This window comes from Streptomyces sp. NPDC002499, from assembly GCF_053595415.1.
The window spans coordinates 341,303-398,973 of the sequence record NZ_JBSFXO010000002.1 but is presented as its reverse complement, the minus strand read 5'-3'; the positions used below and the strand labels follow the sequence as shown (position 1 = coordinate 398,973).

At 70.1% G+C, this 57,671-nt stretch carries 48 protein-coding genes (1 of these 48 cut by a window edge); 26 read left to right on the top strand and 22 right to left on the bottom strand.

Annotated features, from left to right (window positions below; translation table 11 throughout):
- The 5 genes from ACWD5F_RS06425 to ACWD5F_RS06405 form a co-directional block, all read right to left on the bottom strand.
- Positions 1-1,201, bottom strand: partial view of an ABC transporter ATP-binding protein gene (locus tag ACWD5F_RS06425; protein ID WP_451251660.1) — the 5' portion only. 569 nt of this gene lie to the left of the window's left edge; the window shows 1,201 of its 1,770 coding nt (coding positions 1-1,201); the start codon lies at positions 1,199-1,201; the stop codon falls past the left edge of the window.
- Positions 1,194-2,237 (bottom strand): ABC transporter substrate-binding protein, encoded by a 1,044-nt coding sequence (locus ACWD5F_RS06420; protein ID WP_451251658.1) that lies wholly within the window; start codon positions 2,235-2,237, stop codon positions 1,194-1,196. Before ACWD5F_RS06420 ends, ACWD5F_RS06425 begins: the two co-directional genes overlap by 8 nt.
- Before the next feature lie 110 nt (positions 2,238-2,347).
- Positions 2,348-3,877 carry an SDR family oxidoreductase gene (locus tag ACWD5F_RS06415; RefSeq protein WP_451251656.1) on the bottom strand — a complete coding sequence of 510 codons (1,530 nt, stop codon included), beginning with the start codon at positions 3,875-3,877 and terminating at the stop codon, positions 2,348-2,350.
- 129 nt (positions 3,878-4,006) lie between these two features.
- The gene (locus ACWD5F_RS06410; protein WP_451251654.1) at positions 4,007-5,092 is read right to left on the bottom strand and encodes a Gfo/Idh/MocA family protein; all 1,086 of its coding nucleotides are present in this window, start codon (positions 5,090-5,092) and stop codon (positions 4,007-4,009) included.
- Complete coding sequence (locus ACWD5F_RS06405) at positions 5,077-5,748, bottom strand: ThuA domain-containing protein (RefSeq protein WP_451251652.1); 672 nt, start codon at positions 5,746-5,748, stop codon at positions 5,077-5,079. Before ACWD5F_RS06405 ends, ACWD5F_RS06410 begins: the two co-directional genes overlap by 16 nt.
- Positions 5,749-6,060: 312 nt before the next feature.
- Between ACWD5F_RS06405 and ACWD5F_RS06400 the strand changes: the two genes are divergently transcribed.
- The 4 genes from ACWD5F_RS06400 to ACWD5F_RS06385 all read left to right on the top strand — a co-directional run bounded on the left by ACWD5F_RS06400 (position 6,061) and on the right by ACWD5F_RS06385 (position 10,403).
- Positions 6,061-6,804 (top strand): hypothetical protein, encoded by a 744-nt coding sequence (locus ACWD5F_RS06400; protein ID WP_451251650.1) that lies wholly within the window; start codon positions 6,061-6,063, stop codon positions 6,802-6,804.
- Between the two features lie 101 nt (positions 6,805-6,905).
- On the top strand, positions 6,906-7,802 hold the full coding sequence (locus ACWD5F_RS06395) for an alpha/beta fold hydrolase (protein WP_451251648.1): 897 nt from the start codon (positions 6,906-6,908) through the stop codon (positions 7,800-7,802).
- A 266-nt stretch (positions 7,803-8,068) separates the two neighbouring features.
- Entirely contained in the window at positions 8,069-8,833 is a 765-nt protein-coding gene (locus ACWD5F_RS06390) for a helix-turn-helix domain-containing protein (protein WP_451251646.1), read from the top strand.
- Between the two features lie 49 nt (positions 8,834-8,882).
- Positions 8,883-10,403, top strand: a complete 1,521-nt coding sequence (locus ACWD5F_RS06385; RefSeq protein WP_451251644.1) for a CHAP domain-containing protein — start codon at positions 8,883-8,885, stop codon at positions 10,401-10,403.
- A 124-nt stretch (positions 10,404-10,527) separates the two neighbouring features.
- On the opposite strand, the gene ACWD5F_RS06380 is transcribed toward ACWD5F_RS06385, so the two are convergent.
- A complete protein-coding gene (locus tag ACWD5F_RS06380; protein ID WP_451251642.1) occupies positions 10,528-11,229 on the bottom strand; it encodes a TetR/AcrR family transcriptional regulator in 702 nt (233 codons plus the stop codon).
- A 101-nt stretch (positions 11,230-11,330) separates the two neighbouring features.
- Between ACWD5F_RS06380 and ACWD5F_RS06375 the strand changes: the two genes are divergently transcribed.
- From ACWD5F_RS06375 to ACWD5F_RS06365, 3 genes are all read left to right on the top strand, one after another.
- Positions 11,331-11,888: a hypothetical protein gene (locus ACWD5F_RS06375; RefSeq protein WP_451251640.1), complete on the top strand. Its 558-nt coding sequence runs from the start codon at positions 11,331-11,333 to the stop codon at positions 11,886-11,888.
- 97 nt (positions 11,889-11,985) lie between these two features.
- Complete coding sequence (locus ACWD5F_RS06370; RefSeq protein WP_451251639.1) at positions 11,986-13,593, top strand: GH39 family glycosyl hydrolase; 1,608 nt, start codon at positions 11,986-11,988, stop codon at positions 13,591-13,593.
- A 158-nt stretch (positions 13,594-13,751) separates the two neighbouring features.
- Positions 13,752-14,903, top strand: a complete 1,152-nt coding sequence (locus tag ACWD5F_RS06365; RefSeq protein WP_401715534.1) for an ROK family transcriptional regulator — start codon at positions 13,752-13,754, stop codon at positions 14,901-14,903.
- Between the two features lie 48 nt (positions 14,904-14,951).
- Here ACWD5F_RS06365 and ACWD5F_RS06360 read toward each other — a convergent pair whose 3' ends face one another.
- Positions 14,952-16,211, bottom strand: coding sequence for an enolase C-terminal domain-like protein (locus ACWD5F_RS06360; protein WP_451251637.1), 1,260 nt, complete (start codon positions 16,209-16,211; stop codon positions 14,952-14,954).
- A gap of 297 nt (positions 16,212-16,508) precedes the next feature.
- Here ACWD5F_RS06360 and ACWD5F_RS06355 point away from each other — a divergent pair, with 297 nt between their 5' ends.
- The 7 genes from ACWD5F_RS06355 to ACWD5F_RS06325 all read left to right on the top strand — a co-directional run bounded on the left by ACWD5F_RS06355 (position 16,509) and on the right by ACWD5F_RS06325 (position 25,012).
- Complete coding sequence (locus ACWD5F_RS06355) at positions 16,509-17,885, top strand: ABC transporter substrate-binding protein (RefSeq protein WP_451251635.1); 1,377 nt, start codon at positions 16,509-16,511, stop codon at positions 17,883-17,885.
- A gap of 2 nt (positions 17,886-17,887) precedes the next feature.
- A complete protein-coding gene (locus tag ACWD5F_RS06350) occupies positions 17,888-18,886 on the top strand; it encodes a carbohydrate ABC transporter permease (protein ID WP_451251633.1) in 999 nt (332 codons plus the stop codon).
- Positions 18,883-19,773: a carbohydrate ABC transporter permease gene (locus tag ACWD5F_RS06345; RefSeq protein ID WP_451251632.1), complete on the top strand. Its 891-nt coding sequence runs from the start codon at positions 18,883-18,885 to the stop codon at positions 19,771-19,773. Before ACWD5F_RS06350 ends, ACWD5F_RS06345 begins: the two co-directional genes overlap by 4 nt.
- The gene (locus ACWD5F_RS06340) at positions 19,770-20,714 is read left to right on the top strand and encodes an NAD-dependent epimerase/dehydratase family protein (protein WP_451251630.1); all 945 of its coding nucleotides are present in this window, start codon (positions 19,770-19,772) and stop codon (positions 20,712-20,714) included. Before ACWD5F_RS06345 ends, ACWD5F_RS06340 begins: the two co-directional genes overlap by 4 nt.
- Before the next feature lie 58 nt (positions 20,715-20,772).
- Positions 20,773-22,029: a glycoside hydrolase family 71/99-like protein gene (locus ACWD5F_RS06335; protein WP_451251628.1), complete on the top strand. Its 1,257-nt coding sequence runs from the start codon at positions 20,773-20,775 to the stop codon at positions 22,027-22,029.
- Between the two features lie 95 nt (positions 22,030-22,124).
- The gene (locus tag ACWD5F_RS06330) at positions 22,125-23,237 is read left to right on the top strand and encodes an ABC transporter substrate-binding protein (protein WP_451251626.1); all 1,113 of its coding nucleotides are present in this window, start codon (positions 22,125-22,127) and stop codon (positions 23,235-23,237) included.
- Positions 23,238-23,443: 206 nt separating this feature from the next.
- On the top strand, positions 23,444-25,012 hold the full coding sequence (locus tag ACWD5F_RS06325; RefSeq protein WP_451251624.1) for a cellulose binding domain-containing protein: 1,569 nt from the start codon (positions 23,444-23,446) through the stop codon (positions 25,010-25,012).
- A 161-nt stretch (positions 25,013-25,173) separates the two neighbouring features.
- On the opposite strand, the gene ACWD5F_RS06320 is transcribed toward ACWD5F_RS06325, so the two are convergent.
- The 4 genes from ACWD5F_RS06320 to ACWD5F_RS06305 form a co-directional block, all read right to left on the bottom strand.
- Positions 25,174-25,866: a response regulator gene (locus tag ACWD5F_RS06320; RefSeq protein WP_451251622.1), complete on the bottom strand. Its 693-nt coding sequence runs from the start codon at positions 25,864-25,866 to the stop codon at positions 25,174-25,176.
- Entirely contained in the window at positions 25,863-27,029 is a 1,167-nt protein-coding gene (locus ACWD5F_RS06315; protein ID WP_451251620.1) for a sensor histidine kinase, read from the bottom strand. Before ACWD5F_RS06315 ends, ACWD5F_RS06320 begins: the two co-directional genes overlap by 4 nt.
- Positions 27,026-27,862, bottom strand: a complete 837-nt coding sequence (locus tag ACWD5F_RS06310; RefSeq protein ID WP_451251618.1) for a CPBP family intramembrane glutamic endopeptidase — start codon at positions 27,860-27,862, stop codon at positions 27,026-27,028. The genes ACWD5F_RS06315 and ACWD5F_RS06310 overlap by 4 nt, the downstream gene beginning before the upstream one ends.
- A 196-nt stretch (positions 27,863-28,058) precedes the next feature.
- Positions 28,059-28,712 carry an ester cyclase gene (locus tag ACWD5F_RS06305; RefSeq protein ID WP_451251616.1) on the bottom strand — a complete coding sequence of 218 codons (654 nt, stop codon included), beginning with the start codon at positions 28,710-28,712 and terminating at the stop codon, positions 28,059-28,061.
- A gap of 142 nt (positions 28,713-28,854) precedes the next feature.
- Between ACWD5F_RS06305 and ACWD5F_RS06300 the strand changes: the two genes are divergently transcribed.
- The 4 genes from ACWD5F_RS06300 (at position 28,855) to ACWD5F_RS06285 (ending at position 33,934) form a co-directional block, all read left to right on the top strand.
- The gene (locus ACWD5F_RS06300) at positions 28,855-29,265 is read left to right on the top strand and encodes a winged helix-turn-helix transcriptional regulator (RefSeq protein WP_451251614.1); all 411 of its coding nucleotides are present in this window, start codon (positions 28,855-28,857) and stop codon (positions 29,263-29,265) included.
- A gap of 273 nt (positions 29,266-29,538) precedes the next feature.
- Entirely contained in the window at positions 29,539-31,032 is a 1,494-nt protein-coding gene (locus tag ACWD5F_RS06295) for an alpha/beta hydrolase (RefSeq protein ID WP_451251612.1), read from the top strand.
- A 594-nt stretch (positions 31,033-31,626) separates the two neighbouring features.
- Complete coding sequence (locus tag ACWD5F_RS06290; protein WP_451251610.1) at positions 31,627-33,228, top strand: phosphodiester glycosidase family protein; 1,602 nt, start codon at positions 31,627-31,629, stop codon at positions 33,226-33,228.
- Between the two features lie 163 nt (positions 33,229-33,391).
- Positions 33,392-33,934, top strand: coding sequence for a pyridoxamine 5'-phosphate oxidase family protein (locus ACWD5F_RS06285; RefSeq protein WP_451251608.1), 543 nt, complete (start codon positions 33,392-33,394; stop codon positions 33,932-33,934).
- A 68-nt stretch (positions 33,935-34,002) separates the two neighbouring features.
- Here the strand turns inward: ACWD5F_RS06285 and ACWD5F_RS06280 are convergent, their stop codons facing one another.
- Positions 34,003-34,890: a class I SAM-dependent methyltransferase gene (locus ACWD5F_RS06280; RefSeq protein ID WP_451251606.1), complete on the bottom strand. Its 888-nt coding sequence runs from the start codon at positions 34,888-34,890 to the stop codon at positions 34,003-34,005.
- A gap of 99 nt (positions 34,891-34,989) precedes the next feature.
- Between ACWD5F_RS06280 and ACWD5F_RS06275 the strand changes: the two genes are divergently transcribed.
- Positions 34,990-37,038: a pentapeptide repeat-containing protein gene (locus tag ACWD5F_RS06275; RefSeq protein WP_451251604.1), complete on the top strand. Its 2,049-nt coding sequence runs from the start codon at positions 34,990-34,992 to the stop codon at positions 37,036-37,038.
- Here the strand turns inward: ACWD5F_RS06275 and ACWD5F_RS06270 are convergent.
- The 5 genes from ACWD5F_RS06270 to ACWD5F_RS06250 all read right to left on the bottom strand — a co-directional run bounded on the left by ACWD5F_RS06270 (position 37,028) and on the right by ACWD5F_RS06250 (position 44,641).
- Complete coding sequence (locus ACWD5F_RS06270; protein WP_451251602.1) at positions 37,028-38,836, bottom strand: right-handed parallel beta-helix repeat-containing protein; 1,809 nt, start codon at positions 38,834-38,836, stop codon at positions 37,028-37,030. The two genes, ACWD5F_RS06275 and ACWD5F_RS06270, sit on opposite strands and share 11 nt — an antisense overlap.
- The gene (locus tag ACWD5F_RS06265; RefSeq protein ID WP_451251600.1) at positions 38,833-41,274 is read right to left on the bottom strand and encodes a glycosyl hydrolase family 95 catalytic domain-containing protein; all 2,442 of its coding nucleotides are present in this window, start codon (positions 41,272-41,274) and stop codon (positions 38,833-38,835) included. The genes ACWD5F_RS06270 and ACWD5F_RS06265 overlap by 4 nt, the downstream gene beginning before the upstream one ends.
- 43 nt (positions 41,275-41,317) lie before the next feature.
- Complete coding sequence (locus tag ACWD5F_RS06260) at positions 41,318-42,670, bottom strand: ABC transporter substrate-binding protein (RefSeq protein WP_451251598.1); 1,353 nt, start codon at positions 42,668-42,670, stop codon at positions 41,318-41,320.
- Between the two features lie 68 nt (positions 42,671-42,738).
- Positions 42,739-43,671 carry a carbohydrate ABC transporter permease gene (locus ACWD5F_RS06255; protein ID WP_451251596.1) on the bottom strand — a complete coding sequence of 311 codons (933 nt, stop codon included), beginning with the start codon at positions 43,669-43,671 and terminating at the stop codon, positions 42,739-42,741.
- 10 nt (positions 43,672-43,681) lie between these two features.
- Complete coding sequence (locus ACWD5F_RS06250; protein ID WP_451251594.1) at positions 43,682-44,641, bottom strand: carbohydrate ABC transporter permease; 960 nt, start codon at positions 44,639-44,641, stop codon at positions 43,682-43,684.
- Positions 44,642-44,801: 160 nt separating this feature from the next.
- Between ACWD5F_RS06250 and ACWD5F_RS06245 the strand changes: the two genes are divergently transcribed.
- Positions 44,802-46,073 (top strand): ROK family transcriptional regulator, encoded by a 1,272-nt coding sequence (locus ACWD5F_RS06245; RefSeq protein ID WP_451251592.1) that lies wholly within the window; start codon positions 44,802-44,804, stop codon positions 46,071-46,073.
- A gap of 48 nt (positions 46,074-46,121) precedes the next feature.
- Here ACWD5F_RS06245 and ACWD5F_RS06240 read toward each other — a convergent pair whose 3' ends face one another.
- Complete coding sequence (locus ACWD5F_RS06240) at positions 46,122-46,742, bottom strand: TetR/AcrR family transcriptional regulator (RefSeq protein WP_451251590.1); 621 nt, start codon at positions 46,740-46,742, stop codon at positions 46,122-46,124.
- Positions 46,743-46,879: 137 nt separating this feature from the next.
- On the opposite strand from ACWD5F_RS06240, the gene ACWD5F_RS06235 reads away from it, so the two are divergent.
- Complete coding sequence (locus ACWD5F_RS06235) at positions 46,880-47,887, top strand: aldo/keto reductase (protein ID WP_451251588.1); 1,008 nt, start codon at positions 46,880-46,882, stop codon at positions 47,885-47,887.
- Here the strand turns inward: ACWD5F_RS06235 and ACWD5F_RS06230 are convergent.
- Together ACWD5F_RS06230 and ACWD5F_RS06225 are read right to left on the bottom strand one after the other, a co-directional pair.
- Positions 47,868-49,640, bottom strand: a complete 1,773-nt coding sequence (locus ACWD5F_RS06230) for a sensor histidine kinase (RefSeq protein WP_451251586.1) — start codon at positions 49,638-49,640, stop codon at positions 47,868-47,870. The genes ACWD5F_RS06235 and ACWD5F_RS06230 overlap by 20 nt on opposite strands.
- A 70-nt stretch (positions 49,641-49,710) precedes the next feature.
- Positions 49,711-50,406, bottom strand: a complete 696-nt coding sequence (locus tag ACWD5F_RS06225; protein ID WP_451251584.1) for a response regulator transcription factor — start codon at positions 50,404-50,406, stop codon at positions 49,711-49,713.
- 123 nt (positions 50,407-50,529) lie between these two features.
- Between ACWD5F_RS06225 and ACWD5F_RS06220 the strand changes: the two genes are divergently transcribed.
- The 5 genes from ACWD5F_RS06220 (at position 50,530) to ACWD5F_RS06200 (ending at position 55,551) form a co-directional block, all read left to right on the top strand.
- Entirely contained in the window at positions 50,530-51,150 is a 621-nt protein-coding gene (locus ACWD5F_RS06220; RefSeq protein ID WP_451251583.1) for a hypothetical protein, read from the top strand.
- The gene (locus ACWD5F_RS06215) at positions 51,137-52,258 is read left to right on the top strand and encodes a peptidoglycan-binding protein (RefSeq protein WP_451251581.1); all 1,122 of its coding nucleotides are present in this window, start codon (positions 51,137-51,139) and stop codon (positions 52,256-52,258) included. The genes ACWD5F_RS06220 and ACWD5F_RS06215 overlap by 14 nt, the downstream gene beginning before the upstream one ends.
- A complete protein-coding gene (locus ACWD5F_RS06210) occupies positions 52,255-53,010 on the top strand; it encodes an ABC transporter ATP-binding protein (protein WP_451251579.1) in 756 nt (251 codons plus the stop codon). Before ACWD5F_RS06215 ends, ACWD5F_RS06210 begins: the two co-directional genes overlap by 4 nt.
- Positions 53,007-54,212, top strand: coding sequence for an ABC transporter permease (locus tag ACWD5F_RS06205; RefSeq protein WP_451251578.1), 1,206 nt, complete (start codon positions 53,007-53,009; stop codon positions 54,210-54,212). The genes ACWD5F_RS06210 and ACWD5F_RS06205 overlap by 4 nt, the downstream gene beginning before the upstream one ends.
- Before the next feature lie 61 nt (positions 54,213-54,273).
- Entirely contained in the window at positions 54,274-55,551 is a 1,278-nt protein-coding gene (locus ACWD5F_RS06200) for an alpha/beta hydrolase (protein ID WP_451251576.1), read from the top strand.
- Between the two features lie 15 nt (positions 55,552-55,566).
- Here the strand turns inward: ACWD5F_RS06200 and ACWD5F_RS06195 are convergent, their stop codons facing one another.
- A complete protein-coding gene (locus ACWD5F_RS06195; RefSeq protein ID WP_451252277.1) occupies positions 55,567-56,628 on the bottom strand; it encodes a glycoside hydrolase family 19 protein in 1,062 nt (353 codons plus the stop codon).
- Between the two features lie 154 nt (positions 56,629-56,782).
- The gene (locus ACWD5F_RS06190) at positions 56,783-57,607 is read right to left on the bottom strand and encodes a lectin (protein WP_451251574.1); all 825 of its coding nucleotides are present in this window, start codon (positions 57,605-57,607) and stop codon (positions 56,783-56,785) included.
- Positions 57,608-57,671: the final 64 nt, after the last annotated feature.

Genomic DNA, 57,671 nt, shown 5'->3' with positions numbered 1-57,671 from the left:
CGTCGTAGAAGCGGGCGAGCAGCATGCCGAGCGTGGACTTGCCCGCGCCGGAGGGGCCGACCAGGGCGGTGACCGTGCCGGGGGCGAAGCGGGCGTCCAAGCCGTGCAGCACCTCACGGTCGCGGTCGGCGGAGGGGTAGCCGAAGCGGACGCCGTCCAGCTCCAGGACCGGGGGAGTACCCGGCGCCCGCGGTGGCAGGACGGTCGGACGGGCCGCGGCCTCCTGGACAGGTTCTCGCAGCAGGCCGGCGATGCGGTGTGCGGCGCCGAGGGCGGTGCGGCGCAGACCGCGCGCCGCGTAGATGGGGGTGATCTGCTCGAACAGGCCCAGCCCGAGCAGCGTGAACGCCAGGATGTCGACCGGATCCGTCCAGCCGAGCGCGACCAGCCCCACCCCGCAGCCGGTGATCAGCAGCAGGATCGTCGCCGGCGCCACCGTGGCCCGCGTCAGACTGCGCTGGCGGATGAAGAGGCGCTGCGCCTCGTCGTTGACGTCCGCGTAGGCGGCGGCCGCCTCGCTGAAGCGCTGCGGAGTCCGACCCCCGCCGAAAGCTTTGGCGACGCTGATCCCGCGTACCAACTCGATGGAGGCGGCGGTGAGTTCGAGCTGTGCGGCGGCGATGCGCTGCACCGGCTCGGCGGACCGGGCGGCCATCCGCATCCGCACGCTCTGGGCACCCGCGATGACGGCGAAGGTGAGCAGGGCGAGACGCCAGTCGGCCCACAGCAGGTAGACGCCGATGACCGCGGGCCCGGCCACGGCGGCGGCGAGGTCACCGCGGGCGTGCGCGACGGCGTGGTGCAGCGCGCCGACGTCGTCCTGCACGGTCGTCTTCACCTTCGCGGAGACACCCCCAGCGAACCAGCCCAGCGGCAGCACCGCGAGATGGTCCGCCAGCCTGCGCCGCAGTCCCAAGGCTAGGTCGGCGTCCGCGAGATGGCCGAGGGTGCCCGCGAACAGATAGAGCAGCAGCCGTACGGCGAGCAGGGCAACGGCGGTCCAGGCGATGGCCCACAGATGGTCGTCGCGGCCGTCGAGGAGGCGTCGGCCGATCTCCACGACGGCGACCATGGGCGCGATGGACAGGGCTGCCGCGAGTGCCTGAAGTGCGGCGGCGGTCGTGACTCGGCCGACGACCGGGGCCTGCAACTCGGCGAGATCGCGGGCGTCTTCGTCCTTTCCGGTACGCGGTTCAGGCACTGCGCTTCGCCGCCTCGGCCAGCTTGGGCACGACCGCGTCGAGGCCGTAGGGGAGGCTCAGCACCGACGGGAACCCGAGGGCGATCGCGGTGGCCATGTCGAGGCCGATGTAGGACTTGCGGCGAACGGCCTCGAGTTCCTTGAAGAGTGGCTGCGCCTCGAACTCCTCGCGCCCCTGCGGGGTGTCGAAGGCGAGGAGGACCACGTCGGCGTCGAGGAGATCGAGCCGTTCCTTCGCGATGGCGGCGCGGCCGGCGGTGACGCTGTCGGGCAACGAGGTGACCTTCGGGGAGAGCGTCATGCCCAACTGGCCGAAGAACTGGGCGCTGGCGTCGTCGGCGCTCTTGATGGTGAACACGTCGCCGCCGACCACGGGTCCGAACGTGAAGGTCTTGCCGCGGAGTTCGGGGTGCTGGTCGCGTACGTCCGCGATCTTCTTGCGTACGTCCGCGACCAGCGAGTCGGCCTTCTCCCGCCGGCCGAGCACGTCACCCGCACGCCGGGCCATCTCGTCCCAACTGTCCTGCCCGACTCCCTCGCGATAGCTGAGGGTGGGCGCCAGACGGGCGAACTTCGCGTAGTGATCGTGGAGTTGATAGTCGTCGCCGGCCAGGATGAGGTCAGGTCTGGCGGCGGCGATCTTCTCGTACGGCATACCTGCCGCCGTACCCACGAGCACCGGCGGCGATGCGGGCTTCTGCCACGGGGCCAGGCCGCTGGGGAAGACGGCGTTCTTGGTGGCGAGGACGAGCGGGGCACCGAGGGCGAGAGCGAGGTCGGTGTCGCGGAGATAACCGCAGGCGGCGACCCGCTCGGGCGGCGAAGTGACCTTGGTGGCGCCCTCCTTGCCGCTCACGGTGACGGGGAAGCCGGCGGCCGCGGCCTGCGCCGTCCTGACGGAGTCACCGCTCTTGTCGTCACCGCCACTCGCGCCGTCCTCGCCCGACGAGCAGCCACTGAGCGCCAGAGCGGCACCCGCAGCTCCGAACAGAAAGCCACGCCGTCCCGGCGAAGGGCTGTCGGCGACGGAACGCATGCGTGGAGTCACGGGGTTGGGCCTCTCCGGACATGGATGCCTGTACGTTCCAGCAGTGTAAGTAAGGTTAGGCTAACCATGTAACCCGGCGTACCGGTCTCGTGATCGCGCTAGTCGGCCTGCGTCGCACCGCCGGAAGCGTCGACACGTTCCGCGGTGCGCGCGATCGAGCGGGCCATGCCGTTGAACACGGTGGCGTGGAAGGGCGCGACGCTCCACCAGTAGAGGTGTCCCGCCAGTCCGCGCGGGTGGAAGAGCGCGCGTTGCCGGTAGCGCACGTCGCCGTGTTCGCCTCGTTCCGCGCGCATCTCCAGCCAGGCGAGTCCGGGGAGGCGCATCTCCGCGCGCAGTCTGAGCAGTTGGCCTCGCTCGATCTCCTCGACGCGCCAGAAGTCCAGCGCGTCACCGACCCGCAGCCGGTTCGCGTCACGGCGGCCGCGACGCAGGCCCACCCCGCCCACGAGCCGGTCGAGCCAGCCGCGTACGGCCCATGCGAGCGGGAAGGAGTACCAGCCGTTGTCGCCGCCGATTCCCTCGATCACCCGCCACAGGGCGTCGAGATCGGCATGGACGTCCTGGGTCCGTTCGTCGGTGTAGAGGCTGCCGCCCGCCCAGTCGGGGTCGGTGGGGAGCGGGTCGCTGGGGGCTCCGGGCAGTGACGCCGAGGACCAGCGCGTGGTGACCTGGGCCTGACGCACGCGCTGGAGAGCGAGTTCGAGGGCTCGGTCGAAGGGCAGCGGGGACCCGGGCGGGTCGGGTACGTGGTCGGCGATGTCGTGCTCGGCGCACACCACCTCGTGCCGCAGGGACTCGGCCAGCGGGCGCGCGAGTGCGGCGGGCACGGGGGTGACCAACCCGATCCAGTGACTGGACAGCCGTGGCGTGAGCATGGGCACGGGCACGATCAGGCGGCGGGGCAGGCCGGCGACCAGCGCGTACCGTTCCATCATCTGCCGGTAGGTGAGGACGTCGGGGCCGCCGATGTCGAAGGTACGGTTCACGTCCTCGGGCATGCGGGCACTGCCCACGAGATAGCGCAGCACGTCGCGGACCGCGATGGGCTGGACGTGGGTGCCGACCCAGCTGGGGGTCACCATGACGGGCAGGCGTTCGGTGAGATAGCGCAGCATCTCGAAAGAGGCAGAGCCGGACCCGATCACGACGGCGGCGCGCAGCACGGTCGTCGGGACACCCGAGGCGAGCAGGATGCGACCGACCTCGGCGCGGGAGCGAAGGTGCGGGGAGAGCTCGTCCTCCGGGACATCGGCCGGGTTCAGGCCCCCGAGGTAGACGATTCTCCGGACCCCGGCGGTGCGGCACTCCGCAGCGAAGGTCTCGGCGGCGAGACGGTCCTTCTTCTCGAAGTCCCGCCCGGAGTTCATGGAGTGCACCAGGTAGTAGGCCACCTGGACGTCGTGCAACGCGGAACGCAGACTCCCGGCGTCCGTGACGTCCGCGCGTACCACCTCCACCCGGTCCGCCCACGGGTAGTCGCGCAGATTGGCCGGGGTGCGGGCCAGACACCGGACGGTGTATCCGGCGTCCAGCAGCTCCGGCACCAGCCTTCCGCCGATGTAACCGCCGGGACCGGTGACCAGACACCGCTCACCGGCCTCGGGGATACCTCCGTCACTGACCATGGAAAGTCACTCCGATGCCTGACGGACGCTGCGTGGACGTGTTCCGAGAAAAACGCGATCACTCACCATTCTGACCCTCGTGACGCAGGTCGGCAGGTCGGGTGCCACGAGGGCCGGGAGCTACGAGGGTCAGGCGACGGGAGCCGGCCGTTCGCAGGTGGTGGTGACCGTGAGGGTACGGCCCTGGTGCGCCGCGTCCAGCAGCGTGAGCATCACGTCCAGGACGTGCTCGGCGAGTTCGGCGGAGGCCAGGTGGGGGCGGCCGGCGGCCAGGGCGACGGCGAGGTCGGCCAGGCCGACACCGCGTCCGGCGTGCGGGTGACCGGCGGAGACCGGAAGCGGCCGCCAACTGTCGGCGCCTGCCTTCCACAACCGCACCGGGCCGTCGAAGTTGTTGGGGTCCGGCAGGGACAACGACCCCTCGGTGCCGTGCACTTCGATCCGCGGCAGATCGGCGCCGTGGATGTCGAAACTCATCAACAGGGTCGACAGCGCGCCGTTGGCGTGGTGGAGGATCCCGGTGACATGGGTGGCCACCTCGACGGCGAAGCGCTGTCCGGCACGGGGTCCACTGGCGATCTCGCGCTCGGTGCGCGGTGCCGAGGCCGCGCCGGTCACCGCGGTCACCGGACCGAGCAGGTGGATCAGCGCCGAGAGGTAGTAGGGGCCCATGTCGAGCAGCGGACCGCCGCCGGGGCGGTAGTAGAACTCCGGATCGTGGTGCCACGCCTCGTGGCCGGGGGAGGTCATGAACGCGGTCGCGGCGACGGGCGTACCGATCAGTCCGTCGTCCACGGCCTTGCGTCCGGTCTGGACACCGGTACCCAGCACGGTGTCGGGTGCGCAGCCGACCCGAACTCCCGCGCCGCGTGCGGCGGCCAGCACGGCGGCGGCCTCCTCGCGGGTGGTGGCCAGCGGCTTCTCTCCGTAGACGTGCTTGCCGGCCGCGATCGCGGCCAGCGCCACATCGGCGTGTACGGCAGGGATGGTCAGGTTGAGCACGGCGTCGACGTCGTCGCGCGCCAGCAGGTCGGCCAGGCCGCCGACGGCCAGCGCGCCGGACGCGGCGGCCGCCTCCTCGGCCCGGGCGGTGTCCAGGTCCGTGACCGCGGTCAGCCGCAGGGCCTCGGTCGTGGCCAGTGTCGACAGGTACTGGCCGCTGATCCGGCCCGCGCCGGCCATGCCGATCCGCAGCGGTGTCATCGGCTCGCCCACAGCAGCCCCCGTTCGGTGAGCGTACGGACCTCGGGTACGTCGAAGTCGTCGGGCTTGTGGCCGATCGCGGACACGAAGACCTTTCCACTGCCGTAGGTCCTGGTCCACACGGTCGGCATGACGACGGGATGGTCCCGTTGCTCGTCGGCCGGGAAGGTCGTCGTGGCGAGGACATCGATGTCGGGGTCGGTCGCGACCCAGTACTGCTCGGTGTGGACGGCGAAGTCGGCCAGGCCCTCGATGACCGGGTGGCTCGCGCGTTCGGGCACGAGCCGGACCGTGTAGTCCACGAAGTCGGCCGGATGGAACAGGAATTGGCCCCCGGTGAGGAGGTGGTAGTCGAGGTCGCCGCGGAAGGAGTCGATGACGCCGCCGTGCCAGCCGGCGAACCCGGTGCCCGCCCGCACCGCGGCCGCGAGCGTGCGGGAGAGTTCGGGGGCGATCGTGTCCATGGTCCAGCACTGGACGACGAGGTCGGTGGCGGCGAGCCGGTCCGCGTCACCGTAGACCTCGAGGGACTCGGCGGTCTCGACCGTGAATCCGTGTTCCTTGAGGAAGGGTATGAACCGTTCGGTGATCTCCACCGGTGAATGGCCTTCCCAGCCGCCGCGCACGACGAGGGCCCGCCGCCCGGGAGTTGAAGAGGGGTTGGTCATGGACCTTGATCACTCCTGTCCGTTTCGCGGGTGCAGCCTGGCGTCCGCCAAAAGCGGCACTTGTACCCCATACACTGCCGCTGCGTGTCCGTTGCACACAATCATGTCGGGGGAGAGCAAGAGATGAGTGCCTGGAATCCGCAGGGTCCACAGCCGCCGCACCACCCACAGGGTCCTCCTGGTCCTCCGGTGCCGCCGCAGCCGTACCCGTACAACGTCCCCCCTCACCAGGGCGGCTATCCGCCCCAACCGCACCCGTACCCCTACCCCTACCCGCCGGGGTTTCCGCAACCGGTGCCACAACGCGTGGGAGTGTTCCGCAGAATGTGGCGGGCCGGCGGTCCGATCGCCATCGCACGCCGGGTGTTCAGGCCCTCGCGCCCGGACCGGGTGGAGGACGCGGTGGTCGCCAAGATCCAGAAGATCCGGACGTACGTGGGTCTCGGCGCCGTGCTCTGGGTGGCGTACTCCTACAAGCTGGTCGACTCGGCGAGCGACGCCGCGAGCGATCGGCTCAACGACTCCTGGATCAGCATCCTGGTCCTTGCCGTGACCTTCCCGGTCTTCATCGGCTGGTTCGTCTTGCTGGCCCGCCCGCCGGCCCGGCGGCAGTTGCTGCGGCGCGCGGCGAAGCCGTCCGGCGCGGTGCTGGCGATCATCGGCGGTGTGGCCGTCTTCCCCGCCGCCGTTCTCTCCGGTCTCGTCGACGGAAAGCTGGCCGTCAACCCCGTGATGTCCGTGGTCAGTTGGCTGCTCACGGTGGCGACTCTCGTGTGGGTCCTGCCGTTCGTCATCTACGGCATGGGGCTGTCCCTGCTCCACGTCTTCCGCACCGTGGACATCCACGAGACCGTGCCGCCGCTGCTGACGATGACCCTGGTGTGGGAGATGGCACTGGTCAACCTGTTCACCGGCTCCTACGAGGGCGTGCCGGCAGGCGTGCGGATCGTCCTTCTCCTCGGAGGCCCGCTGTCGGTCACCGCGGTCGGCTACTGGGAACTGCGCCGACTGCGCGCCAATTACGGTCTGACGGTGCGCGGTGCGCTGATGCGTTGACGGTTCTCCTCGGCCATTTCCACCGTAACTCGGGGAGTGGGCGGAAAACGTCAGACCGTGGTTCGTTCTTTCGCGCTCCTGCCGTGGCTACCGTCCTGGCCATGGCAGAAGCGACAGCACACGACGTCGGCCCGTCCGGGATCGAGATCGCCTACGAGCGGTTCGGTGACCCCGAGGCTCCGGCGGTCCTCCTGATCACGGGGGCCGGCGCGCAGCTGATCAACTGGCCGGAGGGGTTCTGCCAGGCCTTGGTGGGCCGGGGAGTTCACGTGATCCGGTTCGACAACCGCGATGCCGGCCGGTCGACGCACCTGCACGACGCACCCGTACCGGACTTCGCGGCGGCGCTCTCCGGAGACCTCTCGTCGGCGTCGTACACCCTCGCGGACCTGGCGGCGGACTCCGTCGGCCTGCTCGACGCTCTCGGGCTCACGGGCGTCCACCTCGTAGGCTCCTCGATGGGCGGAATGATCGCCCAGATGATCGCGAGCGAGCACGCGGAGCGGGTCCGCTCGCTGACGTCGATGATGTCGACGACCGGTGAACCCGGCGTGGGGGAGGCCGACTTCTCACTCTTCGCCGCACTGGGTCCACCGCCGCAGGACCGGGAGGACTTCGTCGAGTGGCAGGTACGTGCCCTGCGACTCGCCGCGTCCCCGGGGTTCGCCTTCGACGCGATCGCGGCGGCCGAGCGGGCCGGACAGGTCTTCGACCGGGGATACGACGTCCTCGGCATGCAGCGCCAGGGCCTCGCGGTCGTGGCGACGGGGGACCGCACCGAGCGACTGCGCGGTGTACGAGTGCCCACGCTGGTCGTGCACGGCGCCGCCGACCCCGTGTGCGACGTCAGCGGCGGTCGCGCCACGGCCGCCGCCGTACCGAATGCCGACCTGTGGCTCGTGGAGGGAATGGGCCACAACCTTCCGCACGAACTGTGGCCCCAACTCGCCGCCCGCATCGCCGAGCACGTCCATCACGCCGAGACAGTGACGGCGTGACCTGACCTCGCGGCGCGGTCGCCGACGTGGCGACCTCCCTCGACTCGGCTGTCGGCACGTTCGCGTCAAAGAATCGACCGGGTATCCGCAAAAGACTGTCCTCCCGCGCCCGCCCTCATCCCCTCGGCCCTAGTGTCGCTGGCCGGGCGAAGTCGGGGGACCAATCGGTGGACGTATACGCACAGCCTCACCCTGCGCTGAGAGAGCTGCTTCAAGGCGCCTATCACGCGGGAACGGAGACTCTCCATCCAGGTGAGGTCATCGCGGTGCCGGCGAGCCTGTCGGTGTCGTTGAACCTGAACGTCGGCGAGCCCCTGGCAGGTCTGCCCGCCGCCTACGCGGCCGGCCCCGGCTTTCTCTACCGGTATGGCGGGGCCGAGTCGTCCTCGGTGCAGGTGGCGTGGATCGGGCTGCGGTTGACGTTGCTCGGCGCCTACCGGCTGCTCGGCGCGCCCCCGGCCGAGCTGGCCGGGCAGGTCGTCGACCTGGCCGAGGTGTTCGGGCCTTCAGGGCGCGTACTGGCCGAGCGGTGCCGGGCCGCGCGCAGCCACCGGGAGCGGTTCGCCCTGCTCGACGCGTTCCTGCTGCGCCGCTCCGCCGAAGGGCCGCGGCCCCGAGCGGAGGTCGTACGGTCGTGGCAGTTGCTCTCCCGCTCCGCCGGGCGGGCCCGGATAGCGGAACTCGCGGCGGACGTGGGGTGGAGCAGCGACCATCTCGGGCGTGAGTTCCGGCGACAGGTGGGGCTGCCGCCCAAGACGGCGGCACGGTTGATGCGACTGATGAACCTGCTCGCGTGTGTCGGTGCGGAACGCACGCGCTGGCCCGAGTTGGCCGCCGACCACGGATACAGCGACCAGTCGCATTTCAACCGCGACATACGGGAGTTCACCGGCATGTCCCCTTCGGAGTACGTCTCCCGGCTCCGGCCGTGCGGCTGCCTGGGCGCGGACCCAAAGCCCGCCCGCTCGTCCGGGCGGTCCGCGAGCGGGGCATCGGATTCGTTCAAGACGGCGGCATCGGCGCGTTCGTAACCTGCGGCGGAGATTCCACTCGCCACGAAGGACGCCCACAGAGGACGCCATGCCTTTCGCACACATCAGTCTGCCCCTGCGCCGGTGGGGCATCGCCGTGACCGCGCTGTTCACCCTGGCCTTCTACTTCTCCGCCCCGGCCCCGCCGGCCCACGCGGACATCGTGCTGGGAGACGTCCAGAGCATCGCCGACATCGCGCGCGGCCAGACCCATCGCTTCGAGAGCCTCGGAGAACCGGGGCGGGTCTGCGATCCCGGATATCTGACGAGTTGCAGCGGTAACGGCGGCAAGGGTGAATACTGGTGCGCCGACTTCGCCCGGTGGGTGTGGGACCGGGCCGGCTTCCACACCGAGTACCTCAACGCCGCCGCCGCCAGCTTCAAGACGCAGCGCGCCAGATACGGCGGTGAGCATTCTGCGCCGCGGGTCGGCGACGCGGCCCTGTTCCACGACGTCTACGGAAACCAGAAGGGCGTGGTCCACCACGTGGCCATCGTGGTCGCGGTCGACGGCGGTTCGGTGACCATCGTCAGTGGTGACGTCGGAGGCGAGGAGAACACCAGGGGCCCCGAGGGCGACGAACAGGCCCACTTCGCGCACACCTCGAAGGTCCGTGAGGACACGCTCGGCTCCGCACCGGGGACGATGTTCGGAGACTCCGAGGCGATCGACGGCTACGTCAGCCCCGTGCCCAAGAGCCAGCCGCTGAACGGCGGCGGGGGCTCCGGAGGCGGCGGTGCCAGTGGTGGCGGGGGCGGCGGCTCCGACAAGCTCTGGATGAACACCTTCGCCGCGGCGACGGGACGCGATCACGGCGGCAAGCTGTACGCCGGACGCAACTACGTGTTCTGCCGCGAGTGGGGCACTCAGGTGGGATCGGGAAGTGCGTACAACCACTGGTGGCTGTACACCGACATGGACACCGGCGGCCGGGACTTCGTCTCCGCGTATTACCTCAGTGGCCAGGGCAACGACTCCGCCCAGGACGAGAACGGCAATGACCTGCCGACCTGCGACGGCACCACCACCGGCACGGGCCGCAGCGGCGGACGCACCTGGGTGAAGACGTTCGCCGCCGCCAAGGGTCTCAACGACGGGGGCACCCTCAACGCCGGGCGCAACTACGTCTTCTGCAAGATCTGGGGAGACAAGGTCGGCTCCGACAGCGCCTACAACCACTGGTGGCTCTCGACCGACATGGACACCGGCGGCCGGGACTTCGTCTCCGCGTATTACCTCAGTGGCCAGGGCAACGACTCCGCCCAGGACGAGAACGGTGACGACATCCCCGAGTGCGCCTCCGGGGACGACGCCGGCGGCAAGGTGTGGGTGCAGACCTTCGCCACCGCTCCCGGACGCGACCACGGTGGCGCCCTCTACGCCGGCACCAACTACGTCTACTGCAAGGTCTGGGGTGCGCAGGTGGGCTCCGGCAGCGCGTACAACCATTGGTGGCTCTCGACCGACATGGACACCGGCGGCCGGGACTTCGTCTCCGCGTACTACCTCAGTGGCCAGGGCAACGACGTCGCCAAGGACGTCAACGGCCAGGACATCCATACCTGTTGACGCCGAGCATGTGTTGCTGATGCCGGTCCCGCCTCTTCTCCGCCACGGTGGAGAGTTCAACCGGAGAGCGGGGCCGGCGCTCGTTTCTGGGCCACGCGGCCGGTCGAGCGAGCTCCGGGCGAGGTCACGCGGTGGGCGGCGAGCACTCGATGTCCACCACCGTCGTGGCGGCCGAGGACGCCTCGCCGGGAGCGGCGGAGGCAGCGGACTCGTCGAGCCCACGGGCGGCATGGATCCGTACGAGCCCGTCGATGCCGCGCAGCAGTGTCTCGCCGGCCAGGACGGGGTCGCCGAGGTAGCCGCCGCTCATCGCGCCGTCGCGGACCATGACGAAGTGCCGCCCCGCGTGCTCGGACTCGGCGACCGTGATCTCCGCGAACAGCCCGGTGATCGTCTGTAGGAACCATGCGCGGTGTTGTACGACGGCACGGTGGACCGGGTGCTCGGGATCGGGGAACTCCGTGGCCGCGTTGAGGAAGGCGCAGCCGCGGTAGCCGGGCGACCGGATCTGCTCGACCAGGGACGCGCCGATGCCCCGCAGGATGCCGTCGGGCGGCGCGTCCGTGGCCGTCAGGGAGTCGATCTGGGTGCGGATCGCCTGGTCGACGCTCGCGATGTAGGCGACGGCGAGGTCTTCCTTACTGCGGAAGTGGCGATAGAAGGTGGCATTGGTGACCTTCGACTCGGCGACCAGGCGGTCGACGCCCACCGTGTGGATGCCCTCCGCGTAGAAGAGCTGCCCGGCGGTCCTCAGGAGCCGCTCCCGGGCCTCGGAGACTCTCCTGCCGGTGCCTGTGGCGCCTTCTGTCTGTGTCATGTCACCCATCTTAGCGGGTAGAACGCTCTCTCTTGTTTTGCAGGGGAGCGTGTGTCAGGCTGCGAGGTAGAGAGACCGTTCTCTCTTCCATCTACTCGCTGGAGAACCCCATGGCATCCGCCACCTCCGCCGCGCACGTCGGCGCCACGCCCGCGCTGCGCCGGCTGTACGTCATCCGCTTCGTCTTCGCCGCCGCGTGGGCGGTGCTCCTGCTGCTGTCCGGCTCGGACCTCACCGTCGCGGCCAGGGTGCTGCTGTTCATCTACCCGGCCTTCGATGTGGCCGCGGCCGTCGTCGACGCCAGGTCGGCGCGCACCGACGGGCCGGTGAAGGGTCTGTACGTCAACATCGCCGTCAGTTCGCTGGCCGCCGTCGGTGTCGCGGTCGCCGGCGCCTCGGGCGTCGCCGACGTGCTGCGCGTCTGGGGTGCGTGGGCGGTCGTGTCGGGGCTGGTCCAGCTCCTCGTGGGCGTGGCCCGCAGGCCGATGGGTGGCCAGTGGGCCATGATCGCCAGCGGCGGCATCTCGGTGCTGGCCGGCGCGAGCTTCATCCGGGGCGCCTCGCAGGACGACCCCTCGCTGTCCGCCCTCGCCGGATACGCCACCCTCGGAGGGATCTTCTTCCTCGTCTCGGCGTTCCGCCTGACCCGCTCCACCCGCAAGGGCTGACCGGGTCACTCGTACTCCCGGTGCCGCTTTCCGCAGGAGGTGCCCTGCTAAGCTCCTCTCAATCAAATCGATTTATTATCGCGATGCGGGAGGGCCTGTGCCAGAACGCCCGAGCGGGGAAACACCCATCCACATCGACGCCGACGCGGCAGCGGAGGGCGAGCCGCTCGCCCCCTTCTGGCGCAGGGTGGTCGGCGCCGGACGCGCCAACGAGGGACTGCGCGCGGACTGGCAGCGCCAACTCGTCGCGGCCCGGCGCGACTGCGGGTTCGAGTACATCCGCTTCCACGGCCTCTTCCACGACGACATGTTCGTCTACACGGAGCGTGCGGACGGCACGCCGGTCCACAACTTCCAGTACGTCGACGCGCTGTTCGACTTCCTGCTGGACACCGGCGTGCGCCCGTTCGTCGAGTTCGGCTTCAGTCCACGTGCCCTGGCCCGCGAGACCGACACCGTCTTCTGGTGGGGAGCCCACGGCTCACCCCCCGTCGACCTGGACAAGTGGGCCGGTCTGATCGACGCCACCGTCCGCCACTGGGTGGGGCGTTACGGCATCGAGGAAGTCCGCCGCTGGTACTTCGAGGTGTGGAACGAGGCGAACCTCCACGGCTTCTTCCGCGGTACGCGCGCGGAGTACTTCGAGCTCTACAAGGTCACCGCGCGTGCCGTGAAGGCCGTCGACGCGCAGCTGCGCGTGGGCGGCCCCGCCACCTCCAACTTCGTTCCCGACGGCCGTTTCTCGGGCGAGGAGGAGAACGTGGACCTGCGGATCGTCGCGGGCCGCGACGACATCGACGAGCTGGAGTGGCGGCCGGTGTGGGTGGAGGAATTCCTCGCCTTCTGCGCGGTCGAGGAACTGCCCGTCGACTTCGTCTCGACCCACCCCTACCCGACCGACTGGGCGTTGGACGAGCACGGCCAGGGGGAGAAGCTCACCCGCGGCAAGAACGCCACGCCCACCGATCTGCGGCTGCTGCGCGACCTGGTCGCCAAGAGCCCCTTCCCCGAGGCGGAGATCCACCTCACGGAGTGGTCGTCCTCGTCCTCGCCCCGGGACCACACGCACGACACCGTGCCCGCGGCCACCTACGTCGTCCGGTCCGTGCTGCACTCCGTCGGGACCGTCGACTCCCTTGCCTACTGGACCTTCACCGACGTCTTCGAGGAGGGCGGCGCGGGGGACGAACTGTTCCACGGCGGATTCGGCATGCTCACCCTGCCCGGGATCCCCAAGCCGACCTACCACGCCTACCGCATGCTGGGCGCGCTCGGCGACCGGCTTCTCGACCTCGGTGAGGACCACGTCGTCACCAGGGACAGCGGCGCGGGCCGGATCGTCGTACTGATCCACCACTACCCGCAGGAAGAGCCGAAGTCGGTCCCGGCCTCCTTCGACGACCGGACGCTCGCCGAGGCCACGCAGGCCAAGGGGCGTCCGCGCCCTCTCCGGGTGCGCCTGACCGGACTGCCGCCCGGGGCCTGCTTCGAGGTGGAGAGCCTCGAACCGGGGCACGGAGACGCCCTGGGTGCCTGGCGCGATCTCGGTTCGCCCGCGGCGCCCACCCGCGAGCAGCTCGCCCACCTGGACCGGCGCGCGCACGCGACCCGCCTGGAGGCCGTGTGCGCCGACACGGAGGGCGTGGTGGACTACGGAGCGCAGGTGCGGCCCTGGTCCGTCATCATGGTCCGGCAGGTGTCGTGATGGCCGCCCGTCGAGCGGGTGTGCGGGGGAGCGCGAGGCTTGAACGGCCGTCGGGTGCCGTGTGCCGCTGTGCGGCGGGCGCGCACCGTCGTGAGGGGGACAGGTAAGACGTGAGCGCGAGAAACACGGCGATCCGGCGGGGCACGAACCTGCCGCGCATGGGTGACTTCAACGAGTCGGTCATCCTGGACGCCATCCGCCGCCATCCCGAGGGGCTCAGCCGCGTCGAACTCGCCCAGTCGACCGGCCTGTCCGCGCAGACGGTGTCCAACATCTGCCGCCGGCTGATCGACCAGGGCCTGGCCGAGGAGTCCGGCAAGCAATGGAGCGGCGGTGGCGGCAAGCCGCGTACCCTCCTGCGGGTCGTACCCGGAGCCTGCTACGCGCTCGGTGTCCACCTCGATCCGGCCGTCATCACCTACGTCCTGCTCGACCTGCTGGGCACGGTGGTGGCCCAGCACGGCGAGCCCACGCCCCTCGGTGTCGACACCGACCAGGTCATGACCGAGATGGCCCGGTCGGTGACGGCGCTCGCGGAGGGTTCGGGCGTCGACCGCGACCGGATCCTGGGGCTCGGCATCGCCGCTCCCGGCCCGCTCGACGCGCAGCACGGGTACGTCGTCGATCCGCCCGAACTGCCGGACTGGGGCAGCGTTCCGCTGCGCGAGCGGCTCGCCGCCGAGACCGGGTTCCCCACGCTGCTGGACAAGGACGTGATCGCCGCCGCGGTGGCCGAGCGGTGGGTCGGCGCGGCCAGCCAGACCCGCGACTTCCTGTTCTTCTACCTGGGCACCGGCTCCGGCATGGGCCTGGTGGTGGAGGACTCGGTGCTGCGCGGGGTGTCCGGCAACGCGGGCGAGGTCGGCGGCCTCGGTGCCGCCTGTTCCACCAAGGCCCTGGTGGACGAGGCCATCAAGGAGGGCGCGCTGGGGCACGAGTTCACCCCGATCGGCCCCCAGGACGCCCGCCGCAGCCTCGACGAGCTGGCCCGGCGGGCGAGAGCGGGGGAGGAGCCGGCCGCGAGCGTCGTCCGGCGCTGGGCGATCCGTATCGGGCGGGGCGTGTGCGCCGCCGCGACCCTCGTGGACAGCGACACGATCGTCTTCGGCGGGCCGCTGTGGCCGCAGATGTCCGGGCCGTTCCTGGAGGTCATCGAGCCGATGGTCGCCTCGTCGCCGTTCGTGAAGGCCGTGCACCCGACCGTCGTGACCACCACGACGATCGGTGAGCACGTGGCCGCCGTCGGGGCGGCCTGTCTCGTCCTCGACCAGAGCCTCTCCGCCCAGCCGAAAAGCCTGCTCCTGCGCTGACCCGCCGGGAGCCGGGGACGGTCGCTACGGCCCTCGGCGGACGGCGGGTCAGGGGCGATGGGCGCTGCCGTCGGTGGCGCGCAGCAAGGCCCAACGGTCGTGCTGGAGCGGTGCGGTGACGGGGTGGCGGGCAGCCGCGGTCTCGTCGAAGTCCACGCCGAGCCCGGGCGCGGTCCAGGCGTGCAGGGCGCCTCCCTGGGGTACCGGAGCGCCCGGGAAGACCTCGCGGGTGGCCTCGGTGAAGGTGGCCGCCTCCTGCACGCCGAACGCGGGAGAGCTGAGGTCGAGCGCCAGGTTGGCGGCCATGCCGACGGGGCTGACGTCACCGGGGCCGTGCGGGGCCGTACGCACCCCGAACAGCTCGCAGGCGGCGACCAGTTTGCGGGTGGGGGTCAGGCCGCCCAGGGTGGGGATCCTGATCCGGGCGAAGTCGATGAGGCGTTCGGTCAGCAGTGGCAGGTACGCCTGCGGCTCGCTGTAGAGCTCGCCGACCGCCAGCGGCACGGTGCCGGCCGCACGCAACTGCGCGAAGTGCGCCGCGTCCTCCGGGGCGAGCGCGTCCTCCAGGAGGAACAGCTGCGCATCCTCGACGGCGCGGACCAACTCCCGTGCCTGCGAAGGCGTAAGACGCTCGTGGGCGTCGTGGAGCAGTTCCACACCGCTGCCCACCCGCTCCCGTATCTCCCGCAGTACGGGCGGGACTTGCCGCAAGTAGCTCAGCGAATCCCAGCTACCCGAACGCAGTTCACGCCGGCGCGCCTCGGTTGGCTCGGCGGGCGCGGTGCCGTAGGTGTCGGTGCCGGGCACCGCGACCTGCACGCGTACGTGCCGCCAGCCCTCCTCCGTCGCGGCCAGGACCCGGTCGGCGATCTCGCCCGCCTCCTGTCCGTCCACGTGCGTGTAGGCGTCGGCGGCGTCCCGGACCCGCCCGCCGAGCAGGGAGTACAGGGGCAGTCCCGCCGTCTTGCCCTTGATGTCCCACAGGGCGACGTCGATGCCGGCCAGGGCGTTGTGGGCGATCGAACCGCCGCGCCAGTAGCCGCTGTTGAGCAGCAGTCGGTGCAGGTCCTCGATGTCGGCCGGATCGCGGCCCAGCAGCAGGGGGCCCAGATAGTCGTCGACCACGGCGCGGATCGCCGTGGTGCGCTGCGGATCGCTCGCGCAGCCCAGCCCGTACAGACCCGGCTGGTTGGTCTCCACCCGGACGATCACGTACGGGCAGCCCTGCGGGGCGCAGGTGAAGGTGCGTACGGCGGTGACGCGGACCCCGTCCGCCGCGCCGGCGGACCACGGAGCCGGAGCCAGCACGGGTCGCGGTGCGGTCGGAGCGGGCACGGGGCGCGGTGCGGGGGAAGCCGGAGAAGGAGACACGAGCGAAGTCCTGTTCAGTCGTGACGGCCGCGGCGGCCGGGGACCGGGCGCGGATTCTCGGGTTGTGACAAGCGTTGACACCGTACATCAACTCGATTTAGATACCCGTGGCTGAGCCGCCCCGCCCCTTTGTGCGCAGAGGGCCCAGGCAGAGGGCCCAGCACACTCCGGCACGTCAGCGGGCAGCGATTCGCCAGCGCGGACCGCGAGCCCCCTCGAGAAAGGGCCGCTTGCGTGAGTCACAGCCCTCCGTTCCGGCGCGACCGCCGCCGTCTCCTCGCCCTCGCGCCGGCCCTCGCCCTGGCCGCCGCGGGCTGCGGGCGCGGCCAGGGAGCCGGTGACGGCAACACCTTGACGATGTGGACGTTCAAGCAGTCCCACGTCAAGGCACTCCAGAACGCCGCCACCCGTTTCACCGCCGCCACCGGCACCAAGGTCAGCGTGCAGGCCATCACCCCCGACGACGCGTTCCTGACCAAGGTGCAGGCCGCGGCGCGGACCAACGACCTGCCCGACGTCATGGAGGTCCACGCCAACGGCGACGACCTCTCCTTCGGCGGCGCGGGACTGCTGGAGGACCTTCAGGACACGGTCGACGACACCTGGCTGGCCCGCTATCTGCCGCAGGTGCGGACAGACGGCACCGTCACGAAGCAGCAGTACGAGAACTCCCTCGTGGAAGGCGCCAAGACCATGGGCGTCAAGGAGGGCCAGCGCTTCAGCGTGCCGCTGACCGTCGGCACCTTCGGCATCGTCTACGCCGACCGCGCCCGCCTGTCCGCCGCCGGTGTCACCGAACCGCCCACCACCTGGGAGGAGTTCATGGACGCGCTGGCCGCCGTGCACCGCACGGACCCGGGCACCGGCGGCATCACCATCGGCGTCAAACAGCCCTCCACCGCACTGGAATGGCTGATGCAGCCGATGGCGTACGGGATGCTCGGCAAGCAGCGCTTCGAGGCGCTCTTCGGGCGCGACGCGGCCAAGGGGTTCACCTCCGCGGACGGACAACGCGTCCTGGAGACCTACGGGCAGATCACGCCGTACTGGATGCCGGGCACCGCGGCCAAGGCCATCGACGAGGCCGACCTCTCCTTCGCCCAGCAGAAGTCGTCGTTCCTTGTGGGCGGCACCTTCACACTCGCCTTCCTCGCGGAGAACGGCCGTGACACCAAAGGCATCATGACCTTCCCGGTGCCCTCGCCCCGGCGGGCCGTGATCCCCGGTCTCCAGCTCGCGCCGTTCGCCCTGACCGGCCTGTCGGTCACCCGCACCTCCCCGCGCAAGCGACAGGCCCTGGAGTGGCTGAGCTTCCTCTCCCAGCCCGATACCGCAGCCGCCTTCGGTCGTACCGCGCTCGACGTGCCGCCCAACACACTCACCGGCGCCGACCGCACCGCCCTCGGCCCGTTGCTGACCGGCATGCTCGACACCTTCGGTACCGGCGACGACGCGTACAACGCCGGCTACACCGCCTATCGGCCGAGCCTGTACGACGCGGGCAAAGTCGGCGCGGTCCTGGCCGAGTTCACCCCGCTGAAGGAGGCGAACGCCCGGCAGACCGGCAACCGCATGGGCTCCATGATCAAGTCGAACTGGGCGGAGCAGTAGCCATGACCCTCGACCTCCCGGCCTCCACGACCGGAGACCTGCCCGGCCCGACCCCCGCCCGCACGCGCCGCTTCACCACCCGGGCCGAAGGACCCCGCAGTTCGGCCCGCCTGCGCGAGACGGCCTGGGGCTACGCCTTCATCGCCCCGGCCCTGGTGCTCTTCGGCGTCATGGGCGTCTACACGATCGTCTACGGCTTCTCGCTCAGCTTCGCCCAGTGGAACGGCTTCTGGCCGCACTGGCGCTGGGTGGGCCTGAAGAACTACACCGACCTGCTCGGCAACAGCCCGACCTACGCGCCCATCGTCAGGACCGCGGCCGTCAACACCCTGTACGTGATGATCGCCGTACCCGTCCTGACCGTCCTCGTCAGCTACCCGCTGGCTCTGGTCCTCAACTCGGTGCGGCGCCTGCAGGGCATCCTGCGCTCCATCTACTTCCTGCCCTACGTCACCAGCGGCATCGCCGTGTACTTCGCCTGGCAGTACATCCTCCAGCCGGACGGCGCGGTCAACCTGCTGCTGAAGTCGGTGGGCATGGGCTCGCTGTCCCAGCCGCAGGGCTGGCTCGGCAACCCCGACACGGCCCTGCCCACCCTCATCGTCGTCATGGTGTGGTCCGCCGTACCCGTCGCCACCCTCCTCTATCTCACAGGCCTCCAGTCCCTGGACGGTTCGCTCCTGGAGGCCGCCGCCCTCGACGGAGCCGGAGCACTGCGCGTGGCCACGCACGTCGTCTGGCCGTTGATGCGCCCCATCACCCTCGTGATCACTCTGCTCAACCTGCGCGACGCGCTCCAGGGCTTCCAGCTTTTCCTGATCATGACCAACGGCGGACCCGGCAACGCCACGGACGTCCTCGGCCTGGAGACCTACCGACTCGCCTTCCTGTCCGAACTGTCGCCCACCCTGGGGCTGGCCAGCGCCCTGGGCTGGCTGCTGTTCGTCGCCGCCCTCGTCGTCGCCTTCATCAACCAGCGGGCCCTGCGGAGGCTGGGATGACCCTCACTCTGACCCCACGACCGGCCACCGCCCCCACGACTCGGGCACCCCGACGCGGAAAGCCGGCCGGCGCCCTGGCCGCGCGTACCGTCGTGGTCCTGGTCCTCGCCGCCTACGCCGCGATCAGCCTCTACCCGTTCCTGTGGATGGTGTCGGCCGCGTTCAAGACCAACGCCGAGGTCGTCTCCGGCGGCCACCTCATCCCGCACCACCCCACCGGCCGGACGCTCGCCGACACCTGGAACAAGCTCGACTTCTTCCACTACTTCACCAACAGCGTCAAGGTCACGGTGCTGACCACGGTCCTGGTCGTGGTGGTGTACGCGGCCGCCTCCTATGCCTTCGCCGTGCTGCGCTTCCCCGGAAAGCGCCTGTTCTACCGGCTGTTCCTGGCTCTGCTGTTCGTGCCCGGAGTCGTCACCCTGCTGCCGATCGTGCTGCTGGAGAGCAAGCTCGACATCCTCGGCACGCACTGGGGCCTGGTCCTGCCGTTCGTGAACGGCAGCGCGCCCCTGGCCGTGCTGATGCTGACCAACGCCTTCACCACCGTCCCCACCGAACTGCGCGAGGCCGCCCGTATCGACGGAGCGGGCGAACTGCGCATCTTCGCCCGCGTCTACCTCCCGCTGGCCCGCCCCGCCCTGATCACCATCGCCCTGCTGACGGCGATCCCGACCTGGAACGAGTACCAGCTCACGCGGATCTCGCTGAACGACCCGCACACCTACACCCTCCCGATCGCCCTCCAGGCCATGCAGTCGGAGAACGTCGTGCAGTACAACTCCCTGATGGCCGCCGCCCTGATCATGGTGGTCCCGGTGATCGCCATCTTCCTGTGCGCCCAGCGCTACTTCGTGAACGGACTGATGGGAGCGGTCAAGGGATGACCTCGCAGAACAGGACCGCCGGCGACATTCCCCGCACCGCACTCGTCACCGGCGCCGCGGGCGCACTGGGCACCGCGGTCACCGCCCATCTCGCCGCCCGCGGCTGGACCGTGGTCGGGACCGACGCCCGCCCGGTCGAGTACACCGAACACCTCGCGGCCACCACGAAGGGCGACCTGAGCGACCCGGCAGCCGTCGAGGCCGCCTTCGACGCGACCGTCGAACTCATCGAGCCCGGCGGCCGGTTGGACGTCGTCCACCTGGCCGCCATCCCCGCACCGGGCATCGTCGACGAGTACGAGACGCTCCGTATCAACACCATGAGCGCCTACACGGTCTTCCAGGAAGCCGGCCGGCGCGGGGCCCACCGGATCGTGGGCGCCTCCAGTGCGGCCGCGGTCGGCCTGGCCTGGGCCGAGCGAGACCAGGCCCCCCGCTATCTGCCGATCGACGAGAGCCACCCCGACCTGACCATCGACTCCTACGGTCTGTCGAAACAACTCAGCGAACAGGCCGCCGCGTTCACCACTCGCCGCTGGGGGACCACCACGGTCATGCTCCGGTTCCCGTTCGTCGGCGAGGGCCCGCGCCTCGATGCACGGCTCGCGGAAGTCGCCGACGACCCCGCCGCCAACCGCCGCGAACTGTGGGCCTGGCTGCACACCAAGGACGCCGCAGAGGCGGTACGGGCAGCCCTCGCGGCGCCATTGACCGGCCACCATGTCGTGAACGCCGCCGCCCCGGACACCTCCGCCCGCCTCCCCACAGGCGAACTGCTCCTGGCCCACTACCCCGACACCGCGATCCTGGCCGGCATCGGCCGCCACGGCTCCCTCTTCGACAGCACGCGCGCGCAACGGCTGTTGGGCTTCACACCTCGCCATGGCTGGCGAACTCCGGTGCGCAGCGCACCGGGTGCGCCGGGCGGCGGGCAACCCTGACCCACGTACATCTGCCACCGGCCTCACTCCCCCCACCGCACCGAGAGGACCCCCACCCATGGCCATCACCCGCCGTCAGGCACTCGCCCTGGCCGCAGGAACCGTCTCAACCGCCGCCCTGTCGACGGCCGTTGCCCGAGCCGCCACCCGGACCACACCGCAGACCGACGCCAGCCCGGTCGGCGACGTGGTCGGCAAGGTCACCGTCGGCTACCAGGGCTGGTTCGCCTGCACCGGCGACAGTGCCCCCATCAACGGTTGGTGGCACTGGAGCCCCGACATGTCCAAAGCTCCCGCCCCCGGCGCCAACAGCGCCAAGTCCTGGCCGGACGTACGCGACTACACCGCCACGTACCGAACCGACATGCCGAACCTGAACGGCGGTTCCCCTGCCACCCTCTTCTCCTCCTGGGACCAGCAGACCGTCGACACCCACTTCCGCTGGATGCGGGAGAACGCCATCGACACGGCGGCGCTCCAGCGCTTCAACCCGTTCGGCTCCGAAGGCCCCACCCGCGACGCCATGGCGCAGAAGGTCCGCTCCGCCGCCGAGGCCAACGGCCGGAAGTTCTACATCATGTACGACGTCACCAACTGGACCACGATGGCGAGCCAGATCAAGGAGGACTGGACGAGCAAGATGTCCGCGCACACCCGGTCCTCCGCCTACGCCCGGCAGAACGGCAAGCCCGTGGTGTGCGTCTGGGGCTTCGGCTTCAGCGACGACGCCCGCCCGTTCGGCGCCGCCGAGTGCCTCGACGTCGTCAACTGGCTCAAGGACCAGGGCTGTTACGTCATCGGAGGCGTCCCCACCCACTGGCGCACCGGCACGGAGGACTCACGGCCCGGCTTCTCCGACGTCTACCACGCCTTCCACATGCTGTCCCCGTGGATGGTCGGCCGCATCGGCACCGCTGCCGACTCCGACAACTTCTACCAGAACGTCAACCAGCCCGACCTCGCCGACTGCACCGCCCACGGCATCGACTACCAGCCCTGCGTCCTCCCCGGCGACCTTCAGGACCGCCAGCGCGCCCACGGCGACTTCATGTGGCGGCAGTTCTACAACATGATCCGCCTCGGCGCGCAGGGCGTCTACATCTCCATGTTCGACGAGTTCAACGAGGCCAACCAGATCGCCAAGACCGCCGAAACCGCGGCCGACGTGCCCGCCGGGTCGGGCATCTATGCCCTCGACGAGGACGGCACGTCCTGCTCCGCGGACTACTACCTCCGCCTGACCGGCGACGGCGGACGGATGCTCAAGGGGGAGATCGGCCTGACCTCTCAACGCCCGACCCCCGTACGGGTCTGAGCGCGCAGAGGTGTGGCGCGGGGAGACCGGCACAGCCTGACATTCGACGATCCGGGTAACCTGCGACCGAGTCGTCACGGGGGAGATGTCAGCACATGAACGCGCCATCAACGGCATCCGGAACGGAACCGACCGACGGATCCGCGGTCAGGGTCGGGGTCCTCGTTCCGCTCACCCGGCCCGGCTGGGTCGAGGCGGGCCGGCACCTGCTGGCCGGACTCCAGCTGGCCGTCGACGAAGTGAACGACGCCGGCGGCATCGCAGGCAGCCCGATCGAGCTGGTCGTCCGGGACACCGCGGCCGATCCGCAGAGGGCGACGGCCGCCGTGGACGAACTGGCTCGCCTGGGCGTGGCGGCCCTGGCGGGGGAGTACCACAGCGTCGTCGCCCGCGCCGCTGCCGCCCGGGCCGACGCCCTCGGCGTGCCGTTCCTGTGCTCGTCCGCTGTGCTCGACGCCCTCACCGACGAGCCGACGAACTGGGTCGCGCGCCTGGCCCCGCCGCAGTCGCGCGGCTGGAGGGTCTACGCGGACTTCCTGCTCGACGCGGGTCACAGCCGTATCGCCGCGGCAGCCCAGCCGAGCGTCTACTGGGCGTCCGGGATCCGCATCCTGCGCGACCACCTCGCTCCACGCGGCGGCACTGTCACCGAACTCGACATGGGCGTGCTCACCCCCACAGAGGTCTGCGACGCACTCGTCGACCATCACGCGACAGCCCTCCTGCTGCTGACCGGCTTTCCGGAGCCGGCCGTGTCGATCGTCAAGGCGGTCCGCCGCGACCAGCGCCTCGCCGAGGTGAGGATCGGTGCTCCGGCCGGACAACCGGAGTTCGCCGAGTGGGCGAGGCTGCAGGGCGACGACGGCGCCGCGATCCCGTTCCTGCGCTACCTGCCCGAGTCCCTCAGCCCTCTCGGCGCACGAGTCGGGAAGGCCCTGGGCGAGCGATTGGACGAGGCGCCCTCCTTCGTCGCCTTCGAGGGCTACGACACGATCACCGTCCTCGCCGAGTCACTCCGTACGCACGGCACGGACCGGGCACGCATCGCCGAGTCCTGGCCGCGGGTTGGGGTCGAAGGGACTCGCGGACAGATCCGGTTCTCGCGTGTGGAGGGCATCAGCGTGTGGCAATGGGCTTCGGCGCCGGTGCAGGTCGTCGACCGCGATCCGGCGGAACCCGGTCGCCTGCGGATCCTTCACGCGGGCTGAGGGGCCGGCGAAGTCCGACTGTCGGCGCGCAGGCCTTCTTCTAGGGGTCAGTTTCTTCGATCCGACGTACCGGGAACACGCTCACGCTCCGCTCAGGTCTTGACGCGCGGTTCAGCGCTCTGTACGTACACAGGCAGAGCTTTGGTATGGACCAATCAGATGCAGTCTCTTGCGCCCACCCGGCGCCCAACCCCCTGGAGACAGCAATGCGCAGACCCTCGGCACTCCTCGCCCTGTTCGTAGGGGTGTTGCTCGCTGTTCTGGCCCCACCGGCGTCCGCCGCCACCACGCCCACGGCAACCTTCGCCCAGACCTCGACCTGGTCCGGCGGCTACCAGGGCGCCTACACCGTCACGAACTCCGGCAGCACCACCCTGTCCACCTGGACGGTCGAGTTCGACCTTCCCTCCGGCACGACGGTCGGCTCGTACTGGGACTCACTGCTCACCCAGAGCGGCAGCCACTACGCCTTCAAGAACCGTGAGTACAACGGCAACTTGGCGCCGGGCGCGTCCGCCACCTTCGGCTGGGTGTCGGCCGGCAACGGCACACCGACGAACTGCAAGCTCAACGGCGGGTCCTGCACGGGCAGCAGCGGCACCGACACCACGGCGCCCAGCGTGCCGGGCGGAGTGACCGTCGGCTCCGCGACCGGTTCCTCGCTGACCGTGCGATGGACCGCGTCCACCGACAACTCCGGGTCCGTCGCCGGATACGAGGTCTCGCGCGACGGCGGAACGCCGGTCGCCGTGACCGGCACGTCGTACACGGCCACCGGGCTCCAGGCGAGCACCGGATACGCGTTCCGCGTACGGGCCCGGGATGCCGCGGGCAACCTCTCCGCCTACAGCACGGCCGTCACCGGCACGACCACCGCGGGCGGCGGCCAGCAGCCGGGCGTCGGGCTGCCCACCGCACCGTACGTCGACATGGGCGCGTGGCCCACGCCGAGCATGCCGGCCATGGCCTCGGCGAGCGGGATCAAGAGCTACACGATGGCCTTCATCACCGCCTCGGCCTGCAAGGCGATGTGGTTCAACGCCTATGACCCGCGCGATGGTTGGGCCAAGGACCAGATCGATGCCATCCGGGCCGGCGGCGGTGACGTCAAGGTCTCCTTCGGCGGCGCCAGCGGTATCGAACTGGCACAGGCCTGCTCCACCGTGGACGCGCTCTACACCGAGTACAACGCGGTCGTGAACGCGTACGGACTGAAGTACGTCGACTTCGACATCGAAGGCGCCGCCACCGCCGACCCCACCTCCGTCGCACGTCGCTCCCAGGCCATCGCCCGCCTCCAGCAGGCCCACCCCGACCTGCGGGTGTCGCTGACCCTGCCGGCGCTCCCCGAGGGCCTGACGACGGACGGCCTGAACGTGGTGCGCTCGGCACGTGACGCGGGTGTGAACCTCGACGTCGTCAACGTGATGGCCATGGACTACTACCGCAACGTCGACTACGGCGACGCCGCCGTGCAGGCCGCACAGAGCACCTTCGCCCAGCTCAAGACGCTGTACCCCGGCAGCAGCGACGCCCAGATCTGGGCCAAGGTCGGTGTGACACCGATGCTCGGGCAGAACGACGACGGTCACATCTACGACCAGGCCGACGCCCGCCAGTTGGTCGCCTTCGCCAAGAGCACACACCTCGGGGAACTCGCCTTCTGGGAAGCGACCCGTGACCGCAACGCCTGCACGGGCGCGCTGTACATGTGCACCAACATCGCGCAGTCGCCGTACGAGTTCGCGAAGATCTTCGCGGGCTACACCGGCTGACGAACCGAACGTCCCCGTGCGCGGCCGACGAACCGTCCCGTGCACGGGGACACGGTGGGGGACATCCCTCTGTCGTCCGCCGAACACATCGTCCTGAGCCGCGGTTCGCGGCCCGGAGCGCCGCCCCCGCGAGCCGCCGCCTTCGGTGTCACTGATCCGCCTCAGGTGACCAGGCCGTGCCGATAGGCGTAGACGACCGCCTGGACGCGGTCGCGGAGGCCGAGTTTGGCGAGGATGCGTGACACGAACGTCTTGACGGTCTCCTGGCTGATCACGAGCGTTCCGGCGATCTCGCTGTTGGACAGGCCGTCCGCGATGAGGCGGAGGACCTCCAGTTCGCGGGGGGTCAGCGGGATGTCGTGCGAGGTGCGTTGGGTGGGGCGGATCCGGGCGGCGTAGCGGCCCACGAGCTGGCGCGTCACCTCGGGGGCCAACAGGGCCGCGCCCGAGGCCACGGTCCGTATGCCGTGCAGGAGTTGGGCCGGTGGCGCGTCCTTGAGCAGGAAGCCGCTGGCCCCCGCGCGCAGCGCCGCGTAGACGTACTCGTCCAGGTTGAACGTCGTCACCACGAGGACCTTGACGGGATGTGCGACCCCGGCGCCGGCCAGAATTCGGGTGGCCTCGATGCCGTCGAGCAGCGGCATACGGATGTCCATCACCACGACGTCCGGGCGCAGTCGGCCGGCGAGGTCGACCGCGGCCTGCCCGTCGCCGCACTCGGCCGCCACCTCGAGGTCGGGCTGGGCGTCGATGATGGTCACCAGGCCGGTGCGGATCAGTATCTGGTCGTCGCAGACCAGGACCCGGATCGGCGCGGTCCGCGCGGTCGGGGCGGGGGACGCCTCGGATGTCACGACGGGCTGCCCGAGGGGATGCGCGCCCGGACGACGAAGCCCCCGTCCGGCTGCGGTTGTGCGCTGAAGTCACCGCCGAGGACGTCGACCCGTTCGCGCAGGCCGACCAGACCCCGCCCGCTGCCGCCCGGGAACGCCGCCCGCGGACCGGAACCCGCTGTGCTGACCGCCACGGTGATCTCCTTCGTCCCGTGCCGCACCTGGACCGAAGTGCGGCTTCCGTGGGCGTGCTTGAGGGCGTTGGTCAAGGCCTCCTGCACCACCCGGTAGGCCACGAGGTCGGCGCTGCCGGTCGACTCGGACGGCGTGCCCTGCTCGGTGAACTCCACCGGTTGCCCGGCCCGGCGGGTCTGCTCGACGAGCGTGAGCAGCCTGCCGACGGGCGGTGTCCTCGCGTCGTGGCCGGCCTCGGTCCCGTGGTCCGGGTTGAGCAGGTCGAGCAGGTGCCGCAGGTCGGTGATGGCCCGTCGGCCGGTGTCGCTCACGGCTGTCAGGGACTGGTCGAGGCGGTCGGGCGAGGCGGTCAGGTAGCGGGCCGCCTCGGCCTGCACGACCATCGCCGTCACATGGTGGGTCACCACGTCGTGCAACTCACGGGCGATACGGGTGCGTTCGGCGGTGCGGGTGTCCTCGGCGAGACGCCGGCCGCGTTCCGACTCCGCGATGCGGGCGGCGCGCAGCCATGCCCCGGCGCCCCAGGCGAGCGTCAGTACCAGGTAGAACGTCACGAACTCGCTCGGCGGCTCGCCCGAGCCGAGCCGGGAGAGCGCGACCGCCAGCAGCACGTACGCCGCCGAGAACAGCAGCGCGGTCGCGTGCCGCCTGCGCCGCAGATGCAGTCCCGTGCTCACCAGCGCGACCAGCAACGCGGTACCGGCGACCAGGTGGTAGCCGCGCAGTTGGTCGGCGGCGAAGCCGAGTGACACCAGCGCGAGGCAGCAGGCGGGCCACCGCCGGCGTACCGCGAGCGGGAGGCATTCGAGGACGATGACCGCCACGGTCCACGCGTCGAAGGGGCGCTCCGGCACGCCGCCGAGCCGCGTCCCGTGCCGCTGCCACACCGGCAGGAGCGCCACGCCGAGGAGCAGCAGGCCGAGCGGGAGGTCCCGGGCCGTGACGTCGAGTCGTCGCCAGCCGTCCTGGAGCCGCCGAAGAGCGATCACCGGGAAACTGTATCGGTCGCCTGCGTCCGGGCCACCCGCCCGCGGCGGGGCACCAGTTGGCCGCGGCGGCGTGCCAGCCACAGGAACGCGGTCATCGTCAACAGGCCCACCAGCACCGCGTACACGCTTCCCTCGGGGCCGAAGTCGCCGCCGGTGACCAGCTTCGACCCCGACAGAGAGGCGTCCAGCAGTCCCTGCTTGGTGTCGTTGCCCGACACCCCGGTGCTGAAGATGCCGGACTCGGCGAAGTTCCAGCCGAAGTGCAGGCCGATCGGCACCCACAGGCTGCGGGTGGCCGCGTACGCGGCGGCGAGCATGCCGCCCGCCTCGATCGCGATGGCGAGGGCACCCCACAGGCTGGCGTGCGGGTTGGTCAGGTGGGACAGGCCGAACAGCAGACCGGTGAGGGTGAGCGCGAGCCATGTGCCCAGACGCTCCTCCACGATCCGGAACAGGACGCCGCGGAACAGCAGTTCCTCCGTCACCGCGGCGGCCGCCATGAACCCGATCAGGCCCACCGCGCCCGACACCGAGCCCAGACCGTCGACTTCGTAGTCACCGAGGAGGGCGAGGTTCACCACTACGACGGTGAACAGCGCCAATCCGATCAGGGTGCCGCGTCCCATCGCCTTCGCGGCCCCCTCCCGCGCCACCTCCGTTGCCTCGCGCCGCTCCGTCCGCCGTACCACCCACCGGTAGACGAACACCGAGAGCGCGGCCGTGGCGCCGCCCAGCAGGAGCGTGAGCACCGCGTTGTCCTGCGCCGCACCGACGGCCAGGCTGCCGATGAAGGCGACCGCCGCGACGGCCGCCAACTGCCATACCAGTCTCATGAGATGTCCCTTCGTCCGGAGCCGCGACAGGAGTTCCGCGGCTGTTCCGAACGCTAGGGATCCGGCGCCCCGAGATCGTCACCGCACAGTGGACACCTGCGCGTAGCTCGCACGGGGGACAAGACGGAGCCGGTCGTCGCCATTTGTCAGGTGTATGACCTGCCCTGCCGGCACCAGCAGCACGTCAGATCAGTGCTTATGCCAGTCCGATCTGCTGGTTGAAGCTGAGGGTGTCCCAGAACAGGAACTCCTCGTCCATGGTGCCTTGGCGGTTCCACAGGCCCACCGTGGCCATGTTGATCGAGAATTTCCGGCCGGTGGGCTTGATGAAGCCGCCCTTCCCGTCGGGCATGGGCCGGGAGAACGTGCCCTTCATGACGCCGGTCACCGCGGTGAGGTCATCCTTGGCGACGCGCAGCGGGTGGGACTTGATGTTGGTGTCCGGTGCCCAGACGAACTGGGTCGCCATGTCGGCGATGTGCCGTTGGATGCCGTCGGTGAAGTGTCCGTCGGGCCAGTGCACCCGGATGTTCTGCGCGTGGCTCTCGCCGAGCCGCGACCAGTCGGCGTTGCTGTAGACGACGAAGTCGAGCTCGTCGAAGGTCTCCAGGTGGGCTCGCTCACGTCGGGTGAGATCCCTGGGGAAGGGCGGGTTGGGTACCGGGGTGGCGGCCGGGTCCGGCAGGAATCCGGGCGTCAGGGTGTGTGCGGGTGTCCAGCCGCCGGTGTGTTCAGGCTTTCGCCCGCCGGACGACTGGGCCAAGGCGGTGCCATCGGCTACGGCAGTCAGAGCGAGTGCGCCGAAGGCCACCGCAGTGCTCTTACCGATCATGGAACGCCTGTCGATCATCGTTGACTCCTGCCAGAGGGGTGGTGTTGCTCGGCGCCTTGAGCCTTTCAGTAACTTTTCGAAACCACAACCCCAGGGTTACCGGTATCTGCTGGATGCCATTCTCTTGGAGGGACCGCGACCGCCGGGGTACCGTGAACCCATGCGGAAGAGCGTGAAGAAGGACGACGAGACCCAGGACCCGGCCATCGAGTTCGACGTCTTCTCCCGCAACTGCCCCTCGCGGCCGACGCTCGACCACATCACCGGGCGGTGGGGGATGCTCGCCCTCGGAGCGCTCGCCGACGGTCCGCTGCGCTTCAATGTGCTCGCACGGCGGGTGGACGGCGTCAGCAAGAAGATGCTCGCCCAGGCACTGCAAGCGCTGGAACGCGACGGTTTCGTGCGCCGCGAGGTGCAGAGCACCTTCCCGCTGCGCGTCGAATACAGCCTGACCGACATCGGTACCGAGACCGCGGCCAAGGTGAAGGAGCTCCTGGGCCTGCTGGTCACGCGCATGCCCGCGGTACTCGCCGCTCAGGACGACTACGACGAGAACCGGCACACGACGTAGGGCGGATCCCTGGTGATCGACCGAGTGCGCTCACCGAGCACGCGCGTCTCCGACCTCCTCCCTCCCATCCTCACCGCTCGACGCGCTTCCGCCCAGTGGTTCCCGGCCGGTCCGACCCCTCCGTAAGCAGGCCTCGTCGACCAGGCGGGCCGTGATGGTGCCGGCCCGCCCGGCAGGAAAGGGAGTGCCTCAGAGGTATCCATCGGGCAACCTCCCGTGTAAGAAGGGAAGTTGCCCGAATGTGAGGGTCCGTCGATCGTGAGGGTCGTCCCTGTGAAGCAGACCGTCCGCAAGGGTTCCCTGATCGCCGCCTCCGCCCTGCTCCTCGGTCTCACCGCACCCCTCGCGGCCCACGCCTCGACGCCGGCGGAGGCCGACGTACTCGAGTGGTCGCCGTGCGGTTCCGGATCCGACCCGCGCCAGGAGTGCGCGACCCTCCAAGTCCCCCTGGACTACGCCGATCCCGACGGCCGGCACATCGACATCGCCATCTCTCGGATCGCCGCCGAGAAGCCGTCCGCCCGCCGGGGCGCCCTGCTGATCATCCCCGGCGGCCCGGGCGGCACCAGCCTGGCCGACCCTGCCGTGAGGGGACGGAAGATGCCGCAGGAGGTACGCGACAGCTACGACCTGATCGGGTTCGCCCCGCGCGGGAACGCGCCGTCCACCGCCGTCGACTGCGGCCTCGAACACGGCGACCTGGCTCTGACGAAGCTGCGGCCCTGGCCCGCCGCCGACGGATCCGTCACCGGCAACATGACCACCGCTCGACGCGTGTCTCAGGCCTGCGCGCGCAACGGCGGCGAGCTGATCCGCCATATCAGCACCGTGGACAACGCCCGCGACATCGACCGCATCCGCACGGCACTCGGCGAACGCCGGATCTCCGCATGGGGCATCTCCTACGGCACCTACATCGGCGCGGTCTACGCCCAACTGTTCCCGCACCACACCGACCGGATCGTCCTGGACTCCAGCCTGGACCCGACCGGCGACCACGGCCGTACCGCCATCTCCCGCGCCTGGCTCACCGAACTCGCCCCTGGCATCGAGGACACGTTCGCCCAGTTCTCGCGATGGGCTTCCGCGCCCGAAAATCCACGACGGCTGGCCGACACGCCCGCCGCCGTGCGCTCGGAGGTGCTGGGTCTCGCCGACCGCCTGGACCACGACCCGCTGCCCTGGCCCGGCGCCAACCCCGACGTCATGGATGGCAACGCACTGCGCCAGGCGGTGTTCAATCACCTCTACGACCCCGACGACTTCCCCCACCTGGCCCAACTGATCCTCGGTCTACGGCAGGACACCCCACCGCCCGCACCCAAGGCACCTCCGGAAGCGGTACTGCAGAACCTCGCCGCGGTCTCGACCAGCACGATCTGCAACGACAGCGCCTGGCCGAGGTCGGCGGCCGTCTACCAGAAGGCTGTCGACCGGAATCGGGCCAAGTACCCGCTGACCGCCGGGATGCCCGCCAACGCAATGCCGTGCGCCGCCTGGCCCTTCCCGCCCGCACAGCCGCCGGTGCCGATCACCAGCCGCGGTCCGTCGAACATCCTGCTTGTGCAGAACGAGCACGACGTGGCGACCCCGATCAGCGGCGCTCTGAGACTTCGTTCCGCCCTGGGCAGGCGTGCGGTCATGGTGAGCGTCGACTCCACGGGCCACGGCGCGTATCTGGACAACGGCAATGCCTGCGGCGACCAGGCGGTCTCCCGCTTCCTCGCGACGGGAGAGCGGCCCGTACGCGACCTCCGCTGCCTATGAACCCGGGCAGGTCCGTCAATCCGCCACCGGCCAGTTCAGCTCGGTGCGTAGGTCACGCGGGTCCATGTCCGGGGGAAGTCGCGTAGGCCGGCCGTCGAGACGACGCCACGGACAACGGCCGTCGCCACCGGATCCAGCTGCGCAAGTTCCGGCTCCGAGGTACCGCCCACGCTGTCAGATTCCATACGGTTCACGTCGCTCCCATGCAGTTCCAGGATCACTCAGGACCTGTAGACCTGACGCGCGCCGAAAACTCATCGTCCCGACGGGCGGACGGCCAACTGGCGTGCTCGGTCACAGCCGCACCGGCGCACGCGCCCCTTGGCTGATCCTCCTGGATCAGCCGGCACGACTCGCCCGACTCATCCAGGAGTTCACGCACCCCTCCGACACGCCCGAACGGCTTCCGCAACCCCCGTCGTCCCGACGCGGGACACGGCCGGATTCCGTCCCCGCCTTCTACGACGGCACGGGAGAGTCGGGCAATCTTCGTGTGGCCTTCACCTCGGGGAGCGGGGACACGTTTCCCCGTATGGGCTGTGATCGGTTCAGGCGGTCAACGAGTCGTGTCCGTTGCGGCAACCGGGAGGATCCATGAACGAGAACGGGACCAGGCGCAAGACCATGGGAATCGCGACCGCGGTGTTGGCCGCCCTCGCGCCGTTCGTGCTCTCCGGCCCGGCGTCGGCGCAGGCGGAATCTCGTGGGCCGGTGAGTTCTGAGTGGACGACGCAGACCGTGGCGCCCGGTGTCCAGGTGCGTACAGGCACGATCCGCAACGCCGCTTCCGTGCCGACGTGGACCGTCACCGTGCAGAAACCGACGACCAGCCGTCTCACCGGCGCCGCGGCCTGGGCCGAGGTGGGCCCGCGGTCCTGGGCCGACGAGACCGGCGCGCGGTTGAAGGCAGCTGGATTCCAGCCGCGTATCGAGACCGTTCGGTGGCCGCGGTACGCCGACACCCCGCACGGCACGATGGGCCTGCGCGTACGGGTGGGTTCCTACGCCGACCGGGCAGCGGCGCAGGCTGTCGCGACCTCCGTCAACGCGGCCGGGTTTCACGCCGTCACCGAGTGGACCGGCTACGAACCCGAACAGCCTGCGGACGTGGAGAACATCCATGTCGCGGTCGTCGACCCGCGGAAGTTCTCCGGCACCGTAGCGGGCACCCACGACGGCAACGTGGCCCAGCGCGAGACCACGTCGTCGGTGGCCGGGAAACTCGGCTCGCTCGTCGGTGTCAACGCCGGTTTCTTCGTCATCTCCGGCTCCGACGGCGTCCCCGGCACCCAGTCCGGCAGCGCCGCCTACGACGGGCAGTTGGAGTCGATGGCCGTAGGGTCCCGCGCCGCGCTGATCGTAGAGGACGGAGGGCGGCGCTTCCGGGTGGCGGACCTGACGTCGACGGTCACCGCCGGCTCGGGCGTGTCGCGTTACGCCGTGGAGGGCATCAACCGGGTCCCCGGCACCGTACGGGACTGCGGACGTCCAGGTCTCACGCCGAGTTCGCTGCCCTGGCAGGATGTCACCTGCCACACCAATGACGACCTGGTCCAGTTCACCCCCGCCTTCGGCGCGAACCTGCCCACCGGCGCCGGCACCCAGGTGGTGCTCGACGCGACGGGCCGAGTCGTGTCCACCGGCGCCCGGGGCGGCCGTGTCCCGGCCGGTGACACCGTCCTGCAAGGCATCGGCACCGCGGCGGACTGGCTGACCTCGCACGCCACGGTCGGGCAGCGCGTCCCGGTCACCGAGGTCGTACGGGACACCGAGGGCCGGCGCGTCCGGCTCGGGCGGGGCGACAGCATCGTCAGCGCCGCGCCCACCCTGGTCGAGGACGGCCGTCTCAGCATCGACGCCGCCACCGAAGGCACCCTCGACCCGAAGGACCTCTCGTTCGGCTACGCCTGGTCCAACATCCGCCAACCGCGCACCATGGCCGGCATCGACGCGCGCGGCCGTCTCCTCCTGGTCACCGTCGACGGTCGTCTCACCGGCGGCAGCGAGGGATTCACCTTGCAGGAGGGCGCCGAGTTCATGCGCTCGCTCGGTGCCGTCGAGGCCCTCAACCTGGACGGCGGCGGCTCTACGGCGATGGCGGTGAACGGCAAGCTCGTCAACGCCCCGTCGGACGCCACCGGTGAGCGCGCTGTCGGTGACACTCTCCAGGTCCTGCCGCAGCCACGTATCCGCTAGGGGCTGGTTGGATTCCCCGCTGCCGGCCCCTGGGCGTCCGCCTGCGCTGCCGTTCTGTCCGGCCGCGGAAGAAAGTCTGGCGCGGATGTCGAGAACGGGATGACGGCTCCGTCCCAGGGGCAGAGGCGACCATCGTGGTCGCACGGCTCTCAGGAGGCCCGCCATGACGAACGACCGGATCACCGAGATCCTCCAGCGCCCGCTGAGCCAGGAGCTGCTGGCCCGTGACCTGTGCCGCCTGGCGTACGTCGCCAAGGACGGGACACCGCGGAGCATCCCGATCGCCTTCGCCTGGAACGGCAGGGAGGTCGTGATGTGCACGTCGAAGAACGCTCCGAAGCTGGCCTCGCTCCGTCACAACCCGACCGTCGCCATCACGATCGACACGGAGGTGCACCCGCCCAAGATCCTGCTCGTTCGCGGAACGGTCGAACTCGACGAGGTCGAGGGCATTCCCGAGGAGTACCTGGAGATGAACGGTTCCTACGGCATGACGGCCGAGCAGCGGGTCGTGTGGGAGGCCGAGGTCCACTCGCTGTACGACGGCATGGTGCGCATCGTGATGACACCGACCTGGGCCAAGCTGATCGACTTCGAGACGACCCTGCCCAGCGCGGTCGAGGAACTCGTCCAGCAGCGTGCGGAGCGTCAGCAGCGCAGTGGCGACGGTGTGCGGTCCGAGGAGCCGGACATGTCGAAGTCATGACGGTCCAGTGCATGGAGTGAGCGGCCCGGCCCTCGACCGAAGAGGGGGGCCTGCAATCCGGGCTGGATTCAACCCTGTTGGGCGACGGCGACGGCGACGGCGACGCGGCCCGAGCGCAGTGCCGTACGGCCTTGCGCGCTGGACTCCAGGCGATGCGCGATGGCCAGCAGGTCTTCGTCGGAGACGACGCGCAGCCCGTACTCGGCGAGGAGAGCCGCCATCTTCTGCGGCTTCCACAGCGAACGCCACGGCTCGCCCGCCGTGACCGAGCTGCTCAGGACACGCGCGACCAGTCGGCCCGCGGACGCCTTTGCCGACGGGCTCTGGTAGTTGAGGACGAGCGTGCTCCCTTGCGCGGAACGGTCGGCGAAGGCACGTACCGTGGCCCGCACTTCGTCGCTGGTCAGGTAGGGGACGACCCCCTCCCAGATCCAGGTCGTGGGCACCGACGCGTCATGACCGGAGGCCTCAAGTGCGCTGCCCAGGTCGTCGGTTGCGAAATCGACCGGAGTGAAGCGCAGGGAACGAGCCACGACGGGCGGTGCGTCCGCTGTGGCCAGGCGTTCCTGTTTGTCCCGCTGGGAGGCCGGGTGATCGACCTCCCATACGTCCGTGTCCGCGAGCTCGGGCAGCCGCCACGCACGCGAGTCCAAGCCGGCGCCGAGCACGACCAGTTGGGGGGTTCCGTGGCTTCGTACCGCGTCGTCGATCGCGACCGTGCGCGGCACGACGACCTCGGCGCAGGCGCGCACACTCTCGTAGGTCGTGCGTGCCTTCCAGCCGGTTGGGGGCGTGCCTGCGCGGACCTCGTCCACGGGGGCCCGCTCGGGGTGCCGTAGCAGTCGTACCGCCACCGGGTCCGTGAACCGGCCCACCGCGAGCCTGCCGTCGGCCGCCGCCCGCCCCTGGCAGACCAGGATCGCCGTTCGGCTCGCCGTGCGCTCGGTGTCAGTCATGAGCGGTAGTCAATACCATTCGCGTGGGATGCGAGGTGCGCGCGTGTTCTACGGGGGCCGCCTGGCAGCGGTCGATCGGCAGGCGATGTACTCACCCTTATGTTCTTCACCCCAGACCCTGTCGTTCCGGACTGGCCGAACTGCGGTGACGGTGTCACCGGCGGGGACCGCGCCGGCTGCAACGGGCGCTCTGTCGCCCCGTATTCGGCCTGCCTGGCGCATCTCTCCGACGTCGACCGCGACGCTCACCTTGCGAGCCTCGACGCGGGCCACGACATCGACCACCGGGGTACCACCTTCACCGCCGAACTGCTCGGCCGACTGCTCGACGCCCTCAAGGACACCGCCACGAACCACCCTCGCCTCGGTGATGTGCGCTTCTCGTCGGCCACCTTCGCCGACGATGCCGATTTCGGGTCAGCCGCATTCACCGGCGACGCCGATTTCGAGGCGGTCACTTTCAGCGGCGTCGCCCGCTTCAACTCGGCCACTTTTACCGGCCGCGCCTGGTTCAACCTGGCCACGTTCAGCAGCGAGGCGCAGTTCGACTCGGTGAACTTCGCCGCCTACGCCGGGTTCGAGTCGGCCACCTTCGGCGGCCTCGCCCGGTTCCACTCGGCCACCTTCTCCGGCAACGCCGACTTCCTCCTGGCCACCTTCGCCGATGCCGCCGTGTTCCTTTCGGCCACCCTCACCGGCGTCGGGTTCCGGGCAGTCACTTTCACCGGCGACGCCCGTTTCAACTCGGCCACTTTCACCGGGGACGCGAGGTTCGGGTCGGCCACCTTCTCCGCCACCGCCCATTTCGGGTCGGTCACTTTCACGGGCACCGCCGATTTCGGAGCGGCGGACTTCAGCGGCGACGCCCGGTTCCACGAAGCCGTCTTCGCCGGTGAAGCCCGGTTCGAGTCGGCCACTTTCACCGGCAACGCCTGGTTCGACTCGGCCACCTTCTCCGGTTTCGCCTGGTTCGAGGCGACGCGTTTCACCGAGGATGTCGACTTCCGTGCGGCGGTGTTCGAGCGAGCGGGGGAGGTGGGGCCGCTGGTCTGCGGGAAGACGGTGCTGCTGTCGGGGGCGAGGTTCAGCGAGCCGGTGACGTTGTCGATCGCGGCCCGGCGCCTGGAGTGCCTCCGGACGCGCTGGACTTCGACCGCCACACTGCGAATTCGCCATGCCGACGTCGACTTCGCACACACCGTCTTCGAATACCCCCTGAGCATCGCCGCCGAGCAAACCCCCTTTCCCAACTCCCGCGGACATCGCGGCGCGGTAATGCCGGAGGATCTCCTTGCCGACACCACCGGCCCCGGAGTGCGGATCACTTCCTTGCGCGGGGTGGACGCCGCGCACCTGGTGCTCGCCGACGTCGACCTGACCCAGTGCCTGTTCACCGGGACCGTCCACCTGGACCAGATCCGCCTGGAAGGTGACTGCACCTTCGCCGACGTCCCGGGCCGCACGCAATGGCGGAGGTTCCGCCCGCAGCGATTCACCGCACGCCGGACCCTCGCCGAGGAGCACCATTGGCGCTCCCGTCGGCCGACCGCAGTCGCGGGCTGGCAGCAGACCGTCCCCGACACGGAACATGGCGACCATGTGGGGCCCGCCCAACTCGCGCCTGTCTACCGGGCGTTGCGCAAGGCGTTCGAGGACGGCAAGAACGAGCCCGACGCGGCGGACTTCTACTACGGCGAGATGGAGATGCGTCGTCACGATCAGCACCGGCCGCGCGCGGAACGCGGTCTCCTCACCGCGTACTGGGCGCTCTCGGGATACGGACTGCGCGCCGCCCGCGCCATGGTGTGGCTGCTGCTCGCGATGGCCGGCACGGTGCTGGTGATGATGCTGTGGGGTCTGCCCGCCGACAGTTGGAAGCCGGAGACCGTGGCCAGTGTGACCAGCCGGCAGGTTCGGCTGCCTGCGGAGAAGCCCGACCCGGTCAACCCCACCAACGCCCTCCACGAGCGGCTCTCCAGCGAGCGATTCGAGAAGGGGCTGCGCGTGGTGGTCAACTCGGTGATCTTCCGCTCCTCCGACCAGGTCCTCACCACCGCAGGGACCTACACCGAAATGGCCTCCCGCCTGACCGAACCCGTCCTGCTCGGGCTCGCCGTCCTTGCCGTCCGTGGACGCCTCAAGCGGTAGGCAGGGCCCGCACGCGCACCGGGCTGCCCGTTCCCGCGCTCACCAGTGCGTCCGGACAGTGGTTCAGCCGCACCGAGAGGACACCTGAGGGTGTGGTGTTGTCGACGACGGCGAGACCGTTCACGCTCGTCGCGTCGACGACCCAGTTGCCGGACACCGCGCCCGACTCGTCGCCGTCGTGCGGCCATGACGCACAGTTCGAGACCTGGTTGTCGAGTACGCGAATGTTGCGGTGCAAGGCGCTGGTGGTGTTGGGGAACCGAACGGGACTGATCAACACCGCTGGACCGCCGAGGTCCTCGAACCGGTTGCCGCGGATGACGCAGTCGGTCACCGGGCCCGACTCCCAGTAGCTGCCGGCCTCGGCGGTGATCATGACGCCGGCCATCCCGAGTCCCGAGAACACGCAGTCCTCGATGACGACCGGCCGACGTGTCGACACGAGCACTCCCCGGGTGGGCAGGTTCTCGAAAGTCGAGCGCCGGACCGTGACCGCGGGCGTGCGGGTGATGTTCTCCACGGCCAGTTCGCCGGGTCCCGATGTAGCGACGGCGTCGGGCAGCGGCCCCGCGCACCGGATGCGCATGTGCGTGAGGTCGTGGGCGTGGTCCCGACCGCTCGGCCCGTCGACACTCAGTACCTCCACGTCGGTCGCGACGACGGTGCCGTCGTCCACGCGCACGATCTCGCACCGTTCCCCGACGGAGAACTGCGGGAAGCCGGCGGTCTCCGGATGGGGGTAGGTCAGGTCGAGTTCGTCGCCGTCCGCACGGTCGACCCGCAGGTAGAGACCATGCACGTTGATCGCGTCGTCGTGCGCGCCGTCGAACCGGCAGTCCTCGACCACGACGTGGCCGCGCAGTCCGGACGCCTGCACGAAGTCCGCGAAGCCGGCGGTGGTCCGCCCTGTGCCCTCCCGGGTGGCGAAGGTGCAGTTCTGTACGAGGAGGTCGCCGCCGCTCTGCGCCAGCAGTCCGAAACCGTGCAGGTAGCCGAAGCGCACGTCGTGGAACAGGGCGTGTTCGCTTTCCAGGACGAGGGCTCCCGGGTGGTCCCGGTCGGTGTGGCGGAGCTGGTAGACCAGTCCCTGATCGCCGGGCAGGGGGGATTCCGTGCGGTAGTCGATGCGCAGGCCCTCGGGTGTCGGCGTGATGCGTTCGACGTCGTCGAAGAGGGGGCATTCGGTGCGCCAGGTGCGGTTGGTCCGGGGGTCGAGCACCTGGCAGTAGTCCAGCTTTCCCTCACCGGTCCAGGCCGGTTCGCCGCTGGACGGGTCGATCTCTCCCACCCATGTGACGGTGCGGCCGTGCGGACGGACGTCGGTGCCCGGAGGCACCGAGACCAGGCGGAACGGCCCTGCTTCGGCGACTCCGACCTCGCGCACGGTCAGCTCGACGACGGTCGGCTGCACCATGTCGACGGTGAAGTCGTGCAGTTCGGCCCGGCCGCAGTCGATGACAGCGATCGACGTCTGACGGCCGTGGTACTCGAAGAGGGCGCCGCCTCCGTCGATCTCGATGTCGTCGAACCCCTCCAGCAGGATGCCGACGGCCTTCTCGCGGTAGCGGGGATCGACGCCGACGGTGTTCGAGACGTACAGCTCGCGGCGGGCCGCCGACGACGCCCACAGGGCGTAGGTGCCGGGTGCGAAGCGGATCGTGACGGGCCCGCCGATCCGGTGTGCCGCGGCGATCGCGTTCCGTACGGCGGGTGTCGAGTCCTGGCGGCCCGTGGGGTCCGCGCCGTGGGCGGTCACCTCGACGACGGGGCGGGACGGGGCTGTGGCCGGTTCGGTCATGGGCGGGGTGTGCTCCTCGTGAAGTGCCGACGGTCGAGGGTGACGGGTCCGTTGGTCAGGTCGACGGTGATGGGGCGATCGTGCGCGACGACGGTGACCGGTGTCCGTGCGCGCTCGGCGCGCGGGGTGAGTGTCGCGGCGACGACGGTCGGACGGCCGTGCTCGTCGGCCTCCCACTCGATGTCGACGTACACGCCCGGACGTGCGACCAGCCCGTGCACCGCTCCATGTGCCCAGGCCGCGGGGACGGCGGGGAGCAACTCGATGCAACCGGCGTGGCTTTGGACGAGTGCCTCGGCGATGCCGGCGACGTACCCGAGGTTGCCGTCGATCTGGAACGGGGGGTGAGCGGCGAACAGGTTGGGGTACAGGCCCGCGCGCTGACCGGTCTGTTGGGGTGGTGCGGGGCGCAGCATCAGCCGGATGAGTCGCGCGACCCGGTCCGGCTGTTTGAGGCGGGCGCGCAGCGCGATCCGCCAGGCGAGCGACCAGCCCGTCGATTCGTCCCCACGGGCGTCGATCGAAGCACTGGCGCTCGGATGCAGTCCCGTGGGGAGGCCCGGCCCGGGGTAGAGCTGCCAGAGATGGCTGAGGTGGCGGTGGTGCGGCTCCGCCGTCGGCGGGTCGTCGCGCCATTCGGCGATCAGTCCGTCCCGCCCGGTCGAGGGGCCAGGGATCATCGCTCGCGCGCGGCGCAGACGTACGAGCAGATCGTCCGTGTCGTCTTCCGACGTGAACTCGATGACGGTGTCGAACAGGGCGGCGACGAGGGCGAGGTCCATCGTGGCCGACCGGCCCACAGCGCTGACGCCGCCGTCGGGGGTACGGAAGTGGTTCTCGGGCGATGTCGACGGACTCGTGCCGAGCGTGCCGTCGTCTGCGGGGATCAGCTGATGCAACGCGAACTCCGCCGCTCCGCGCACCAACGGCCTTACCCGGTCCAGGAGTTGGGGAAACCCAAACCTCACCAGATCGGCGAGTTCGAGCGACAGCCAGACTCCGGCCATCGGCCAGAACGCCCAGGCCGGATCGGCGTCGCCCGTGCCGACGGGCGGTGTGTATGCCCACGCGTCGGTGTTGTGGTGAGCGACCCATCCGGGCGAGCCGTACAGCTCGCGCGCGGTCGCGGCACCTGTCACGGCGAGCGCTTCGACGAGTTCGAGCAGCGGGACGGCGCACTCGGCCAGGTCGGTGACGCCGGCCGCCCAGTAGTTCATCTCGGTGTTGATGTTCAGCGTGTAACCCGAGCTCCACGGCGCGCGCAGTTCGGTGTTCCACAGTCCCTGCAAGGTGGCGGGCAGGCCGCCCGGCCGCGAGCCGGCCAACAGGAGATACCGGCCGTAGTGGAACAACAGCGCGGCGAGTCCCGGGTCGTCGGCGAGCACGTCCCCTTCGGCGGCCGTCGTGATCCGGCGCCAGGTCGCGGCCGGCCCGCCGCCGCTCCCCGGCTCCCGGGCGCCGGCCGCGCCTGCGATCCGCAACGCGACGCTGCCGTATCGGGCGGCGTGATCGGCACGGTGGCGTTCGCGCAGCGCCGGGACACCCAGGCGCAGGGCCGCGTCGACCGTCCCGGCCGCCGAGTCCAGCGCCTCGTCGGCCAGCAGGGGGCGCGCGATGCCCCCGAAGGTCGTGGCGGTCGAGATGACGATGTCGAGCCGACTGGCGGACCGTACGGTCAGCGCAGTCCCAGCCCCAGCCGCGTCCGGTGACGGCGCTTCGGGTGCGTTGTGCACGAGACGGGCGTGTACGACTCCGCGCATGGCCTCGCCCGGCGCCTCGGACCACACGACGGGATGGTGGGGCTCGTGCGGTGGCGGTACGTCGGAGGGCATCCGGAAGCGAAGCTCCGCCGCATCCTCCCGCAACTCGCTTTGCATCAAAGCGAGTTGGCTGGTCAGCTCGACGGTCATGTCCAGCGGAGCGCCGGCCTCCACCGAGACGACGAGCACCGCGTCGGGCGCCGAGACGAACACGCGCCGGCAGACGTCCACGGTCCCCAGGCGGAACCGGGTCTCGACCTCCGCCCGGCTCAGGTCCAGGACGCGCCGGTACCCCTCGCTCTCACTGCCGTGCGCGTCGTACGAGGATCCCTCGGGTGGCACCAGAGTGAGTACGAGGTCGGCGAACGGGAGATAGGACTGGGCCCATCCGGCCTGGACGCTCCGAACCTCCCTCGTCGCGGCGGTGTGTTCGCCGCGCGCGAGGTGGCGACGGGCCCGTCGCAGGGCGGCCGGCCCGTCGGCAGGCGGTCGGGGAGCGCTTGTGGGGCTCCCCGACCACGCCGTTCCGTCGTTGAGCGAGATCCGGTCCCGCGCGGTGCCGCCGTGGACGAGGGCGCCGAGGCGGCCGTTGCCCACCGGTGCGGCCTCCAGCCAGCTCCGCGCGGGAGCGTCGAAGACGATCCGGTGGAGGTCGCCGTCGACGGGGGGCTCGTCCATCCTGCGTGTCACCTTCGTCTTCTGCGTCTTCGCCCGGCGGACCCTACTTCTGGCCGATGGTCTGCTTGCTCTTCTCCTGCAACTGCGCGAACACGCTGTCGCCGATCTGGTGCTCCCAGTACTGCTGGAAGACCGGGACGATCGCGGTCTGTAGTCCGGCGCCGTTGGAGTAGTTGGCGCCGGCGCTCAGCCCGTGCTGGAGGTAGCTGCTGAACGCGGAGATGTCCATGCCCTTCGCGGCCACCTGCTTGGCCGTCGAGTCGAACACGGACGGGATGCCGGAGAAGAAGGCCGGGTTGGCCTTCGCGGCCGCCTGCTGGCAGGGGTTGGAGGTCATATAGGTGAGCCACTTGTAGGCGGCGTCCTGGTGCTTCGAGCCCTGCCAGATGAATTCGAGGTCACCGCCGCCCTGGATGAGCCGGTTGCCCGTCTGGCTGTCCTTGACCAGGGGCGCGACACCGACATTGACCTTCGAGTTGCCGGAGAAGGTGGCCACGTCCCACGATCCCTGGATCATCATGGCGATCTTGCCGCTGGTGAGTTGGTCCTCCACGCTCGTGTTGGTGCCGAACTCGCCGAGTTTCGGGGCGTACCCGTCGTCGGAGAGCGAGCGCAGGTACTTCATCGTCCGGCTGAAGCGGGGGTCCGAGTACGGGATCTGGGTCGGGTAGGGGAACGTGTCGCCCGCCTTCCAGCCGAGGGCGCCGGCGAAGGAGCTGAACGTCTGCGATCCGTTGGGGTCCTGGGGGGCCATGAGCTGGAAGCCGTAGGTCTTGATGTGCTTGGGGTCGAAGCCCGGCTGGTTGCCGTGCTTGCCGTTCTCGTCGACGGTGAGCGCCTTGACGACCTTGCCGAACGTACCGCCGTCGGTGGGGTTCCAGGTCAGGTCCTGGATCTGCGCGTCGGTGACGCCGGCCTTGGCGAGCAGGTCCTTGTTGTAGTAGATGCCGGTGGCGTTCCAGTCCACGGTCAGGCCGTAGGTCTTGCCGTCGGCGCCCGTGACGGGATCGATGCCCTTGGCGAAGTTGTTGGAGTATCCGTTCTTCTTCAACAGCGGCCCGATCTCGGCGATCTGGTGCTGCGCGATGTAGGTCGGGTAGTACTGGCCCGAGGCCTGGAAGACGTCCGGCGCGTTGCCCGCGGTGAAGTTCGCGGTGAGCTTGGTGAAGTAGTCCGGCACGTTGTAGCGGGAGATCTTGACCGTGTAGCCGGGGTTGGCCTTCTCGAAGCCCGACACGCACGCGCCCATGGCGGTGACCATGTTCGGGTCCCAGTTCCAGTAATTGATGACGGTCTTGCCGTCGGCCGTCTCGCCGCTGTCGGACGAACAGCCGGTGAGGGCCGTGGCGCCGACCAGGGCGACCGCGGCGAGAGTGGTCCATGACTTTCGCTGCATTCCAGTGCTCCTCGTCGAGTTGGACTTGCCGGGAAAAGAGATCCGAGTGGCGGGGCGCGGCGCGGGGTTCACCGGATGCCGGTGAAACCGATCGAGTTGACGATCCGGCGGCCGAAGACGACGAACACCAGGAGCATCGGCAGCGCGGCCACGAGCGTCGCCGCCATGAGCCCGCCCCAGTCGGGCGAGACGGTCGGGGCGTTCTGCTGGAACGAGGCGAGGCCGACCGTGAGCGGCTCGGTGCTCTTGTCGTTGGTGACCAGCAGCGGCCAGAAGTACTCGTTCCAGGTGTTGATGAACGTCAGGATCGTCAGCGTCATGATCGGCGCCGCCGTCATCGGGATCGTGACGGAGAACAGCGCCCTGATCGGCCCGACCCCGTCGATCCGTGCCGCGTCGTCGATCTCGCCGGGCAGACCGAGCATGAACTGCCGCAGGAAGAAGATGTTGAACGCCGAGAACAGCGCGCCCGGCAGGATCAGACCGGGGAAGGTGTTCAGGAGGCCGATGTCCTTGATGAGGACGAAGTTCGGCAGCATGCTCATGATCCCCGGGACCATCAGCGCCACCAGGAACAGCGAGAACATCAGGTTGCGTCCCCGCCAGTGCAGGCGCGCGAAGGCGTACGCGGCGGTCGTCGAGAAGAAGATCACGAACGCCGTCATGAGGCCTGCGTACAGCGTGGAGTTGCGCAGGAAAAGCAGCAGGTCACCGGAGCCGAGAGCGCTCACGGTACCGGTCGCGTTGCCGTGCACGAGGCCGAGGACACGGCCGAAGCCGTCGAGCGTGAAGTGGACCGGCGTCAGCGACTGAGGGTCCCGCGACAACGCGTCGTTGGACGACAGCGCGGTGCGCAGGATCCAGTAGAAGGGGAAGAGCGTGACCACCAGGACGAGGACGACGTAGATCCACGCGAGGACGCGCCCGACCGACACGCGTGACGGCTGGGTCGAGGCGCGCGGGCGGCCCGAGGCCCGTCGGCTCAGGGAGAGTTGTGACACGGCGCAGTCCTCAATTCGTGTCGGACTCGTTGGCGCGGGTCACGCGCAGTTGGACGAAGGTGATGATCGTGAGCATCGCGAACAGAGCGAGCGACATCGCGGACGCGTAGCCGAAGTTGTACTGGCTGAAGGCCGTGTCGTAGATGTACATCTGCAGCACGTTGCTGGCGTTGGCGGGACCGCCCTTGGTCGCCACCTGCACGATGTCGAACACCTGGATGGAGCTGATCACCGACAGGATCACGACCATGGCGAGGATCGGCCGCAGCAACGGCACCGTGATGTGGCGGAACATCCGCACCTCGGACGCTCCGTCGAGGCGGGCCGCCTCGTAGACCTCCCCGGGGATGGTCTGGAGTCCGGCGAAGATCAGGACCGCGTTGTATCCCATCGACTTCCAGACGCTGATCAGCGCCACCGACGGGATCGCGAGCGAACTGGAGCCGAGGAACTCCACGCGCTCCCCGGTCACGGCCTTGATCGCGACGTTCACGATGCCCAGCTGCGGGTCGAGCATCCAGGACCAGATGACGGCGGCGACGACTCCGGAGATCAGGAAGGGCAGGATCACCAGACCGCGGATGACGGTCGAGCGCGTCAGCCGGTGCAGCACGACCGCGGTGAGCAGCGAGACCAGGATGCCGATCCCGACGCTGAGGACCACGAAGTACAGGGTCACCCGGAGTGCGTGCCAGAACGTCGGATCGTCCATAATCTGGCGGAAGTTGGCGAGACCGGTCCACTGCGCGGGGGAGAGGATGTGGTAGGCCGTGAAGCTGAAGTACGTCCCCCGCACCGTCGGGTACACGGCGAAGACGAGGTACCCGATCAGTGCCGGTGAGATGAGGAGCCAGGCGGCGGTCGCATGCCCGCGGTGGGCCGGATGCCGTCGCCGGGACTTCGTCCCGGGTGCGGGGACCCGCGGGGGAGTCAGTGTTGACACCGCTCCTCCCTTCGTTATTTTCAACATAGCTATTAATTAATCGGACAGTAGGGGGTCCGTTTGGGCCAGTCAAGATCCCGGCAGGCAGGGACCTGGTGCGGGAACGCCGCCCGGCGGAAGTACGGACCGAAGAGCACGGCGGGCGAGTACGGTGATCGTCCAGTGCGGAGCGAGGGGGAAAGCGCAGATGAGCGGTACCGGGGTCAACCTTGGCGCCCTGGCGGAGTTCAACGTGGCCGTCGTCCTCGACGCGATCCGTCGCCACCCGCGGGGTGTGACCCGCATCGAGATCTCCACGCTCACGGCGCTCAGCGGCATGACCGTGTCGAACGTGTGCCGACGGCTCGTCGAGGCCGGGCTGGTGATCGAGGAGACCACACCGGCCAGGGGCCGCGGCAAGCCGCCGAAGATCCTCACCCTGAACCGGGACGGCGGGTTCGCGGTCGGCGTGCACATCGATCCCGCCGTGATCACCTACGCGCTGATCGACCTGTCCGGGCAGGTGCGCGAGCGAATCCGCACGGCGACCCCCACCGTGCAGGACGGGGCGAAGGTGGTGCGGGAGATGGCCGCGATGGTCGACGCCCTCCTGCTGACCGCCGCCATCGACCGCGCGAAGGTCCTCGGCGTCGGCGTGGCCTCGCCGGGACCGCTCGATCCCGGGACCGGTGTCGTGCTCAACCCCCCGATGCTGCCCGGCTGGCAGCGGGTGGAGCTGCGCACGGCACTCCAACTCGCCACCGGACTGCCGGTTCTCATCGAGAAGGACGCCACCGCGGCCGTCGTCTCGGAGCTGTGGTTCAGCGAGCCGGGTGAACGGCGCAGCTTCGCGTTCCTGTACTACGGATCGGGCTTCGCGACCGGAATCGCCATAGACGGCGCGGCAGTTCGCGGAGTGAGCTCGAACGCCGGTGATACCGCCCATGTCGCGGTGGACCCCGACGGGCCGACCTGCTGGTGCGGCAGGCGTGGCTGTGTCGGCCTGGTGGCGGCCCCGCGCACACTCGTGGCGCACGCGGTGCGCGCCGGCGTTCTGACGGCGGATCAGGCGGGCGACACCACGGATGTGCTGCAAGTCGGCTCGGCGTTCGGTCTGTTGACGGACGCGGCCGATGCCGGTGATGCCCGTGCGGTGGAGATCCTCACCGTGGCCGCGCGGCAGATCGCCGACGCCCTGGTCGTCGTCATCGATCTGCTCGACGTCGGGGAGGTCGTGTTCGGCGGACCCTTCTGGTCCCGGCTCGCGCCCATCGGGCTGACGGCGGTGGCCGAGGCCGTGCGCTCCGATCGCGGGCTCGTGGTGCCCCACGACATTCGCTTCAGTGAATCGTCGATTCCCGGTGATGTGGCCGCCGTCGGCGCGGCCACCCTCGTCCTGGACGACTCCTTCTCGCCGCGTCCGGAAGCGTTGCGCATCGGCACCACGGGCGAGGCCGGGGCTCGATTTTCAACACCCTGATACGTAAATCGAGCCGCGGATATCCCCGTGTCGTCGTGCCGGATCCGCTCAGCCCGCAGTGCTTTCGTCCCGCGGTTGTCCGACGGGACCGTCTGCCGCGGGTGCCTTCGCCACCGCGTCGAGGGCGGCGTGCAGATAGGGGATCAGCCGTTCCGTGTCAGGGGAGTTGAGGGCTGTGTGGCCGAGCAGCACCCGGTTGAGAAGAACACCGGCGCAGATCGCGATGAGGACGGCGGAGCGGCCGGTGGCGTCGGTGCCCGATAGCGCGTCGGCGAGCCTGCGCTGGTAGTTGCGCTCGATGCTGTCGCGCATGATCGCGGCCGCGCGGGGGTTGGAGACGGAACGCAGTGTGAGGAGCAGGCCGTCGCCCTCTTTGCCTCCCTCGCCGGTGAGGAGCGTGCGCGCGGCGTCCGCGTTGTGTTCCGGCGTCATCATCATCGACTTCTCGTAGGCCAGATCCACGACCTCGGCGAACAGGCCCTCCTTCGATCCGAAGTACCGGCTGATCAGCCGGGTGTCAGCGCCGGCCGCGCCGGCGATCTCCCGCAGCCCCGCTCCGTCGTATCCCCGCTCGGTGAAGGTCTCCAGCGCGGCCTTGAGGATGGCGGCGCGGGTGGCGGCCGAGTCCCGTCGGCGGGCGGGGGCGGGCGCGAGGTCGTCCTGGCTCATGGGGCCCAGAGTACGAGGTCCGGCGCGGGTCGCGATCGACCGGGCTTGCATGTCCACGGCTGTGGACATACTGTTGTCCACAGCCGTGGACATGAGTGTCCGCACTGTTCCCGACCATCGAACGTCAAGGAGCCGTCATGCCCATCTCCCAGCGCACTCTCGGATCGGAGGGGCTGTCCGTCGGCGCCGTCGGATACGGAGCCATGAGCTTCGCCCGCCCCTACGGGCAGAGCGCCGATCAAGCCACCGACGACAGCGCGGACGCCCTGCTCGGGCGAGCCGTCGAGCTCGGCACCACCCTCGTCGACACCGCCGACATCTACGCCGGCAGCGAGGAGGCCATCGGCAAGGCCCTGCGCGGCCGCCGCGAAAAGGTGGTCCTGGCCACCAAGTTCGGCATCGTGCGCCCGCTGACCCCCGCCGGCCCGCCGGTCATCGACGGCCGTCCGGAGTACGTGCGAGAGCGCATCGAACGGTCGCTGAAGCTTCTGGGCACCGACCACGTCGACCTGTACTACCAGCACCGAGTGGACCCCGATGTCCCCATCGAGGAGACGGTCGGCGCGATGGCCGAACTGGTCAAGGAGGGCAAGGTGCGCCACCTCGGCCTCAGCGAAGCCGCGGCGGACACCATCCGGCGCGCCCACGCCGTCCACCCCATCAGCGCCGTACAGACCGAGTGGTCGGTGTGGGAGCGCGGGATCGAGCGGGAGGTCTTCCCGCTCACCCGTGAACTGGGCATCGGGATCGTGCCCTACAGCCCGCTCGGCCGCGGCATGCTGACCGGACGGATCACCTCGCGCGACGATCTGCCGGAGGGCGACTACCGCCGCAAGATGCCGCGGTTCGCGCCGGAGGCCTTCGAGGCCAACCTGGCCGCCGTCGAGACGGTCCGGGAGATCGCCCGGGCGCACGAGGCGGCACCCGGCCAGGTCGCCCTCGCCTGGCTCCTGGCCAAGGCGGACGACATCGTCCCGATCCCCGGCACCCTTCACGTCTCGCGCCTGGAGGAGAACAGCGCGGCGGCGGACCTGCGGCTCACACCGGAGGAGATCTCCCGCCTCGACACACTGCCCGTCGTCGGCGAGCGAGAGGGCGAGGTCGGCCACAACTGGTTCGACGGCGTCACCCCGCCCCAGGGCTGACGCCCTGTCGCTCACCGCGGTGCGAGGACTGCGGCAGCCGGAGAGCGAACACCGTGCCCGTGCCGAGTTCGCTGCGCACCGCCACCGTCCCGCCGTGGGCCTCCACCAGCTTGCGGACGATGGCCAGGCCCAGCCCGCTGCCACCGGTGTGGCGGCTGCGCGACTTCTCCGCACGCCAGAACCGCTCGAACACATGGGGCAGATCCTCGGCCGCGATGCCCGTGCCCGTGTCGGTGACCTCGATGAGCGTGAGGCCCGGAATGGCCGTCACCCGCAGCTCGATCGAACCGCCCGCCGGAGTGTGCCGGATCGCGTTGGACACCAGGTTCCCCACGGCCTGACGCAGTCGAAGCGGGTCGCCGTCGATCCAATGGTCCGGCGGTGAACTCGACGTGAGGCGGATGCCGGCGGAATCGGCCCGGGTGCGGTACGCGGAGGCGACGTGGGAGACCAGTTCGCCCACGTCGACGCTCTCGGGGTGCAGACGCAGCTCGCCCGCGTCGGCGGCGGCGAGGTCCTGGAGGTCGTCGATCACGTGCTGGAGGAGCACCGCCTCCTCGTGCAGCGAGGCGAGGAACTCCTTGTCCGCCGGCACATGGCCGTCCTGGGCCGCTTCCAGCCAGCCCCGAATGTTGCTCAACGGGGTGCGCAGTTCGTGCGCGACGTCGCCGACCATGGCCCGGCGCTGGTGTTCGAGCCGGCCGCGGTGGGTGACCATCTCGTTGAACGTCTCCGTCAGCCGGCCGATCTCGTCGGCGGTGGTGACCGGCACGAGCGCGGAACCGTCTCCGTCACGCATGCGCTGCGCGGCGTCGGTCAGTGCCCGCAGCGGTCGTATGAGCCGCATGGCGGCCATGACGCTGACGCCGATGGCGAGAGCCAGGACGAGACCGGTGGCGCCCGCCACCTTGGCGGTGTTGGCGGCGGAGAGGTCGAACGCGCGGGCGTCGGTGCCCTGCGAGGCCATGAGGAGTCGGGCCGGGGGCGCCACCGACGATTTCAGCAGGGTCTTGCGCGCCGAGGTGATGCAGGGCGGGATCTGGCGTTCCGCGCCCTGCCGCAACGGCGCCGCCTCCGATGCCGTCAGCCGCCAGGAGAAGTCGGGCAGCACCTCGACGTTGCTCAGCCCGGTCTTCTTGAGGCAGCCGGCCACGAGTGCGGAGAGCTGACGCAGCGGGGCCCGCTCGGTGGGCATCGGCTGCTCCAGCCGTGAGCCGGCGCAGGCGGCGGCCCGGCGGTCGCCGGTGCCGGTGAACGTACGGATCGTGGGCCGGCCGCTCGGCCCGTGCGTCATGGACGCCTCCACGCCGTTCGCCCGCAGACACCGGATCTGTTCCACGGCGTAGCCGTCGAGGGTGTGCCGCTCGTCGGCCGTGAGGCGGAAGGGGCCGGTGGCCCGCGGATCGATCGGGTCGGAGCGGTTGGCCGACAGCGGGTCCACGACCGCCCAGGCCCGGTCGGGCAGCGAGGCCGAGCCCGCTGTGTCGCCTGCGAGGGGGATGCCGTTCTGCGTGGTGAGGACGATGCGCCGACCGCTGCTCCTGGCCAGGTCACGGACCAGGGGACCCACCTTGTCCCAGTTCGGATGAGTGGCGGCATAGCCGGTGAGGGTGTCGAGGAGCAGGTTGTCGTCCGCGTGGTTCTGGCCCTGCTGCTTCTTGATCGCGCCCGAGGTGGTCTGTACGGCGATCCACGCGGTCGCGGCGACCGAGCAGGCGGCGACGAGCGCGGAGACGAGAAGCAGCCGGATCATCAGACCGTGGCGACGAGGCCGCCGCACCTTCCGCCACCGCCGCGTCGGGACGGCGGAACGGCTCCTGTCCTCACTCATGGTCCGGGCCCGCCGTCAGCTTGTAGCCCACGCCGTACACGGTGATCAGCCGCACCGGTCGCCCCGGGGTCGGCTCGATCTTCTTGCGGAGGTTCATGATGTGCACGTCCACGGTCCGGGCGGAGACGAACCGGTCGATGCCGTGCAGTTCCTCCAGCAGTTGCTGTCGGCTGAACACGCGCTCCGGCTGGCCCGCCATCGCCGCCAGGAGGCGGAACTCACCCGGCGTGCAGTCCACCGGGCGGCCTTCCACCGACACGAGGTGACGGAGCGGATCCAGCGTGACCGCCCCGACGGCCAGCAGGGCGCCGACCGGGTCAGGGGCGTGGCGCCGGTTCGTGCGACGCAGCAGAGTACGTACCCGGGCCACGAGTTCGCGGGGGCTGTAGGGCTTGGTGAGGTAGTCGTCCGCGCCGAGGTCGAGCCCGAGCAGCAGGTCGTCCTCGGTGGACCGCGCCGTCAGCATGAGAACGGGCAGTTCGTCGTCGGCGGCGCGCAGGATGCGCAGCACGTCCAGACCGTCGACCCGCGGCATCATCACGTCCAGGATCAGCAGGTCGGGTGCGGTGCGCCGGACATGCTCCAGGGCGTCGCGCCCGTCCTTGGCGACCAGCACGTGGTGCCCCTCGCTCTCCAGATAGATCCGGGCGAGCCTGGCCTGCTTCTCGTCGTCTTCGGCGACCAACACATGTGCGCACACCCTGGTGAGAATAGGCAGACGAGGCGGATGCGAGGAGAGTGCACAGGGATGCTGTTGGGACGCTGACCGCACCACTACAGGTTTCTGACATTCCTGTACGAGCGTGCGGCCATGACAAAGAGCACCCTGCGGCGTCGCCTCGCGCCGTTGTCCGCCGCCCTCGCCGTGACCGCCGTTCTCGCAGGCTGCGGGTCCGGCGGTGGCAGCGACGACGACGGCTCGGGCAAGGACGTCGCCTCCGTCGCGACCTCGCAGCCCACCAAGCAGACCGGCGGGAAAACGGCCAAGGAGGCCTCCGACTCCGGCCGCCCGCAGTGGCGCCTGGACTCCACATCGGAAGAGATCGACGCCCTGTGGTCGCGCTACTACGGCTGCCTCAAGGAGCACGGAGTGCGTTTCGTGCCGGCCAACGAGGCACAACACGCCGGTCCCGCGGGGGAGGGCGAGGTCATCGCCGACCCCGACAGCCGGGAGCCCAAGGCCGCGTACGACACCTGCGAGTCGAAGATGCCGCAGATGCCCGACGTACTCGACCCGGACAAGAACCCCCAGTACAAGAAGCAGCTCGCCGACGAGGTGACCTGCATGAACGACAAGGGTGTCCCGACGGAGATCGCCGCCAACGGCGTGGACTGGACGTACAGCGGGGACGCCGGTTCGGCGCTGTCGGAAGAGCAGCAGCGCAAGATCGAGAACGACTGTCAGCTGGAGGCGTTCGGTGGCGGAAAGTGAGGCGGAGCGCCCTCGCCGGCGCCGCCCCCTGATCGCTGTGGTCACCGTGCTCGCCATAGCCGGTACCGCCACCGGCACGGTGGTGTACAGCCAACATGACGCCGACCGGTCCGGTCCGGCCGGCGCCCAGGTGAAGACCGCCACGGCCCGGGTCACCCGCGCCGACCTGGCCGACACACAGGAGATGACGGGCACGCTCGGCTTCGGCACCGAACAGCCCTTCACCGGCACCAAGCCCGGCACGGTGACCTGGCTTCCCGCCAGCGGCGCCACCATCACTCGCGGCAGGACCCTGTACAAGGTCGACGACCGGCCCGTACCTGTCTTCTACGGCGCCACCCCGCTCTTCCGCACCCTCGGCACGCCGGGACAGGCCGGGAACGACGTGACCGTCGTCGCGGAGAACCTGCGGGCACTCGGCTACGACATCGACCGCATCCCCGGTTCCGGCGGCTCGGCCGTCGACGACGGGGCCGACCACGGCCGCTTCACCAGCATGCTGGCCGCGGCCCTCAAGAGATGGCAGAAGCAGGTGGGCCTCAAGCCCACCGGGCGCCTCGACGCGGGTGACGTCGCCGTCCTGCCCGGCGAGGTACGCGTCGGCGCGCTCAGCGCACAGCTCGGCGCCGATGCCAAGACCGCGCTGATGACGGTGAGTTCGACCGCGAAGTCGGTCACCGTGCCGGTGGCGGCGACCGAGATCGGCCTCGTGAAGAAGGGCGCGCGCGTCACCGTCGTCCTGCCCACCGGCAAGGAGACCCGGGGCCGGGTCGACCGCGTCAGCCGGATCGCCGTCTCGGGCGACCAGGGCACCGGCGCGCAGGACGGCACCCCGGCCAAGCTCGACGTGCGGGTCCTGCTGGGGGACAGCGACGACGTGCGGGGACTGGACGCCGCCACGGTCCGGGTCCGGTTCACCACCCAGACCCGCAAGGGCGTGCTCACCGTCCCGGTCGGCGCGCTCCTCGCCCTCAGCGAGGGCGGCTACGCCCTCCAGCGACCCGACGGGACGTTCATCCCCGTACGGACAGGCATGTTCGCGCGCGGCCTCGTCGAGATCCGGGGCGCAGGGCTGAAGTCCGGCACCGTGATCGTGGTCGCCTCGTGAGACGGTACGCGGGCGCGGACGGCGTTCCCGTGCTGAGCGTCGAGCACGTCGGCCGCAGCTACCCCGGGGGCGTCCGCGCCCTGGACGACGTCTCCCTCACCATCGGACGCGGCGAACTCCTCGCCATCATCGGCCCGTCCGGCTCCGGCAAGTCCACCCTGCTCAACCTCATGGGCACCCTCGACCGGCCGACCACCGGCACCCTCCGCATCGACGGGCAGGACATCGCCGCGCTCGGCGACCGACAGCTGTCCGCGCTGCGCGGGCAGCGCCTCGGATTCGTCTTCCAGCAGTTCCACCTCACCGAGGGCCTCACCGCCACCGAGAACGTGGCGACCGGCCTGCTCTACGCCGGCACACCGCGCCGGCGCCGCGAGCCACTGGCCCGTGAGGCACTGGCCCGCGTCGGCCTCGCGGACCGCGCCCGTCACCGGCCGCATGAACTGTCCGGCGGCGAGAAGCAACGCGTGGCCATCGCCAGGGCCCTCGTCAACGCCCCCTCCCTGATCCTCGCCGACGAGCCGACCGGCGCCCTGGACAGCGCCAACGGAGAGGTGGTGCTGAAGCTGCTGACCGACCTGAACGCGGAGGGCACCACCATCGCGGTCATCACCCACGACCGGGACATCGCCGCCCGGATGCCGCGCCGCGTGGAGATGCGCGACGGCCGCGTCGTCGCGGACGACGGCCCGCAGGCGATCCCGGGCGGCACCGCGCAGCTCACCCGCCCCACCCTGAGGACTCCCTCATGACCCGCTCCGGCCGCGCCCACTCCGTCCGGCTCGCCCCCGGCGACATCCTCAGGCTCGGACTGCTCGGCATCCGGACCCGGCGTCTGCGTGCCGCGCTCGCGGCCCTCGGCATCTCCATCGGCATCGCGACACTCGTGCTGGTCGTCGGTATCCCGGCAGCCAGCCACCGAGCGCTGGCGGAGGAACTCGACGCCCTCGGCCCCAACCTGTTGCGCGCCGAACCCATGCCGGACCGCGACCCACCCGTACGCCTCGACCCCGCGGCGGAAGCATCGGTACGCCGCATCGGACCCGTCACCGACGCCACCGCCGTCGCCAACACCCATGCCGCGATCCGCCGTTCGGACCGCGTCCCCGCCACCGACGGCGCCGGACTCTCCGTCCTCGCGGCCCGCACCAATCTGCTGCCGACGGTCCGCGCACGGCTGGCCTCCGGACACTTCCTCGACCACGGCAACGAACGCTTCCCGGTCGTCGTCCTCGGCCACACCGCGGCCCAACGCCTCGGCGTGTCCAAGGTGACGCCCGGACAGCCCGTCCAACTCGCCGTCGGCGACACGTGGTTCACCGTCATCGGCGTCCTGGAACCGGTACCGCTCGCCAGCGACCTGGACAGCTCCGCCCTGGTCGGCTGGGACGCGGCACGCGACAAGTTGGGCTTCGACGGCCACCCGACCGTGATCTATGTACGAGCGGACGAGCGCCGTCTGGAGGCGGTACGCGATGTCCTCGCCCCCACCCTCTACCCGCAGGCGCCCGGACTCGTCGACGTCAGCCGGCCCTCCGACGCGCTGGCGGCCAAGCGGGCCACCGACAGCGCCTTCTCCGCGCTCTTCCTCGGACTCGGTGCCGTGGCCCTGGTCGTGGGTGGCATCGGAGTCGCCAACACCATGGTCATCTCCGTGCTGGAGCGCCGCCAGGAGATCGGCCTGCGCCGGGCCCTGGGCGCCAACAAGGGGCAGATCCGCGGCCAGTTCTTCACCGAGTCGGTGGTCCTCAGCGGTCTCGGAGGCACCGCCGGCATCGTCACGGGGGCAGCGGTGGCCGTGGGCTACGACCTGTGGCGCGGCTGGCCGACCGTCATCCCCTGGGGCGCGCTGGCCGCAGGACTCGGTGGAGCCCTGCTGGTCGGCATGGCCGCCGGCGTCTACCCGTCGATCAGAGCGGCCCGCCTTCCCCCGACCGCGGCACTCACCGCGTAAGGCATTCCCTGCGGAGGCGCCCGCGCGCAGCTTCCGCCCTACCCGACCAGTGGAGAATCCAGTGCACCACCGCAAGAACACCACCGCCCTGCGCCGACGGGTACGCCGCTATGCGCTGGCAACCACCGCGACAGCGCTCGTCGCGGTCGGCGGCACCTTGGCGACAGCTGCCCCGGCACACCACAACACGCCTTACGCAGGCCGGAGTTCGTACTCCGTAGGCGCTGTCACCTACAACCTGGGCGACCGGGCGTACGAACTCCCCGGCACCGCGGAACCAGTTGAACTGGCCGCCACGGTCCACTATCCGAGGAACCTCAACGGCACCCCGCACCCGCTGATCGTCGCCCTGCACGGCTGGCACGAGACCTGCGCCGACGCCGCCGCGGAGAGCGCGCGCGATGCAGCCGAACAGGCCCAGGACTGGGACGCCTACGCCCAGGCCAGCCAGCGGTTGTTCAGCTGGCCCTGCCCGCCCGGGGTCAAGCCCATCGCGAACGATCGCGGATACGACTACCTCGGCGAACAGCTCGCCGCGCAGGGTTTCGTCGTCGTCTCGATCCGCGCCAACGGCATCAACGCCTCGTCCGTCTCGGGAGACGAGAACGCCTCCGCGCGCGCCGAACTCATCAACAGGCACCTCGCCCTCTGGCAGCGCCTCGCCTCCACCGGCACAGGTCAACTGGCGGGACACTTCAAGGACATCAGCACCGGCAAGACTGTCGACGTCGACTTCGCCCACCACGTCGACATGCGAGAGGTCGGCACCCTGGGGCACTCACGCGCCGGGGCGGGAGTCACCTGGCAGGCCGCCGACAGTCATCGCCGGGACTGGCCGGCCGGCGTGCGGGTCAGAGCCGTCTTCGCGCTCGCCCCCGCGTACAACGTCATGACCGAGGACATGTCCGCGTACCGCATCGACAGCACACCCCTCGCGGTGATGCGAGGTACCTGCGACGGACAGGTCGGTGAGGAGGCGTTCTCCTTCGCACGGGACGCGACCGCCGCGGGGAAGGCCGACACCTACGAGTTCGGTGTGCACGGCGCCAACCACAACTACTTCAACACCCAGTGGTCCCCGCAGAGCGGGCAGGTGGCGGCCGGCGACGACGCCGGGCACCCCCAGGACCAGCCGGGGAAGTGCACCGACGCCTACGGGTCGACCGTGGACACCCAACTCACCGAGGAAGTTCAACGGCGGGTCGGTGCCCTCTACGTGGGGGCGTACTTCCGTCGTTACCTCATGAACGACACCCGGTCCGCGCCCGTCCTGGAGGGGAGGACGCATCCGGCGGCCGGCACGGTGACCGTCGATGTGAAGGCCACCGTGCGGCGCTGAGTCCTGTTGGGCCTGTCAGCAGTAGAGGTTGGCGCCGGGGGTGACTCCGAGGATGGACGTGATGCGGTTGTAGGCATCCACGCGGCTCTGGACCTGGGCGGGGTTGCGGCCGTCGCATTCCAGCGAGCCGTTGATGGAGCGGATGGTCTGGCCGAAGCCGGCGCCGTTGACCATGGCGTTGTGGGGGGTCATGGTGCCGGGGCCGTTCTGGGTGTTCCAGTACCAGAGGCCGGTCTTCCAGGCGACGGCGGAGTCGTTCTGGACCAGCCAGGGGTTGTTGAGGAGGTCGATGCCCAGGGCGTCGCCGGCTGCCTTGTAGTTGAAGTTCCAGGACAGCTGGATGGGGCCGCGGCCGTAGTAGGCGGCCTGTCCGGCGGGGCAGCCGTAGGGCTGGCCCGCGTCGCAGTAGTGGGGGTAGTTGGCGGTGTTCTGCTCAACGACGTAGACGAGGCCGCCGGTTTCGTGGCTGACGTTGGCGAGGAAGGCTGCGGCTTCCTGCTTCTTGGTGGTGTCGGAGCCGGTGTTGGCGAAGCCGGGGTAGGCCGACAGCGCGGCGGTCAGGCCGCTGTAGCTGTAGAAGGAGTTGCGGCCGGGGAAGATCTGGTTGAACTGGGCCTCACTCACCACGAAGCCGGAGGGGTTGGTGCCGCCGCCTCCGCTGGCGGGCGCGCTCCACTTCTGGTTGGCGGCGCCGGTGCAGGTCCAGATCTGCAGGCGGGTGCCGTTGGCGCTGTTGTTGCCGCTGACGTCCAGGCACTTGTTGGCCTGCGGGTTGACGATGTCGTTGGCCGAACTGACGACCCATCGCTGGGCGGCGGTGCCGTTGCAGTCGTAGAGCTGGACGGTGGTGCCGTCGGCGGTGCCGGCTGCGGTGACGTCCAGACACTTGCCGAGTGCGCGCAGGGTGCCGTCGCCGGGGTTGGACCAGGTCTGGGCGGCGGTGCCGTTGCAGTCGTAGAGCTGGATGGCGGTGCCGTTGGCGGTGTTGGCGCCGGCGACGTCGACGCACTTGCCGGCGAGGCCGGTGATCCGGCCGTCGGCTGCGTGGGCGGGCATGACGCTGAACAACGTTGTCATGGTGGCGGTGAGCACGAAGGTGAGCACGAGCCAGACCAGTGATCTGTGTCCGTGACGGACGTTCGCGAAGTGGGGAGTGGACACGAGTGCGAGCTCCTCGGGGGTGGGGGACAAGCGGGGGCTTGGAGGGTCGTGCGGAGGGCGGACCGGGGTGTCAGTTCAGGACGGTCTGCGTGACGACGATGTGACCGGCATCGGGATTGAGGACCCCGCCCAGACGACCGAACGCGCCGTCGGTCAGGTCGAGGCACTTGGGTTCCTGCGGGGTCTGGGCGAACGTGCCGCGGTCGTTGATGCGTACGGTCAGGGAACGGCCGTTGGCGACATTGGTGACCAGGACGCGGGTGCCGAACGGCAGTTGGGGCTGCCGTGAGAGCGAGGTGGCCGCCGTGTCGGCGTTGTTGTCGAAGACCTCGCCGCTGGCCGTCAGGGCACCCGCGGGCTGAGGGCCGTAGTGGGTGGCCCAGCACTGCTCCTGGCCGCCGCCCGAGGAGGCGGGGGCGTTCCACTTCTGGTTCGCCGCGCCCGTGCACGTCCAGATCTGGGCCCTGGCACCGTTGGCCGACGAATTGCCGGTGACGTCAAGGCACTTGTTCGCCGCCGGATTGACGATGTCGCGGGCCGCTGTCACGGTCCACCGCTGGTTCGACCCGCCCGTGCAGGTCCACAGCTGGAGTTGTGCGCCGTCGGCGGTCGAGTTGCCGGTGACGTCAAGGCACTTGCCCAGTGCGCGGATTGTGCCGTCCGCGTTGACGTCCCACTGCTGGGCGCCGGTTCCGTTGCAGTCGTAGAGCTGGACGGCGGTGCCGTCGGCGGAGCTCGCGCCCGCGACATCGAGGCACTTGTTGGCGAGACCGGTGATCTGCCCGGTGGCCGCCGCTGCCGGCGCGGTGGCCAGAGCGGTGGCGAACAGGGCGAGCAGTGCACCGAGGGTCAGGCTTCGCAGGACTAGGAGCGGCGTGGTACGACGAGCGGCCATAGGTGGGGTAGCTGCCTTTCGTGCCGGACTGCGCGCCTGCCAGTCGGAACCTCAACTGGCAGCG

Bases quoted from the DNA above. Each gene is read 5' to 3' on its own strand.
- ACWD5F_RS06395 (WP_451251648.1), top strand. From the start codon at position 6,906: ATGGCAGAAGCGACAGCACACGACGTCGGCCCGTCCGGGATCGAGATC.
- ACWD5F_RS06300 (WP_451251614.1), top strand. From the start codon at position 28,855: ATGCGGAAGAGCGTGAAGAAGGACGACGAGACCCAGGACCCGGCCATC.
- ACWD5F_RS06240 (WP_451251590.1), bottom strand. From the start codon at position 46,742: ATGAGCCAGGACGACCTCGCGCCCGCCCCCGCCCGCCGACGGGACTCG.
- ACWD5F_RS06330 (WP_451251626.1), top strand. From the start codon at position 22,125: ATGAACGCGCCATCAACGGCATCCGGAACGGAACCGACCGACGGATCC.
- ACWD5F_RS06405 (WP_451251652.1), bottom strand. From the start codon at position 5,748: ATGACCAACCCCTCTTCAACTCCCGGGCGGCGGGCCCTCGTCGTGCGC.
- ACWD5F_RS06380 (WP_451251642.1), bottom strand. From the start codon at position 11,229: ATGGGTGACATGACACAGACAGAAGGCGCCACAGGCACCGGCAGGAGA.
- ACWD5F_RS06350 (WP_451251633.1), top strand. From the start codon at position 17,888: ATGACCCTCGACCTCCCGGCCTCCACGACCGGAGACCTGCCCGGCCCG.
- ACWD5F_RS06280 (WP_451251606.1), bottom strand. From the start codon at position 34,890: ATGACTGACACCGAGCGCACGGCGAGCCGAACGGCGATCCTGGTCTGC.
- ACWD5F_RS06340 (WP_451251630.1), top strand. From the start codon at position 19,770: ATGACCTCGCAGAACAGGACCGCCGGCGACATTCCCCGCACCGCACTC.
- ACWD5F_RS06385 (WP_451251644.1), top strand. From the start codon at position 8,883: ATGCCTTTCGCACACATCAGTCTGCCCCTGCGCCGGTGGGGCATCGCC.
- ACWD5F_RS06325 (WP_451251624.1), top strand. From the start codon at position 23,444: ATGCGCAGACCCTCGGCACTCCTCGCCCTGTTCGTAGGGGTGTTGCTC.
- ACWD5F_RS06345 (WP_451251632.1), top strand. From the start codon at position 18,883: ATGACCCTCACTCTGACCCCACGACCGGCCACCGCCCCCACGACTCGG.
- ACWD5F_RS06230 (WP_451251586.1), bottom strand. From the start codon at position 49,640: ATGATCCGGCTGCTTCTCGTCTCCGCGCTCGTCGCCGCCTGCTCGGTC.
- ACWD5F_RS06260 (WP_451251598.1), bottom strand. From the start codon at position 42,670: ATGCAGCGAAAGTCATGGACCACTCTCGCCGCGGTCGCCCTGGTCGGC.
- ACWD5F_RS06285 (WP_451251608.1), top strand. From the start codon at position 33,392: ATGACGAACGACCGGATCACCGAGATCCTCCAGCGCCCGCTGAGCCAG.
- ACWD5F_RS06250 (WP_451251594.1), bottom strand. From the start codon at position 44,641: ATGTTGAAAATAACGAAGGGAGGAGCGGTGTCAACACTGACTCCCCCG.
- ACWD5F_RS06195 (WP_451252277.1), bottom strand. From the start codon at position 56,628: ATGACAACGTTGTTCAGCGTCATGCCCGCCCACGCAGCCGACGGCCGG.
- ACWD5F_RS06275 (WP_451251604.1), top strand. From the start codon at position 34,990: ATGTTCTTCACCCCAGACCCTGTCGTTCCGGACTGGCCGAACTGCGGT.
- ACWD5F_RS06335 (WP_451251628.1), top strand. From the start codon at position 20,773: ATGGCCATCACCCGCCGTCAGGCACTCGCCCTGGCCGCAGGAACCGTC.
- ACWD5F_RS06290 (WP_451251610.1), top strand. From the start codon at position 31,627: ATGAACGAGAACGGGACCAGGCGCAAGACCATGGGAATCGCGACCGCG.
- ACWD5F_RS06235 (WP_451251588.1), top strand. From the start codon at position 46,880: ATGCCCATCTCCCAGCGCACTCTCGGATCGGAGGGGCTGTCCGTCGGC.
- ACWD5F_RS06190 (WP_451251574.1), bottom strand. From the start codon at position 57,607: ATGGCCGCTCGTCGTACCACGCCGCTCCTAGTCCTGCGAAGCCTGACC.
- ACWD5F_RS06365 (WP_401715534.1), top strand. From the start codon at position 13,752: ATGGGTGACTTCAACGAGTCGGTCATCCTGGACGCCATCCGCCGCCAT.
- ACWD5F_RS06245 (WP_451251592.1), top strand. From the start codon at position 44,802: ATGAGCGGTACCGGGGTCAACCTTGGCGCCCTGGCGGAGTTCAACGTG.
- ACWD5F_RS06270 (WP_451251602.1), bottom strand. From the start codon at position 38,836: ATGACCGAACCGGCCACAGCCCCGTCCCGCCCCGTCGTCGAGGTGACC.
- ACWD5F_RS06305 (WP_451251616.1), bottom strand. From the start codon at position 28,712: ATGATCGACAGGCGTTCCATGATCGGTAAGAGCACTGCGGTGGCCTTC.
- ACWD5F_RS06205 (WP_451251578.1), top strand. From the start codon at position 53,007: ATGACCCGCTCCGGCCGCGCCCACTCCGTCCGGCTCGCCCCCGGCGAC.
- ACWD5F_RS06415 (WP_451251656.1), bottom strand. From the start codon at position 3,877: ATGGTCAGTGACGGAGGTATCCCCGAGGCCGGTGAGCGGTGTCTGGTC.
- ACWD5F_RS06310 (WP_451251618.1), bottom strand. From the start codon at position 27,862: ATGAGACTGGTATGGCAGTTGGCGGCCGTCGCGGCGGTCGCCTTCATC.
- ACWD5F_RS06420 (WP_451251658.1), bottom strand. From the start codon at position 2,237: ATGCGTTCCGTCGCCGACAGCCCTTCGCCGGGACGGCGTGGCTTTCTG.
- ACWD5F_RS06265 (WP_451251600.1), bottom strand. From the start codon at position 41,274: ATGGACGAGCCCCCCGTCGACGGCGACCTCCACCGGATCGTCTTCGAC.
- ACWD5F_RS06220 (WP_451251583.1), top strand. From the start codon at position 50,530: ATGACAAAGAGCACCCTGCGGCGTCGCCTCGCGCCGTTGTCCGCCGCC.
- ACWD5F_RS06375 (WP_451251640.1), top strand. From the start codon at position 11,331: ATGGCATCCGCCACCTCCGCCGCGCACGTCGGCGCCACGCCCGCGCTG.